This is a genomic window from uncultured Ruegeria sp., from assembly GCF_947500045.1.
GTDB lineage: Bacteria > Pseudomonadota > Alphaproteobacteria > Rhodobacterales > Rhodobacteraceae > Ruegeria.
This window is the reverse complement of record NZ_CANMQQ010000012.1, coordinates 57672-113546: the sequence shown is the minus strand read 5'-3', so window position 1 is coordinate 113546 and position 55875 is coordinate 57672. Positions and strand designations below refer to the sequence as shown.

Annotated in this window: 56 protein-coding genes; 22 read left to right on the top strand and 34 right to left on the bottom strand. The window is 56.5% G+C overall.

Going from position 1 to position 55875, the window contains the following annotated elements:
• Positions 1–85: 85 nt before the first annotated feature.
• The 3 genes from Q1B46_RS17925 to Q1B46_RS17915 are packed head-to-tail and all read right to left on the bottom strand — an operon-like array spanning position 86 to position 2812.
• Positions 86–1240: a CCA tRNA nucleotidyltransferase gene (locus Q1B46_RS17925; protein WP_299950137.1), complete on the bottom strand. Its 1155-nt coding sequence runs from the start codon at positions 1238–1240 to the stop codon at positions 86–88.
• Positions 1237–1836, bottom strand: coding sequence for a CoA pyrophosphatase (locus Q1B46_RS17920; protein ID WP_299950135.1), 600 nt, complete (start codon positions 1834–1836; stop codon positions 1237–1239). The genes Q1B46_RS17925 and Q1B46_RS17920 overlap by 4 nt, the downstream gene beginning before the upstream one ends.
• Positions 1826–2812: an Hsp33 family molecular chaperone HslO gene (locus Q1B46_RS17915; protein ID WP_299950133.1), complete on the bottom strand. Its 987-nt coding sequence runs from the start codon at positions 2810–2812 to the stop codon at positions 1826–1828. Before Q1B46_RS17915 ends, Q1B46_RS17920 begins: the two co-directional genes overlap by 11 nt.
• A 77-nt stretch (positions 2813–2889) precedes the next feature.
• On the opposite strand from Q1B46_RS17915, the gene Q1B46_RS17910 reads away from it, so the two are divergent.
• Positions 2890–3333, top strand: a complete 444-nt coding sequence (locus Q1B46_RS17910; RefSeq protein ID WP_299950131.1) for an NUDIX hydrolase — start codon at positions 2890–2892, stop codon at positions 3331–3333.
• Here Q1B46_RS17910 and Q1B46_RS17905 read toward each other — a convergent pair.
• Positions 3330–4604, bottom strand: coding sequence for a PP2C family protein-serine/threonine phosphatase (locus tag Q1B46_RS17905; protein ID WP_299950129.1), 1275 nt, complete (start codon positions 4602–4604; stop codon positions 3330–3332). The two genes, Q1B46_RS17910 and Q1B46_RS17905, sit on opposite strands and share 4 nt — an antisense overlap.
• Positions 4605–4746: 142 nt before the next feature.
• Between Q1B46_RS17905 and Q1B46_RS17900 the strand changes: the two genes are divergently transcribed.
• Positions 4747–5076, top strand: coding sequence for an Hpt domain-containing protein (locus tag Q1B46_RS17900; RefSeq protein WP_299950127.1), 330 nt, complete (start codon positions 4747–4749; stop codon positions 5074–5076).
• On the opposite strand, the gene ilvA is transcribed toward Q1B46_RS17900, so the two are convergent.
• Positions 5073–6299 carry a threonine ammonia-lyase IlvA gene (gene ilvA / locus Q1B46_RS17895; protein WP_299950125.1) on the bottom strand — a complete coding sequence of 409 codons (1227 nt, stop codon included), beginning with the start codon at positions 6297–6299 and terminating at the stop codon, positions 5073–5075. The genes Q1B46_RS17900 and ilvA overlap by 4 nt on opposite strands.
• Before the next feature lie 58 nt (positions 6300–6357).
• Positions 6358–7125 carry a hypothetical protein gene (locus Q1B46_RS17890; RefSeq protein ID WP_299950123.1) on the bottom strand — a complete coding sequence of 256 codons (768 nt, stop codon included), beginning with the start codon at positions 7123–7125 and terminating at the stop codon, positions 6358–6360.
• Positions 7126–7266: 141 nt separating this feature from the next.
• Here Q1B46_RS17890 and Q1B46_RS17885 point away from each other — a divergent pair, with 141 nt between their 5' ends.
• The 3 genes from Q1B46_RS17885 (at position 7267) to msrA (ending at position 9676) form a co-directional block, all read left to right on the top strand.
• A complete protein-coding gene (locus Q1B46_RS17885; RefSeq protein WP_299661316.1) occupies positions 7267–8493 on the top strand; it encodes an argininosuccinate synthase in 1227 nt (408 codons plus the stop codon).
• Positions 8494–8628: 135 nt separating this feature from the next.
• On the top strand, positions 8629–8910 hold the full coding sequence (locus Q1B46_RS17880; RefSeq protein WP_299950121.1) for an SCP2 sterol-binding domain-containing protein: 282 nt from the start codon (positions 8629–8631) through the stop codon (positions 8908–8910).
• Positions 8911–9004: 94 nt separating this feature from the next.
• Positions 9005–9676 carry a peptide-methionine (S)-S-oxide reductase MsrA gene (gene msrA / locus Q1B46_RS17875; RefSeq protein ID WP_299950120.1) on the top strand — a complete coding sequence of 224 codons (672 nt, stop codon included), beginning with the start codon at positions 9005–9007 and terminating at the stop codon, positions 9674–9676.
• Here the strand turns inward: msrA and Q1B46_RS17870 are convergent.
• Both Q1B46_RS17870 and Q1B46_RS17865 read right to left on the bottom strand, forming a co-directional pair.
• The gene (locus tag Q1B46_RS17870; RefSeq protein WP_299950118.1) at positions 9673–10545 is read right to left on the bottom strand and encodes a ribokinase; all 873 of its coding nucleotides are present in this window, start codon (positions 10543–10545) and stop codon (positions 9673–9675) included. The two genes, msrA and Q1B46_RS17870, sit on opposite strands and share 4 nt — an antisense overlap.
• Before the next feature lie 3 nt (positions 10546–10548).
• Positions 10549–12804 (bottom strand): NADP-dependent malic enzyme, encoded by a 2256-nt coding sequence (locus Q1B46_RS17865; protein ID WP_299661312.1) that lies wholly within the window; start codon positions 12802–12804, stop codon positions 10549–10551.
• Between the two features lie 160 nt (positions 12805–12964).
• Here Q1B46_RS17865 and mutS point away from each other — a divergent pair, with 160 nt between their 5' ends.
• Positions 12965–15580 carry a DNA mismatch repair protein MutS gene (mutS, locus tag Q1B46_RS17860; protein ID WP_299950198.1) on the top strand — a complete coding sequence of 872 codons (2616 nt, stop codon included), beginning with the start codon at positions 12965–12967 and terminating at the stop codon, positions 15578–15580.
• A gap of 58 nt (positions 15581–15638) precedes the next feature.
• Here the strand turns inward: mutS and Q1B46_RS17855 are convergent, their stop codons facing one another.
• Together Q1B46_RS17855 and hrcA are read right to left on the bottom strand one after the other, a co-directional pair.
• On the bottom strand, positions 15639–16202 hold the full coding sequence (locus tag Q1B46_RS17855) for a nucleotide exchange factor GrpE (protein WP_299661311.1): 564 nt from the start codon (positions 16200–16202) through the stop codon (positions 15639–15641).
• A gap of 10 nt (positions 16203–16212) precedes the next feature.
• Entirely contained in the window at positions 16213–17277 is a 1065-nt protein-coding gene (gene hrcA, locus Q1B46_RS17850) for a heat-inducible transcriptional repressor HrcA (RefSeq protein ID WP_299950115.1), read from the bottom strand.
• A 112-nt stretch (positions 17278–17389) separates the two neighbouring features.
• Here hrcA and rph point away from each other — a divergent pair, with 112 nt between their 5' ends.
• The 4 genes from rph to Q1B46_RS17830 are packed head-to-tail and all read left to right on the top strand — an operon-like array spanning position 17390 to position 20215.
• Positions 17390–18103 carry a ribonuclease PH gene (rph, locus tag Q1B46_RS17845; RefSeq protein WP_299950113.1) on the top strand — a complete coding sequence of 238 codons (714 nt, stop codon included), beginning with the start codon at positions 17390–17392 and terminating at the stop codon, positions 18101–18103.
• Positions 18100–18714, top strand: coding sequence for an RdgB/HAM1 family non-canonical purine NTP pyrophosphatase (gene rdgB, locus Q1B46_RS17840; RefSeq protein ID WP_299950111.1), 615 nt, complete (start codon positions 18100–18102; stop codon positions 18712–18714). Before rph ends, rdgB begins: the two co-directional genes overlap by 4 nt.
• Positions 18704–19858 carry a radical SAM family heme chaperone HemW gene (gene hemW, locus Q1B46_RS17835; protein WP_299950109.1) on the top strand — a complete coding sequence of 385 codons (1155 nt, stop codon included), beginning with the start codon at positions 18704–18706 and terminating at the stop codon, positions 19856–19858. The genes rdgB and hemW overlap by 11 nt, the downstream gene beginning before the upstream one ends.
• A gap of 3 nt (positions 19859–19861) precedes the next feature.
• A complete protein-coding gene (locus Q1B46_RS17830; RefSeq protein WP_299950107.1) occupies positions 19862–20215 on the top strand; it encodes a YbaN family protein in 354 nt (117 codons plus the stop codon).
• On the opposite strand, the gene Q1B46_RS17825 is transcribed toward Q1B46_RS17830, so the two are convergent.
• From Q1B46_RS17825 to hemJ, 7 genes are all read right to left on the bottom strand, one after another.
• A complete protein-coding gene (locus tag Q1B46_RS17825) occupies positions 20205–21098 on the bottom strand; it encodes a ParB/RepB/Spo0J family partition protein (protein WP_299950105.1) in 894 nt (297 codons plus the stop codon). The genes Q1B46_RS17830 and Q1B46_RS17825 overlap by 11 nt on opposite strands.
• Before the next feature lie 20 nt (positions 21099–21118).
• Positions 21119–21922 carry an AAA family ATPase gene (locus Q1B46_RS17820; protein WP_299950103.1) on the bottom strand — a complete coding sequence of 268 codons (804 nt, stop codon included), beginning with the start codon at positions 21920–21922 and terminating at the stop codon, positions 21119–21121.
• Entirely contained in the window at positions 21915–22538 is a 624-nt protein-coding gene (rsmG, locus tag Q1B46_RS17815) for a 16S rRNA (guanine(527)-N(7))-methyltransferase RsmG (RefSeq protein WP_299950101.1), read from the bottom strand. The genes Q1B46_RS17820 and rsmG overlap by 8 nt, the downstream gene beginning before the upstream one ends.
• Positions 22535–24403, bottom strand: a complete 1869-nt coding sequence (gene mnmG, locus Q1B46_RS17810) for a tRNA uridine-5-carboxymethylaminomethyl(34) synthesis enzyme MnmG (RefSeq protein ID WP_299950099.1) — start codon at positions 24401–24403, stop codon at positions 22535–22537. Before mnmG ends, rsmG begins: the two co-directional genes overlap by 4 nt.
• A 12-nt stretch (positions 24404–24415) precedes the next feature.
• Entirely contained in the window at positions 24416–25702 is a 1287-nt protein-coding gene (gene mnmE, locus Q1B46_RS17805) for a tRNA uridine-5-carboxymethylaminomethyl(34) synthesis GTPase MnmE (RefSeq protein WP_299950097.1), read from the bottom strand.
• A gap of 30 nt (positions 25703–25732) precedes the next feature.
• Positions 25733–27004 carry a transcription termination factor Rho gene (gene rho / locus Q1B46_RS17800; protein WP_299661281.1) on the bottom strand — a complete coding sequence of 424 codons (1272 nt, stop codon included), beginning with the start codon at positions 27002–27004 and terminating at the stop codon, positions 25733–25735.
• A gap of 122 nt (positions 27005–27126) precedes the next feature.
• Positions 27127–27576 carry a protoporphyrinogen oxidase HemJ gene (hemJ, locus tag Q1B46_RS17795; protein WP_299950095.1) on the bottom strand — a complete coding sequence of 150 codons (450 nt, stop codon included), beginning with the start codon at positions 27574–27576 and terminating at the stop codon, positions 27127–27129.
• Between the two features lie 403 nt (positions 27577–27979).
• Here hemJ and Q1B46_RS17790 point away from each other — a divergent pair, with 403 nt between their 5' ends.
• Genes Q1B46_RS17790 through dnaQ form a run of 4 tightly spaced genes read left to right on the top strand, consistent with a single transcriptional unit; the run spans position 27980 to position 30714 of the window.
• Positions 27980–28579 (top strand): nucleoside triphosphate pyrophosphatase, encoded by a 600-nt coding sequence (locus Q1B46_RS17790; RefSeq protein WP_299950093.1) that lies wholly within the window; start codon positions 27980–27982, stop codon positions 28577–28579.
• Positions 28576–29409: a shikimate dehydrogenase gene (locus tag Q1B46_RS17785; RefSeq protein WP_299950091.1), complete on the top strand. Its 834-nt coding sequence runs from the start codon at positions 28576–28578 to the stop codon at positions 29407–29409. Before Q1B46_RS17790 ends, Q1B46_RS17785 begins: the two co-directional genes overlap by 4 nt.
• On the top strand, positions 29406–29999 hold the full coding sequence (coaE, locus tag Q1B46_RS17780; RefSeq protein WP_299950089.1) for a dephospho-CoA kinase: 594 nt from the start codon (positions 29406–29408) through the stop codon (positions 29997–29999). Before Q1B46_RS17785 ends, coaE begins: the two co-directional genes overlap by 4 nt.
• Entirely contained in the window at positions 29992–30714 is a 723-nt protein-coding gene (gene dnaQ / locus Q1B46_RS17775) for a DNA polymerase III subunit epsilon (protein ID WP_299950087.1), read from the top strand. The genes coaE and dnaQ overlap by 8 nt, the downstream gene beginning before the upstream one ends.
• Before the next feature lie 25 nt (positions 30715–30739).
• Here dnaQ and secB read toward each other — a convergent pair whose 3' ends face one another.
• Both secB and Q1B46_RS17765 read right to left on the bottom strand, forming a co-directional pair.
• On the bottom strand, positions 30740–31240 hold the full coding sequence (secB, locus tag Q1B46_RS17770) for a protein-export chaperone SecB (protein WP_299661263.1): 501 nt from the start codon (positions 31238–31240) through the stop codon (positions 30740–30742).
• 54 nt (positions 31241–31294) lie between these two features.
• Positions 31295–31795, bottom strand: a complete 501-nt coding sequence (locus Q1B46_RS17765; RefSeq protein ID WP_299950085.1) for an FxsA family protein — start codon at positions 31793–31795, stop codon at positions 31295–31297.
• A 108-nt stretch (positions 31796–31903) separates the two neighbouring features.
• Between Q1B46_RS17765 and Q1B46_RS17760 the strand changes: the two genes are divergently transcribed.
• From Q1B46_RS17760 to Q1B46_RS17750, 3 genes are read left to right on the top strand one after another with little or no spacing between them, the layout of a single operon-like run.
• Entirely contained in the window at positions 31904–32566 is a 663-nt protein-coding gene (locus Q1B46_RS17760) for a Tim44/TimA family putative adaptor protein (RefSeq protein WP_299950082.1), read from the top strand.
• A complete protein-coding gene (locus tag Q1B46_RS17755) occupies positions 32563–33603 on the top strand; it encodes a murein transglycosylase A (protein ID WP_299950080.1) in 1041 nt (346 codons plus the stop codon). Before Q1B46_RS17760 ends, Q1B46_RS17755 begins: the two co-directional genes overlap by 4 nt.
• Entirely contained in the window at positions 33603–34190 is a 588-nt protein-coding gene (locus tag Q1B46_RS17750) for a Smr/MutS family protein (protein WP_299950078.1), read from the top strand. The genes Q1B46_RS17755 and Q1B46_RS17750 overlap by 1 nt, the downstream gene beginning before the upstream one ends.
• Here Q1B46_RS17750 and Q1B46_RS17745 read toward each other — a convergent pair.
• The 3 genes from Q1B46_RS17745 to hslU all read right to left on the bottom strand — a co-directional run bounded on the left by Q1B46_RS17745 (position 34187) and on the right by hslU (position 37905).
• Positions 34187–35407: an MFS transporter gene (locus Q1B46_RS17745; protein WP_299950076.1), complete on the bottom strand. Its 1221-nt coding sequence runs from the start codon at positions 35405–35407 to the stop codon at positions 34187–34189. The genes Q1B46_RS17750 and Q1B46_RS17745 overlap by 4 nt on opposite strands.
• Positions 35404–36501 carry an alpha/beta fold hydrolase gene (locus tag Q1B46_RS17740; protein WP_299950074.1) on the bottom strand — a complete coding sequence of 366 codons (1098 nt, stop codon included), beginning with the start codon at positions 36499–36501 and terminating at the stop codon, positions 35404–35406. Before Q1B46_RS17740 ends, Q1B46_RS17745 begins: the two co-directional genes overlap by 4 nt.
• Before the next feature lie 96 nt (positions 36502–36597).
• Positions 36598–37905, bottom strand: coding sequence for an ATP-dependent protease ATPase subunit HslU (gene hslU / locus Q1B46_RS17735; protein WP_299661243.1), 1308 nt, complete (start codon positions 37903–37905; stop codon positions 36598–36600).
• A gap of 198 nt (positions 37906–38103) precedes the next feature.
• On the opposite strand from hslU, the gene Q1B46_RS17730 reads away from it, so the two are divergent.
• Positions 38104–38505, top strand: coding sequence for a DM13 domain-containing protein (locus Q1B46_RS17730; protein WP_299950071.1), 402 nt, complete (start codon positions 38104–38106; stop codon positions 38503–38505).
• A gap of 106 nt (positions 38506–38611) precedes the next feature.
• Positions 38612–39853, top strand: a complete 1242-nt coding sequence (locus Q1B46_RS17725) for an MFS transporter (RefSeq protein WP_299950069.1) — start codon at positions 38612–38614, stop codon at positions 39851–39853.
• Here the strand turns inward: Q1B46_RS17725 and hslV are convergent.
• Positions 39845–40402, bottom strand: a complete 558-nt coding sequence (gene hslV / locus Q1B46_RS17720) for an ATP-dependent protease subunit HslV (protein ID WP_299950067.1) — start codon at positions 40400–40402, stop codon at positions 39845–39847. The genes Q1B46_RS17725 and hslV overlap by 9 nt on opposite strands.
• Before the next feature lie 198 nt (positions 40403–40600).
• Between hslV and Q1B46_RS17715 the strand changes: the two genes are divergently transcribed.
• Positions 40601–40798 carry a DUF1127 domain-containing protein gene (locus Q1B46_RS17715; RefSeq protein ID WP_299661230.1) on the top strand — a complete coding sequence of 66 codons (198 nt, stop codon included), beginning with the start codon at positions 40601–40603 and terminating at the stop codon, positions 40796–40798.
• A gap of 56 nt (positions 40799–40854) precedes the next feature.
• Here the strand turns inward: Q1B46_RS17715 and Q1B46_RS17710 are convergent, their stop codons facing one another.
• From Q1B46_RS17710 to regB, 10 genes are all read right to left on the bottom strand, one after another.
• Positions 40855–41217, bottom strand: coding sequence for a Lin0512 family protein (locus tag Q1B46_RS17710; protein ID WP_299950065.1), 363 nt, complete (start codon positions 41215–41217; stop codon positions 40855–40857).
• The gene (locus tag Q1B46_RS17705) at positions 41214–41564 is read right to left on the bottom strand and encodes a Lin0512 family protein (protein ID WP_299950063.1); all 351 of its coding nucleotides are present in this window, start codon (positions 41562–41564) and stop codon (positions 41214–41216) included. The genes Q1B46_RS17710 and Q1B46_RS17705 overlap by 4 nt, the downstream gene beginning before the upstream one ends.
• Positions 41565–41654: 90 nt before the next feature.
• Positions 41655–41975 (bottom strand): thioredoxin, encoded by a 321-nt coding sequence (gene trxA, locus Q1B46_RS17700; protein WP_299661221.1) that lies wholly within the window; start codon positions 41973–41975, stop codon positions 41655–41657.
• Between the two features lie 59 nt (positions 41976–42034).
• A complete protein-coding gene (gene addA, locus Q1B46_RS17695; protein WP_299950061.1) occupies positions 42035–45394 on the bottom strand; it encodes a double-strand break repair helicase AddA in 3360 nt (1119 codons plus the stop codon).
• A complete protein-coding gene (addB, locus tag Q1B46_RS17690; protein WP_299950059.1) occupies positions 45391–48318 on the bottom strand; it encodes a double-strand break repair protein AddB in 2928 nt (975 codons plus the stop codon). The genes addA and addB overlap by 4 nt, the downstream gene beginning before the upstream one ends.
• A complete protein-coding gene (locus tag Q1B46_RS17685) occupies positions 48311–48997 on the bottom strand; it encodes a nucleotidyltransferase family protein (RefSeq protein ID WP_299950057.1) in 687 nt (228 codons plus the stop codon). The genes addB and Q1B46_RS17685 overlap by 8 nt, the downstream gene beginning before the upstream one ends.
• Positions 48994–49998, bottom strand: a complete 1005-nt coding sequence (locus Q1B46_RS17680) for a phosphotransferase (protein WP_299950055.1) — start codon at positions 49996–49998, stop codon at positions 48994–48996. The genes Q1B46_RS17685 and Q1B46_RS17680 overlap by 4 nt, the downstream gene beginning before the upstream one ends.
• Positions 49995–50465, bottom strand: coding sequence for a tRNA (adenosine(37)-N6)-threonylcarbamoyltransferase complex ATPase subunit type 1 TsaE (gene tsaE, locus Q1B46_RS17675; RefSeq protein ID WP_299950054.1), 471 nt, complete (start codon positions 50463–50465; stop codon positions 49995–49997). Before tsaE ends, Q1B46_RS17680 begins: the two co-directional genes overlap by 4 nt.
• 41 nt (positions 50466–50506) lie before the next feature.
• A complete protein-coding gene (locus Q1B46_RS17670; protein WP_299950051.1) occupies positions 50507–52015 on the bottom strand; it encodes a PAS-domain containing protein in 1509 nt (502 codons plus the stop codon).
• 65 nt (positions 52016–52080) lie between these two features.
• Complete coding sequence (gene regB, locus Q1B46_RS17665; protein ID WP_299950049.1) at positions 52081–53472, bottom strand: sensor histidine kinase RegB; 1392 nt, start codon at positions 53470–53472, stop codon at positions 52081–52083.
• 89 nt (positions 53473–53561) lie between these two features.
• Here regB and Q1B46_RS17660 point away from each other — a divergent pair, with 89 nt between their 5' ends.
• Positions 53562–54179, top strand: a complete 618-nt coding sequence (locus tag Q1B46_RS17660) for an SCO family protein (protein WP_299950047.1) — start codon at positions 53562–53564, stop codon at positions 54177–54179.
• A gap of 86 nt (positions 54180–54265) precedes the next feature.
• On the top strand, positions 54266–54820 hold the full coding sequence (locus Q1B46_RS17655) for an ActR/PrrA/RegA family redox response regulator transcription factor (protein WP_299661195.1): 555 nt from the start codon (positions 54266–54268) through the stop codon (positions 54818–54820).
• 35 nt (positions 54821–54855) lie between these two features.
• On the opposite strand, the gene Q1B46_RS17650 is transcribed toward Q1B46_RS17655, so the two are convergent.
• Complete coding sequence (locus Q1B46_RS17650; RefSeq protein WP_299950045.1) at positions 54856–55662, bottom strand: hypothetical protein; 807 nt, start codon at positions 55660–55662, stop codon at positions 54856–54858.
• Positions 55663–55875: the final 213 nt, after the last annotated feature.

The following is a 55875-nucleotide window of genomic DNA, read 5'->3' as shown; positions in this document are numbered from 1 at the left end:
TACATTCGCATTCCTCCGTCCTTCATGAGTTAGCCGCACCCTGCCAAAAGAAATCTGATTTGTCATCCCCTTTTGAGACTTCAGTTCATTCAGCCAGCAATTCTGCGCGGCTGAGTGCGAAATCCGAGGCGATCCAGCGCGCCTCAAGCTCGGCCAGTTTGGCACCCAGCGCGGGGCCCGAGAAGGCAGGGATCAGGTCGACCGCCTTGATCGGGAAACTCGCAGCAGCCCCTTGTTCCAAGGCCTGGCTCAGCCCTTGTGTCCAGGGCTGTTCGTGAAATGCACAGCGCAGAAGTGTCTCGTGCAGGCCGCCCTCAGACCCGTAGCGATAACCAAGCTCGGCAACGCTGGTGGTTGCCATTGCTTCTTCGCGCATGCGGGTCAGGCGCTGCAGTTGCGCCCGACTAAGTCGCAGGGGCTTGGCCACCTCGGGCGATGCAATCGCAGCTAAACGGCGAATCGCTTCGGGTACGGCGTGGGCGTCTTGTTCCAGCTTGGTCAGGATCGCCAGAGCCCGGTCATCAGCACCGGGCAGCAGTCGCGCCAGAACACCGGTGCTGCCCATAATCGCGACCGAGGGTGCCGGATCCGGTGCGGCCAGAAGCTTTAGCATTTCGGCCCCGACCCTTTCGCGCGAAAGCGTCTCTAACCCGTCCAGATTCGTAGCAATTGCAGACAGCGCATCGGCATCGAATCCTGCGTTCGCATCCCCGTACCAAGCGTGAAACCTGAAATACCTCAGCGACCTTAGGTAATCCTCGCGAATGCGATCATTGGCTTCGCCGATGAATCGCACCCGTCTCGCTTGCAGGTCATGCAGCCCATTTAGCGGGTCGATAATCGTGCCATCAGGTCGGGCGTAAAGCGCGTTCATGGTGAAATCGCGGCGCGCGGCGTCTTCTTCAACCTTGTCGGAAAAGGCCACGACGGCGCGCCGACCGTCTGTTTCGACATCACGGCGAAACGTAGTGACCTCATGCGGAATGCCTTTGCTGACCACAGTCACAGTGCCATGGTCGATCCCCGTCGGGATCGGTTTCAGCCCGGCTGCCTGCGCCAGCTCCATAACCCGATCAGGCTTTGAATCCGTGGCGATGTCGATGTCTGAAACCGGGGCCTGCAACAACGCATTGCGCACACAGCCACCCACAAAAAACGCCTGCGCCCCGCCATCAGTCAAGGCGGTGCAGACATCCTGCGTGGCCTGTTTGGTAATCCAGTCTTCCGTGATCCGCTTCATTCGCCCATCCGCGCCGCCAACCCTCGCAGCATCCGTGCCGTCGCGCCCCAGATGTAATAGGGGCCATAAGGCACAGCGTAGTAATATCGTCTTTGGCCACGCCAACGGCGCGACTCGACGACATAATTCTCTGGGTTCAGGACATGCGCAAGCGGAACCGAAAAGACCTCGTCCACTTCACCGGGTTCAGCGATAGGTTCAAAGATGGAATCAAGGACCGCAACAACGGGCGTGACTGAAAAGGACGTCACAGTTTCATGGATAGGCAGGTGGCCTAGAATACGCGGCATCTCGGGCGGAAGGCCGATCTCTTCCCGCGCCTCGCGCAAGGCTGTCGCGGTGACATCGGCGTCGCCTTCATCCTGCTTTCCACCGGGAAAGGCGATCTGCCCCGGATGATGTTTCAACGCCGAAGAGCGTTTGGTCAGGATCAGCCGTGGCGTGTCTGCGACCACAGAAACAGGCACTAACACACCCGCAGGGCGCAATTTTCGCCCCTCGGGCAACACCGTCTCTGGGTTCAGATCAAAGTCACTGGACCCAGAGCCGTCGCGGCCAAGCGCCGCCAAAAGGTCTGAGATCAGATCACGCGCCATCCGGACCTTCGGCTTCGAACCCAACGGTCGTTGGGTCCAGCACATAATGCGCACCACAGAACTGGCAATCGGCAGTGACAGTGCCTTCGTCCGTGGTCATCGTCGCGATATCCTGCGCCGAATAGATCGACAGGCTTTGGCGCACGCGATCCTCGGAACAGGTGCAACCAAATTTCACCTGTTGCGCGTCGTAAACACGGGGTTGTTCCTCGTGAAACAGGCGCACCAGCAGGTCAGTCGGGGCAATTGACGGCCCGATCAGCTCAAGATCGTCGACGGTATCAAGCAGGATGTTGACGCGGCCCCAGTTCTCACTTTCTTCACCATCCACCAGATCGGCGGCTGTCAGAACCTCTCCACTGCCTTCTCCGGATGCGGCGAAGGGGGATGCCTTTGGCATGTGCTGCAACATGATCCCGCCCGCACGCCAGTGTTCACCAACACCGGGCTCGGTCGATTTGCCGAAGCTTAGCGAGAATCGGGTCGGCAACTGCTCGGACTGTGCAAAATAGGCGTCAGCACAGGCGCTCAGCGATCCTCCGGCAAGCGGGGTGATACCCTGATAAGGCTGCGTGCCTTCGCCTTGATCGATCATGATGGCGAAATACCCCTCACCCACTTGATCAAAGGGGGCGGCATCGGTCAGCCGGTCGCGATCAAAACTGGCATAAGCCCGGATTTGCGCGGGCTCGCCTTCCTTCTGCGGCGCATAATAGTCAGTTGCGATCATCCGCATCGCACCCTTGGATTGAACCTGCAAGGACAGCTTCCAGCGCAGCGATACCGTCTGACCGATCAATGCAGTCAGCAAGGCCATCTCGGCCACCAGCGCCTCGACCACCTCGGGGTAGTCATGCTGTTTCAGGATGCCGCCTAGCACGCCATCCAGCCGGGCCATGCGGCCACGCATGTCCGGTACATCAAGTTGAAAGGGCAGGACGGTATCGTCCCACGCGATTTTGGTTCCAAGAGACATGAGGGTTTCCTTACACGCCACGGGTTGGCATACCGCCACCATATAGGTCGAACAATTTTTGTTGAAAGGGGCCATACATGATCAGGCGCTTCGGTGAAAGCCCCGAAGCCGGGCGAACATATACCCGGCGTATCGGCGTTTATTCCCTGCTGCCGCAAGGCAACCGATTGCTGCTGACTTGTCAAACTGAACCCGGCCCTGATTTGCAACTGCCCGGCGGTGGTATCGATCCCGGAGAATCGCCGATCACCGCGCTCCACCGTGAGGTCTATGAGGAAACCGGCTGGCTGATCGCAGCCCCCCGACGCGTGGGTGCGTTTCTCCGCTTTACCTATATGCCGGAATACGACCTCTGGGCCGAAAAGGTTTGCCTGATCTACCGTGCCCGTCCCGTCCGCCGTCTGGGCCCCCCGACCGAGGCGTTTCACGAGGCACTGTGGATGGAGGCCACCGATGCCGTGCATCTGTTGGGCAATGAAGGCGACAGCCATTTCGCCCAGCGCCACCTGCAAGGGCTTTAGTCCCCGTAATATTCGAAAAACACGGCCGAAACGTCATCGGCCATGCCACTGTCTGGCGACATCACCTGGGTGAGGCGCCAGAACATGTCATCTAGAAATTCTGGCCCTCCGTGATCTGCGGCACACTCAACAGCCATCGCCTTTAGCCCGTCATCATCCAGCAAACTGCCATCGGCCAACTGGCATTCGGTAAACCCGTCCGAGTGCAGGAACAGCTTGTCGCCCGGCTGCAAATAGAATTCCGTCTGCTGGAACTGTGCCTCTGGCAGCAGGCCAATCGGCAACCCGCCTTCACCCAGAAACTCGGTTTGACCATCACGTCGCAGCAGCAATGGATGTGGATGACCGGCCTGCACCATCTTCAAGTGCCCATTGCGAAGATCAACAATGGCATAGACCATTGTGAAATACTCTTCGATTCCGGCATCGGCCATCAGGCGCGAATTTAGCAGCGCCGCGACCTCTTCTGGTGGCAAAAGGGCAAAGAACTTGTTGAACCGGCGCTCCATCGCGATGTTCTGATCGAAATGCGTGCTGGACAGATATCCACCCAAGCGGGCGGTCATCATCGCAGATGTTATACCGTGGCCCGAGACATCGATACTGTAGAACCCCAGCCGATTGACCCCGGGTGAAAACATACCCACGAGATCGCCGCCTATATGCCCACAAGGTTTGAGCAGTAGGCTGACTTGCGATTTGCCGAATGTCCGTTTCAATTCAGGAACCAGAGATTCCTGTATTTTTCGTGCCTGCATCAGGTCTTTGTCGATCGCATCATGTGCAAGCTTCAACTCGTTCAAAGCCGTCTCGATCAATTGGTTTTTCCGGGACAGTTCGCGCTGCATGTCCAAAATCCTTGCCCCCGCCGAAATTCGCGCACGCAGCTCATCCGCTTCAAGTGGTTTGATCAGAAAATCATCCGCACCGGCATCCAGGCCGCGCGCAACCTCCTGTTTTTCGCTCTTTGAGGTCAGAAGGATAAAATAGCTGTACTGCTCACCCTCCAGATCTCGGAAGGCATGACAGAACTCAAGCCCATCCATGCCCGGCATGATCCAATCACTGAGCACCAAATCAGGTGGATCTGTTGTGCAAAGCTCTATCGCTGCTTCACCACTGTCCGCCTCAAGAACCTCGAACCCCCATTTTTTCAGAGAAGCCACCAGAATGCGCCGCTGCAGACGGCTATCATCCACAACAAGAACTTTGCGGATCGCGCCAAAATCCAGCTCGACCCGGGCCTCTACATGACTGGCTTCCGGCACCATAAAGCCCCTGCACTTGATCAACTCTCTACGTGTCGCAACGCTAATGGCGCCAGCTTAACATCCCGTGAAAAACCCAGAGGTCGCTGCTTAATCCCCTGTTTACCCGTGGTGAGTTATCAATGTGCAACCGCATGAGGGTTGCATGATTCAGTGGTCCAGAGTCAGACAGTTGCGCGATGAAGTCGGCGCAGATGAATTCGACGAAGTGGTCGAGATATTTCTTGAAGAAGTTCAGGAGGTTCTCATCAAGCTGCGCAACGATACGGACCGATCCGAGATCGAACAGAATCTCCATTTTCTAAAAGGTAGCGCGCTGAGCCTTGGCTTCGACAGCTTCTCGAAACTGTGCCAGGATGGCGAGCGCAACGCTGCCGCAGGTGAAACTGATGCTGTCGACTTGCCCGCGATATTCACAGCCTATGACGAGTCCAGATCGCTGTTTCAGACCGGCCTCGCTGAGAACCTGCGCTAAATTACAAACTGCACAAGCGTCTCATCTTCGGTAATGTCAGTATAGGTAAAGCCAGCGTCGTCCAGATGTGCAAACAAGCGCATGAAATTCTCGGGCTTGCGGGTTTCGATCCCGATCAGGACCGAACCGAAATTGCGCGCCGATTTCTTCAAGTATTCGAACCGCGCAATATCATCTTCGGGGCCGAGGATATTCAGGAATTCCTTGAGGGCACCCGGGCGTTGCGGCAGGCGTAAGATAAAGTATTTCTTCACTCCTGAATAACGCTGCGCGCGTTCCTTGACCTCGGGCAGACGTTCGAAATCGAAGTTCCCACCCGATGTGACGCAGACAACGGTCTTGCCGCGCACAAAACTTTGTACATCGCCTATCGCCTCGACCGCCAGCGCGCCGGCGGGCTCAAGAACAATGCCCTCGACATTCAGCATCTCAATCATCGTGGCGCAGATACGGTCTTCGGCCAATGTCAGCACATCGGAAAGGTGGCGCGACTTCAACAGCTCGAACGGTTTTTCGCCAATCCGGCCTACGGCTGCCCCATCAACGAATGTGTCAACGTGATCCAACGAAACCGGGTGCCCCGCGGCCAATGCCGCCCGCAAGCACGCACCACCCGCCGGTTCCACAAAAAGACAATGTGAGCGATCCCCGAACCATGTTGCAACACCCGAGGACATGCCGCCGCCGCCAACGGGCAGAACAACCTGGTCCGGCACGCGACCCAGTTGCGCTTCGATCTCCACCGCCAAAGAGGCCTGCCCTTCGATCACGTCTTCATCGTCGAATGGAGACAGGAAATGCCCACCTTGCGCAGAGCACCAGCTTTGCGCGGCCGCTAGTGTGTGGTCGAAATAGTCGCCGGTCAGATGGATCTCGATATTGTCGCCGCCGAAAATGCGGGTTTTCTGGATTTTTTGCTGCGGTGTTGTCACGGGCATGAAGATCACGCCCCGCACGTCCAGATGCTTGCACATATAGGCCACGCCCTGCGCGTGGTTGCCCGCACTGGCGCAGACGAACAGCTCTTGCCCCTGCTGCTTGCGCATGGCGTTGAACGCGCCCCGGATCTTGTAGGATCGCACCGGGCTGAGGTCTTCACGCTTGAGCCAGATATCTGCCCCATAGCGCTCAGATAGATGCGCATTCCGCTGCAACGGGGTTGCCGGGAAAACAGAGCGCATCGCCTGTTCGGCGGCGCGGGCACGGGTCATGAAATCACTCATGCCGGTTTCCCTGCCCCATCACCGATGAAAGGGCAAGGAATACATATGTGTACGTAGCTTAAGTTAGCGCGCGCTTCTCAACGAAGACGCCATACATTGTGGTAAAGATGCTGACACTGATCATCGGCAAAACAAGCGTGCCTAAGAACACAGTCAGCAAGACTCCCAATACTGGTATGATTGCCAGCATTGTGAACACCAACTGCACCAGAACCTGGAACAGAAATGCCACGACTAGTAGCAGCAGAATTGATCCACCAACGCCGGTTGTGTTGTTCCAAGCTTCGCTGAGCGAGATAGGGTTTCCTATCGCTGCCGCCGGCAGGATAATTGACAGGCGGTAGAAGCATATGACCAGAAAAATAGTGTAGATAATCATCAGAATAACCGAGATCCCTGCGAGACCCTCACCCAATACAGCAAAGACCAAAACCATCGGGATATACGCGATCATCACCAAAATCCCCAGCATAAGAATACGCCCGAAATAAGCGAGGATCCTGTCAAAACGGAATGTCGGAAGAATTCCTGTGGGATACTCCTCTAACAGGATGAAGCGGTGCCACGACACTGCAATCCAGAACATCGTGATGAATATCACCACCAGCAAAACGCATATAAAGATAAAGAATGAGACCGCGGACACACCCGGTGGTAACCCCTCTACGCTTTCATCAAACGTCTCAAGCGGAATACCAAGTGCCAAAACCAGACCCACGATAACCGCTGTCGCTATCACTGCGGGGCCAACGGTAATCTGCAGAACTTGCTTCAGGTTTCCAAACACCATCCGCACCGAATGCACAAAAATCTGCCATCCCAACATAATAAAACCGCCCTCTCAACCAATCCTTGTTCTCTTTCCCACCGTTTCACCTCAATTCCTGCCCTGCGTCAATCCTCACAACTTGCCCCCGCGTCCAAAACCCGCTAGGGGCCAATCGTCTTACGAATAAGGGGAAGTCAGATGTCCGCGCCCAAGAAAGTTGTTCTGGCCTATTCCGGTGGCCTTGATACCTCGATCATCTTGAAATGGTTGCAGACCGAGTATGGGTGTGAGGTCGTGACCTTCACCGCCGATCTGGGTCAGGGTGAAGAGCTGGAGCCCGCCCGCAAGAAGGCCGAACTGCTGGGGATCAAGCCCGAAAACATCTATATCGAAGACATCCGCGAAGAGTTCGTTCGCGATTTCGTTTTTCCTATGTTCCGCGCCAATGCGGTCTATGAGGGGCTGTACCTGTTGGGTACATCGATCGCCCGCCCGCTGATCTCGAAGCGTTTGGTTGAGATTGCCGAAGCGACCGGTGCTGATGCTGTCGCCCATGGCGCGACCGGCAAGGGCAACGATCAGGTGCGGTTCGAACTGGCCGCTTACGCGCTGAACCCCGACATCAAGGTGATTGCGCCCTGGCGCGAATGGGACCTGACCAGCCGGACACGTCTGCTGGAATTTGCCGAAGCGAACCAGATCCCGATTGCCAAGGACAAACGCGGTGAGGCACCCTTCTCGGTCGATGCCAACCTGCTGCACACCTCGTCCGAAGGCAAAGTTCTGGAAGACCCCGCCGATATGGCGCCCGATTACGTGTACCAGCGCACCGTCCACCCAGAGGACGCGCCGAATGAGCCTGAATTTATCGAAATCGGCTTTGAGAAAGGCGACGCCGTCAGCATCAATGGTGAGGCGATGAGCCCAGCCACCATCCTGACCAAACTGAACGAATATGGCGGCAAGCACGGTATTGGCCGTCTGGACCTGGTCGAAGGCCGCTTCGTTGGTATGAAGTCGCGCGGTATCTATGAAACACCCGGCGGCACTATCCTGTTGGAAGCACACCGTGGCATCGAATCCATCACCATGGACCGTGGCGCGATGCATCTGAAAGACCAGCTGATGCCACAATATGCCGAGCTGATCTATAATGGCTTCTGGTACTCACCCGAGCGCGAGATGCTGCAGGCCGCGATTGACAAATCTCAGGACCATGTCACCGGCACCGTCCGCGTGAAACTGTACAAAGGTTTGGCCTCGACCGTTGGCCGCTGGTCGGATCATTCGCTGTACTCTGAGGCGCATGTAACCTTCGAGGAAGACGCCGGTGCCTACGATCAGAAAGACGCGGCAGGCTTCATCCAGTTGAACGCGCTGCGCCTTAAGCTGCTGGCCGCACGTGACAAACGGCTGAGCAAGTAAGCGCCTTCCTTCTATAAAATAACCCCGGTGTCCCTCCAGGCGCCGGGGTTTTTCTTTGCACGGTTCCCGTTTGGTCAGGCTTGCCCGGCGCAACAATTTTTCTTTACGCATACGTCAGTCAGTAAAGGACAGAATATGCTGCAAGACATCGCCGACGGAATTCAGAAGGGCCTGAAAGACAAAGATTTTGACGGGTCGCTTAAGTTCGATTGCGGTGATGACGGTGTAATTGTGCTGGCCGACAATTCCGCCACAACCGATGATCGCGAGACCGATTGCACCATCCGTATTTCCCGCGAGAATCTGACCAAGCTGTTGACTGGCAAACTGAACCCGGTGACCGGTGTTGCGCTGGGCAAGCTGAAGATCTCGGGCAATATGGGTGTGGCGATGAAGCTGGGACAACTGCTGGGCTAGACGATAAACTCGTCTCACCAGCGTGTGACAAATCATGTCAGCGCATTGCAAGTGCGTGTTGCAATGGGCAGCTTGGTTCAGAAGGAGGCCTGCTATGACTCGGACTGTCTATCTCGAATATCTGAAGCCCTCACTGTTATTTGCTATGATTTTGCTGGCCGCGATGTTGCGCGCCCTGCCCGCCCCGGCGGCAGGCACTGAAACACTGACCGTCGCTGGTGGCTGTTTCTGGTGCGTTGAATCCGATTTCGAATCCGTCCCCGGCGTGATTGGTGCAATCTCGGGATATACCGGGGGTAAAACCGAGAGCCCGACATATGATCAGGTCTCAAAGGGCGGAAGCGGGCATTATGAGGCCGTACAGATCACCTTTGATCCTGCCCGCGTTTCCCGTGAAACGCTGCTAAACATGTTCTTCCGTTCGGTTGATCCGACCGATGCGGGCGGCCAGTTCTGCGATCGTGGAGAAAGCTATCGGACGGCGATTTTCGTCTCTAATACAGGGGAAAAAGCGCTTGCTCAGCAGGCCAAGTCGGAGGCGCAAAATGCCTTGGGGCAGACGGTTGTCACCCCAATCCTGCAGGCCGGGACGTTTTATCCGGCAGAAGCCTATCATCAGGATTACTACAAAGGTGACAAGCTGGTCCTGACCCGCTTTGGCCCCAAGCGCCAAAAGAATGCCTATAAGGCTTATCGCAATGCTTGCGGTCGCGATGCCCGTGTAAAGCAACTGTGGGGAAGCGACGCACCTTTTGCCGGCTCTTAATCGAACTGCGCCTCGCGCACCTCTTTGAGGTCAGGAATTACATCAGCTGTTCCGTGCCGCGTGACCATCAGGGCCGCGGCGCGGTTTGCTTGAGCGATAGCTTGCGCCATCGGCATTCCCCGGTCCATCCCTGCCAGAACATACCCTGTGAAGGTGTCGCCGGCACCGGTGGTATCGACGGCGCTGACCTTATGGGCCTGAAAAGCCTGAGGTTCTGTGCCCCGTTGATAATATCGCGCACCCTTGGAGCCAAAAGTCACGATCACATGTTCGACCGGCAGGTCTGAGGGGGCAAGGCCCGCGGCCTCCTGCAATTGCTCGGCCTCGACCTCGTTGAGGATCAGAAAATCCAGATAGGGCAGAACCGCCTGAACCGCCTCGGCCTGAAACGGAGCGGCGGCGTAACAGACAGTCAGCCCCATCTCACGGCCCAGCTTTGCTGCCTCGACCTGTGCGTTGGTTTCGTTTTGCATCACCAACAAATCGCCGGAAACCGCAGAGGACAGCGCTTTTCCAATTTGGTCGTCCGTGATGGCATGGTTCGCGCCCTGAAACAGGACGATCAGATTTTCGCCCAGCGCATCCACCGCAATGATCGCATGACCGGTCGGAACATCCGCCTCGGCAATATGTCGTGTATCGACGCCATATTCATTCAACCTGTCCCGCGCCCAAAGGCCGTCTGATCCCACGGCACCAATATGCGAAACCTGCGACCCTGCACGGGCCGCAGCGACCGACATGTTGGCCCCTTTACCGCCCAGAAACCTTTGAAGATCAGTCGCTGCAAGGGTTTCGCCCGCTTCGGGCAAATGCGGCAAGGTATAAACCATATCCGCATTGATTGAGCCGAGGTTCCAGATCGTCATGATTTACTCAATATCGCAGGAGGCCAGGATGGCCATGTTCAGAATGTCATTCGCTGTCGAAACAGTCGAACAGATCTGAATTGGCTTGTCGACACCGGACAGGATCGGGCCGATCACCGTCGCGCCACCCATTTCCTGCATCAGCTTGGTCGAGATCGAGGCCGAGTGCCGCGCCGGAACGATCAAGATGTTCGCGGGACCCGTTAGGCGTTGGAATGGATAGGCCTCTTGCTGATCCACATTCAGGGCCACATCTACGGTCATCTCGCCTTCGTACTCAAAATCGACACCGCGTGCATCCAGAACCGCAGGCGCGCGGTGCATCTTTTCAGCACGTTCAGACACCGGATAACCGAAGGTCGAGAAGCTGACAAATGCCGCACGAGGTTCCAACCCCATATGGCGCGCCACGGCGGCGGCGCGTTCCGCGATATTCGCCAGATCGTTCTCGTCGGGCCATTCATGGACCAACGTATCGCCAATCAAAACGATGCGCCCCTTGTGCAGCAACGCTGTGACACCAGCGGCGCCGTTGGCTGCATCCGCATCAAACACATGGTTGATGCGATCCAGAACATGCGCCGACTTACGCGTGGCGCCTGTTACCAGACCGTCCCCATGACCATGCGCCAACATCAAAGAGGAAAAGACATGTCGGTCGCGCGCCGCGAGACGATGAATATCCTTGTGGTCGAAACCCTTGCGCTGCAGCCGTTGATAGAGAAAGTCCTTATACGTCTCCAAATGCGCAGTGTTGGCCGCGTTCACTACCTCAAGCTCACGAACCGCATCTCCAAGGCCGGCTTCCTCCAGCTGCTGCTTGACCTCATCCGCGCGACCAACAACCAAGGCCTTACCAAAGCCCGAGCGTTGATACATAACCGCCGCGCGCAGAACACGGGGATCGTCACCTTCGGCAAAGATCATCCGGCTTTGCGCGGCACGTGCCCGGGCGTTCAGTCCCCGCAGAATGCTGGCTGTCGGGTCCATGCGGGATTTCAAGCTCAGTTCATAGGCTTCCATGTCGATGATCGGGCGCCGCGCCGCGCCGGTGTCCATGCCTGCCTTTGCCACGGCAGTCGGAATCCGGTGGATAAGACGCGGGTCGAACGGTGTAGGGATGATGTAATCGCGGCCAAAGGTCAGCGATTTGCCATAGGCCATAGCGACCTCATCGGGCACATCCTCGCGCGCCAGACGGGCCAGAGCATGCGCGCAGGCAATCTTCATCTCGTCATTGATGGCGCGGGCGTGGATGTCCAGGGCACCTCGGAACAAGTACGGGAAGCCCAGAACGTTATTCACCTGGTTCGGATAATCACTACGACCGGTGGCGACGATGGCATCGACACGCACTTCGTGGGCCTCTTCCGGTGTGATCTCGGGATCTGGGTTTGCCATCGCAAAGATCACTGGGTTGTCGGCCATGCTAACAACCATGTCCTGCGTCACAGCCCCTTTGACTGACACGCCCAAAAACACGTCCGCGCCCTTCATGGCGTCTTCCAGCGTGCGCAGGTCCGTGGTGATCGCGTGGGCCGATTTCCACTGATTCATACCCTCGGTCCGGCCCTGATAGATCACGCCCTTGGTGTCACAGACGACGCAGTTTTCGTGCTGCGCGCCCATCGCTTTGAGCAGTTCGATACAGGCAATGCCTGCCGCCCCGGCCCCGTTCAGTACGATTTTCACATCCTCGATCTTTTTGCCCGAGATATGCAGGGCATTCAGCAATCCCGCAGCACAGATCACCGCTGTACCGTGCTGGTCATCGTGGAAGACAGGGATATCCATCTCTTCCTTCAGGCGCTGTTCGATGATGAAGCACTCGGGCGCCTTGATGTCTTCGAGGTTGATCCCGCCAAAAGTCGGCCCCATCAGGCGCACCGCGCGGCAGAATTCATCCGGATCTTCGGTATCCAGCTCGATATCGATCGAATTCACATCGGCGAACCGTTTGAACAGGACCGATTTCCCTTCCATCACCGGTTTTGAGCCCAGCGCCCCAAGGTTCCCAAGACCCAGAACGGCAGTCCCGTTTGAGATCACAGCAACCAGATTGCCCTTGTTGGTATAGTCATAGGCGGTTTCTGGGTTTTCGGCGATGGCTTCACATGGAACGGCCACGCCGGGGCTATAAGCCAGCGACAGGTCGCGCTGTGTCGTCATTGGAACGGTGGCCTGCACCTCCCATTTGCCGGGTGTGGGGTCCAGGTGAAAGGCCAGCGCCTCTTCTTTGGTAATCTTCGCTTTGGGCATTTTAAACGTCGTTTCCATGACTTCGGGGCTGATGCGTCATACCGCAGGCTTGCGCGCGTCTCAACGAGAATACTTTTCACCTTTCGTCGCGGGTTGGGGATTTGTAAGGTCGCGCCTGGAATACGCCAGAAGGGGGCCGCTTTTGTCCACAGTCACGCCGATGATGGCACAGTACCTTGAGATCAAAGAGGCCCAGCCGGACGCCCTGCTGTTCTATCGCATGGGCGATTTCTACGAGATGTTTTTCGAAGACGCTGTGAACGCAGCCGAGGCGCTGGATATCGCCTTGACCAAACGCGGCAAACATAATGACCAAGATATTCCGATGTGCGGTGTGCCGGTTCATTCCGCCGAAGGGTATCTACTGACACTGATCCGCAAAGGCTTTCGGGTCGCCGTCTGCGAACAAATGGAAAGCCCGGCAGAGGCGAAGAAAAGAGGCTCTAAATCGGTCGTAAAACGCGATGTTGTGCGATTGGTCACCCCCGGAACCCTGACCGAAGACGCCCTGCTTGAAGCCCGCCGGCACAACTTTTTGGCCGCTTATATCGAGGTTCGGGGCGAAGCCGCGCTTGCCTGGGCTGATATCTCGACCGGAGCATTTCATGTGATGCCTTTGACGTCCGTGCGTCTCAGCCCGGAATTGGCGCGGCTGGCGCCATCCGAGTTGATTGTCGCGGATGGGGCGCAAGACAAGATGCAAGATCTGGTTCTTGATCTCGGCATCTCGCTGACCCCGATCGGGCGCGCGAGTTTTGACAGCACGGCGGCTGAAAAACGCATTTGTGGGCTGTATAACGTAGGCGCGCTGGATGCGTTCGGGAATTTCGGGCGCGCCGAGGTTTCCGTCATGGGTGCGCTGATCGATTATCTGGAGATTACGCAAAAGGGCAAACTGCCGCTGTTGCAAACGCCGCTAAAGGAATCCGAAGACCGTGTGGTTCAGATCGACGCCGCCACACGCCGCAACCTGGAGCTTACCCGATCCCTATCCGGCGGCCGTGCAGGATCATTGCTTTCCGTAGTCGATCAAACCGTAACCCCGGGCGGCGCCCGATTGCTGGAACAGCGCCTGTCCAGCCCCTCGCGCAATATGGATGTGATTCTTGGCCGTTTGAACGCGGTTTCCTTCGCTTTCGAAGACAGTCTGATCACGTCCGACCTGCGTGATGCATTGCGCAAAACGCCGGATTTGGACCGCGCCCTATCCCGCCTTTCATTGGACCGGGGTGGCCCCCGTGATCTGACCGCCATCCGCAATGGTCTGACCCAAGCGACAACGATTGCTGAGTTCTGCGCCTCGCGGGAACTGCCGGTGCTCCTGGCTACCGCTGTCCAGAACCTGATTGGATTTGACGATCTGCTGACCCTGCTGGATGAAGCGCTGGTTGCTGATCCGCCGTTGCTCGCTCGCGATGGTGGTTTCATCGCGCCCGGCTTCGATTCAGAACTGGACGAAGCGCGGACGCTGCGCGACGAAGGCCGCTCTGTGATCGCCGGATTTCAGCAGAAATATGCAGACCATACCGGCATCACCTCGCTGAAGATCAAACACAACAATGTGCTGGGATACTTCATCGAGACCACGGCGACCCATGCCGAGAAAATGCTGAGCCCGCCCTTCAGTGAAACGTATATCCATCGCCAGACCACTGCCAATCAGGTGCGATTTACAACCGTAGAGCTTTCTGAGATCGAAACCCGTATTCTGAACGCAGGCAATCGGGCCTTGGAGATTGAAAAGCGACTCTATCAAAGGGTTTCTGGCGCAATTTTGGATGTTTCTGCACGGCTAACCCAAGCCGCCCGCGGTCTGGCGGAGCTGGATTTGACCACAGCACTCGCCGATCTAGCGCGGGGCGAAGGCTGGTGTCGCCCCAAAGTCGACGGATCGCTTGCTTTCGACATTCAGGGGGGACGCCACCCGGTGGTCGAACACGCATTGCGTCAGCAGAACGGGGATGCCTTCATCGCAAATGACTGCGATCTTAGTGCCGATTCTGGCGCGGCCATCTGGCTACTTACTGGTCCCAACATGGCCGGTAAATCAACCTTCCTGCGCCAGAACGCGCTGATCGCACTGCTGGCCCAAATGGGCAGCTATGTCCCAGCTGAACAGGCGCATATCGGCGTGGTAAGCCAGCTCTTCAGTCGCGTCGGGGCCTCAGACGATCTGGCGCGCGGTCGCTCGACCTTCATGGTCGAGATGGTTGAGACCGCCGCCATCCTGAACCAAGCAGACGACCGCGCACTGGTTATACTTGATGAGATCGGTCGCGGCACCGCGACGTATGACGGGCTGTCCATCGCCTGGGCAACGCTTGAACATCTACACGCGGCCAATAAATGCCGCGGATTGTTTGCCACTCATTATCATGAGCTGACCGCATTGGCGGGAAATCTGGACGGCGTAGAGAACGCCACGGTGGCCGTAAAAGAGTGGGAAGGTGAAGTTATCTTCCTGCATGAAGTTCACAAAGGCGCTGCTGACCGGTCCTACGGCGTGCAGGTCGCCCAATTGGCGGGCCTTCCCGCCACAGTGGTTGAGCGTGCCCGTATCGTGTTGGATCAATTGGAAAAAACCGAGCGTGAAGGCGGAAAGCAAAAAGCCCTGATTGACGACCTGCCCCTGTTCTCGGCCGCCTCGCCACCGCCTCCTCCGGCCCCTAAGGCTTCACCCGTTACAGATATGCTGGATGAAGTTCTGCCAGACGAATTGACCCCACGCGAAGCATTAGACTTGATCTACAAACTGAAAGAGGCGGCCAATTCCTGACCGCCCCTTATTTTGTTCAAAATTTCCTCAGCCGTAGGATTGGCTTTACTGCGAACAGTTAACTGGCAGGTGTCGATGACACCCCAACCTGCGCCGGACGCAGCAATCGATCATGCAGCATGAACCCTTCAGCCGAGACCTGAATGATGTCACCTGCTTTGGTTCCGGGCACGGGCGCCTCGAACATCGCCTCATGCACATTCGGATCAAACCGATCACCCACTTTGGGGGTGATCACCTCGATGCCGTGCCTCTGGAACACGTCCTTCAGCGCGCGCATCGTCAATTCGACGCCCTCCAGGAGCGGTCCGGCTACTTCTTTCTGCTCATCCGTTGCCGCCTCAAGCGCGCGTTTCATGTTGTCATAGACAGGCAACATGTCGCGGGCGAGCTTCGATCCACCATACTGTTCGGCATCCCGGCGCGCCTTGTCACCACGTTTGCGCGCGTTTTCAGCATCCGCCAGCGCGCGCATAAACTTATCCTTGTAATCGTCACGCTGCGCGCGCAACTCATCCAATTCCAGCGCTTCTTCGCTGATCTCGGCAAATTCCTCTGCCAGCTCTTCTGCTTCTGCGGACATGATATCGTCCAGAAATTCTTCGTTCTTGGGCTCTGCCATCTCTTACCCTCTAGCTCCGGTCGGAAATCAGCTTGCCAACCAGTTGCGCCGTATAATCCACGATCGGCACGATCCGTCCATAATTCAAACGTGTGGGCCCAATGACCCCAACCGCACCGATTATCTTACGATCAGCGTTCATATATGGAGACACCACCAAAGAGGAACCCGAAAGTGAAAAAAGTTTGTTCTCAGAACCGATAAAAATGCGCACACCCTCGCCGTCTTCCGTCAATTCAAGGAATTCTGCGATATCGCGCTTGCGTTCAAGGTCATCGAACAGGGTGCGGATTCGGTCAAGCTCTTCGATCTGACCGGGTTCGTTCAGAAGATTCGCCCGCCCTCGAACGATCAACCGGGCCGAGTCGGTGTCATCACCATCCCAGACGGCCATGCCACTTTCAACCATTGCACGGGCAAGTAAATCAATTTCCTGCTTTCGTGCGTCTATCTGGCTTTGCATCTGACGGCGTACCTCGCTAAGCGTCCGCCCTTCGATCAGTGCATTTAGAAAGTTCGCCGCTTCGCGCATTGAACTGGGTGTCTGTCCGGGCGGCGGGGTGAACAGCCGGTTTTCCACATGGCCATCAGCAAAGACCAGCACAACCAAAGCCCGGTCATGCGCCAATGAGACAAACTCGATATGCTTAATCTCGGATTCTTGCTTGGGCGTCAAAACCAACGATGCACCATGTGTCACGTGTGACAATGCCGACCCCACCCGGTCTAGCATTCCGCCCACATCACCTGCGTTAGAGCCTAGTGTTTCATCAAGTTTCTGGCGATCAGATGCCCCCAGATCGCCAACTTCAAGCAACCCGTCCACGAACATCCGAAGGCCCTGTTGCGTTGGAATCCGGCCCGCGCTGACATGTGGGCTATCAAGCAGACCCAGAAACTCCAGATCCTGCATCACATTGCGTACGGTTGCGGCACTGACCTTTTCGGATAGCGTACGCGTCAGCGTGCGGCTTCCGACAGGTTCACCACTGTCCAGATAGCTTTCAACGATCAACCGGAACACCTCACGCGACCGGTCGTTCATCTCGCTCAGAATTTTGCTCGCTTCGCTCATCGGCAATCCTCTGCTGGATTGTCATTAAATCGCTGGCACAAGAAAGGTCAATCGGGGTTGCATCGTAACGCCTCTGAGCGGTATCCCCAACCCAGTAAACAAAGGATTTTCCATGCGACCCTCAGGACGTGATCTAAACGAAATGCGCGCCGTTTCAATTGAAACAGGCTTCACCAAACATGCCGAAGGTTCCTGCCTGATCAAAATGGGTGATACCCATGTGCTGTGCACCGCCACGATCGAAGATCGCGTGCCACCATTTATCAAAGGCTCAGGCCTTGGATGGGTCACCGCCGAATACGGTATGCTGCCCCGTGCAACCAACACGCGGATGCGGCGTGAGGCGGCAAGCGGCAAGCAAGGTGGGCGCACCGTGGAAATTCAACGGCTTATCGGTCGGGCTCTGCGCGCGGGTGTAGATCGCGTTGCCTTGGGCGAACGTCAGATCACTGTCGATTGCGATGTGATCCAGGCTGATGGCGGCACCCGCTGCGCTTCGATCACCGGTGGTTGGGTTGCACTGCGTCTCGCGGTGAACAAGCTGATGAAAACGGGCGACGTGATCTCTGACCCGCTGGTCGATCCGGTTGCAGCCGTTTCCTGCGGTATCTATGCGGGCCAGCCGGTTCTTGATCTGGACTATCCCGAAGACAGCGAAGCGGGCGTAGATGGCAATTTCATCATGACAGGCTCAGGCAAGCTGATCGAAGTACAGATGAGCGCCGAGGGATCGGTCTTTAGCCGTGCGCAGATGGATCAACTGATGGATCTGGCTGAAAAAGGTGTCGGGGAACTGGCCGCCGCCCAGAAAGCCGCCACCGCATGACCCGCAAGTTCGACGGGGACCGGCTGCTGGTCGCCACCCACAACAAAGGTAAGCTTGAGGAGATGGTGCATCTCCTTGAGCCCCACGGTGTAACCGTTGTGGGTGCAGGCGAGATGGACCTGCCTGAACCGGATGAAACCGAAGATACCTTCGTCGGCAACGCCCGGATCAAAGCCCACGCTGCGGCGAAGGCCACCGGCCTGCCCGCCCTGTCGGACGACTCGGGCATTACTATCGACGCGCTGAATGGCGCACCCGGCGTCTACACTGCAGACTGGGCTGAAACCGGCAATGGTCGCGATTTCCTGATGGCGATGACCCGCGCACACAACGAGTTGGAGGCGAAAAACGCCCCTCACCCCCGCATGGCGCAATTCCGCAGCACGCTGGTTCTGGCCTGGCCCGATGGGCATGACGAGGTGTTCGAAGGCATCGCCCCCGGCCATCTGGTGTGGCCGATCCGCGGTAAAGATGGCTTTGGCTATGACCCTATGTTTGTCCCCGAGGGGTACGACACCACCTTTGCCGAGATGGATCGCTGGGAAAAGAACAAGATCAGCCATCGCGGCCGCGCGGTTGAGATGTTCGTGAAAGGCTGCTTTGGCGGATGATTGGCGCAATGCGGGCTTTGGCCTGTACGTGCATTGGCCCTTTTGCCAGGCCAAGTGCCCCTATTGCGATTTCAACAGCCATGTTTCGAAAAATATTAATCAAAAACAATGGCTTGAATCATATCTTAGTGAACTGAAGCGCTCTGCCGCTGAAACACCGGATCGGGTGCTGAACACAGTCTTCTTTGGCGGCGGCACCCCGTCCCTTATGGACCCCGAAACGGTTGCTGCCATCATAGAAACAGCCCGCGGCCTTTGGCGGCCGGCGAATGACATGGAGATATCGCTCGAAGCTAACCCCAGCTCGGTCGAGGCCGGGCGGTTCGCAGCCTATCGCGATGCCGGGGTCAACCGTATCTCGATGGGCGTGCAAGCGCTGAACGATGACGATCTGCGCCGTCTGGGCCGCATTCATACCGTCGACGAAGCCCGCGCCGCCTTTGATATTGCCCGTGCCTGTTTTGATAGGGTCAGTTTTGACCTGATCTATGCCCGCCAACACCAGACGCTTGACGCCTGGCGCGCAGAACTGACCGAGGCGCTGTCGATGGCCGTTGATCATTTGTCGCTATACCAGCTCACGATCGAAGACGGCACGGCCTTTGGTGATCGTTACGCCGTGGGCAAGCTGCGTGGCCTGCCCGCAGACGACAGCGCTGCAGATATGTATCTGGCGACACAAGAGATCTGCGAGGCACATGGTCTGCCCGCCTATGAGGTTTCGAACCACGCCCGCGCCGGGGCGGAGTCGCAGCACAATTTGATCTATTGGCGCTATGGCGATTACGTCGGTATCGGCCCCGGTGCACATGGACGGATCACAGTTGATGGGCGCAAATTCGCGACCGAAACCTATCTCTCACCAAATACATGGCTTAATGCTGCCGCCAACGGCATCGGTGAGAACAACAGGTTTGAGCTAACCCGTCGTGAACAGGCTTTTGAATACCTTATGATGTGTATTCGATTGCTAGAAGGCATAAATATAGATCGATATGAACAGTTATTCAGGGAAAAACTGCCCAGCGATAAACTCGAAAATTTGACCGAACTGGGCATGATTGAGTTTGATGGGGCTCGATTACGAGCCACATCTAACGGGCGGGCGGTGCTCAACGCCGTAATCCGAGAGTTATTGGAGTAGCAGATGCAATATCTCTGGGCCGGATTGGGGTTGCTATGCGTCGCACTGGCCATGATTGGAGTGGTCCTGCCCCTGCTTCCAACGGTGCCGTTCCTTCTGTTGGCCGCTTTCTTTTTTGCCCGATCTTCATCCAGATTGCATAACTGGCTGCTGAGCCACAGAACCTTCGGCCCTCTGATTATCGACTGGCAGAACTCGGGTGCGATTAGTCCTGGTGCAAAAAAGGCGGCCACCGTCTCGGTTGCCGCCGTGTTTGGCTTGTCAATTTTGTTATCCGCACCTTCAAATGTCCTGATTATTCAGGCCGTTGTTCTAAGTGGGGTCATGCTGTTTATTTGGACCCGGCCTAACGGCTGAGTTTGGCGCAAAGATCATCCAGTTGATCAAGATTTTCATAAGACAATACCACCTGGCCCGATTCTGATCCGGCTTTGTGGTTGATGTTCACCTTCATCGCCAAAATTGCAGACAAGTCTTTTTCAAGCGCACGCGTATCTGCGTCTTTCCCCGCATTTAGATTTCTGGACTTTGGTGTCGCTACTTCAGGGCCGGCTTGCTGTTTCTTGACCAATGCTTCGGTCGCACGCACCGAAAGACCATCACGGACAACCTGCTTGGCCAGTTTCGAGGGGTCCTCGGCGGTGATCAGCGCCCTTGCATGACCGGCAGACAGCTTCCCCTCGATTACAAGCGTCTGTACGTCCATCGGCAAGGATAACAATCGCAACAGGTTCGCAATATGACTGCGGCTTTTGCCCAGGGCCTCGGCCAATTTTTCCTGTGTATGACCGAAACGATCCATCAATTGCTTGAAACCGGCCGCTTCCTCAACCGCATTCAAGTCGGCACGCTGGATATTCTCGATGATCGCTACTTCAAGTACCTCGGTATCATCAAAATTCCGAATAATCACTGGAATATCATGGAGTTGCGCGATCTGAGCGGCGCGCCAGCGACGTTCACCAGCCACGATTTCGTATTGACCGCCTGCAATGCTACGGACAATCAACGGCTGGATGATACCTTTTTCCTTCACCGAGGCCGCAAGCTCATCCAGTTGCTCCTGCGCGAAGCGACGGCGCGGCTGATCCGGGTTTGCCTGCAGTTTTTCAATCGGTACAGTGAGGTCCGGGCGGCGAGGCTCAGCCGAAATCCGGCCATCAGCATCGGGCGTAACATCAGCCATCAGCGCCGACAATCCGCGACCCAGCCCTCGGGGCTTACCTTTTCTGGCGTTCATATCACCCTCCTCACGGCCACTTAGGTGGCTACCTTGTTATTCTTGTGCATAACCTCTCGGGCCAGATGTCGATAAGCCATCGCCCCGAGTGAACCTGAATCATATTGCAGGACAGGGAGCGCATAAGAAGGCGCCTCACTGACTCGCACATTTCTGGGTATCTTGGTTTTAAATACCATCTCACCCAGATTGTCACGCGCATCCTTTTCGACCTGCCGGGACAAGTTGTTGCGGTTGTCATACATCGTCAACACAACACCTTCGATTCTCAGGTCTGGATTTGCCGTCTGCCGCACCTCACGGATTGTCAGCATCAGCTGTGACAATCCTTCGAGGGCAAAGAATTCACTCTGCAGCGGAACAAGGACAGATTGTGCAGCGACCATGGCGTTGACGGTAAGCAAATTCAAAGACGGCGGGCAATCGATCAGTACGAAATCCAGATCAAAAGCATCAATTGCGGTCTGGCGCAGCGCATCATGCAAAAGATAGCTGCGTTTTTCATTTGAAATCAGTTCGATATCGGCCGAGCTGAGATCTACTGTTGCGGGAACCACAAATAGGTTTCTGATCTCTGTTTCCTGAACAACCGCTTCCAGTGACGCGTCATCCAAGATCAGATCATATGTGGTCCAATCCCGATCCTCGACCCCCAATCCCGTTGAGGCATTCCCCTGCGGATCAAGATCAACCACCAAAACTTTGCAGCCAGCCTCGGCCAAACCTGCCGCCAGATTAATCGCTGTTGTGGTTTTTCCGACCCCACCTTTCTGATTGGCGACCGCGATTATCCGAGGCCCGGCAGGACGAGACAGATCAACCACGTGTAACTCCTCTGATTTTCAGGATAACCGACTGAGGTTCTGTTAAACTTCTAATAGGTTCAGCTTCGAATTTCCATTCCTTACGCGCCTCGGCAAGTTCTTTTTCCCAAGTCTCACCTTTGGGCAACAAAGCTGTACCATCATTGCTTAAGTGCCTGTCACAAAATGACATTAACGTGGATAGATCAGCCAATGCGCGTGCTGACAAAACATCTGCATCAAGAGGTTCGATAGCCTTGATCCGTCGAGAAATCACCCTGCAGTTCGACCCACTTTCCCTAACAACGGTTCGAAGGAAAGCCGATTTTCTTTGATCGCTTTCGACCAGCGTAAAGCGTGTCATAGGTGCATCTTCGATCGCCATGATTGCACATACCATGCCGGGAAAGCCGCCTCCGCTGCCCAGATCCACCCATTGCTTTGCGCTGTCTGCGTTTCGAAATACTTGAATCGAATCCTGAATATGACGCACCCATATGTTCTTAAGGCTGTTTCGCGACACCAGGTTAATTCTGGGATTCCACCGTTCAAGCAAGGCAACGTAACTTGAAAGGCGATCGAATGTTTCACGTGAAACATCCAATTCATGTGCAGTAACGGCATTACCGCCATTCATGCTGTTTGCGCCTTCATGTCGCGCCTTAGCTTTGCCAGAACCAAGGTCAACGCAGCAGGAGTAACCCCCTCCACCCGGCCGGCCTGCGCTATGTTTGCGGGTCTGGCTTGTGATAACTTTTGCTTCATCTCTGCTGACAGGCCATCTAATGAAAAGTAGTCGAAATCACGCGGTATCTCATGCGCCTCATCGCGCTTCATCGCATCAACGTCTCGTTGCTGACGCGCAATATAGTTTGCGTACAGCGCGTCACGCTCGACCTGACGGCGAATTTCCGTGTCCGTACCTTCGAGCCTCGGCTCAAGCGGGATCAAGTCCTCAAACGTCACTTCTGGAAAAGCCAGCACGGCCATACCATCTCGGCGATTTCCATCTTGGTTGACGTTGATCCCAGCCGCGCGAATCTCCTTAGGGGTATAGGTCCTGGCGGTCAGTTTACATTTTGCGGCCGCAAGCTTCTCCAGCTTTTTCGCAAATATTGTGCTGCGGATCTCGCTCACGCAACCGATATCCTCACCTTTCGGAGTCAGTCTTTGATCGGCGTTATCGGCACGTAAGGACAACCGAAATTCCGCCCTTGAGGTAAACATCCTATAAGGTTCAACCACTCCTCTTGTGGTCAAATCATCAATCATAACACCGATATAGCTGTCTGATCGGGTAAAATGTACAGGAGCGCGCGCTTGTGATTCAAGTGCAGCATTTAGCCCGGCAACAAGGCCCTGCGCCGCCGCCTCTTCATATCCGGTGGTCCCGTTGATTTGGCCCGCAAGGTATAATCCGGAAACCTCAGGGACAGACAAAGACGCGGTCAAGGCGCGGGGATCAACATAGTCATATTCAATCGCATAGCCCGGTTGGAGTATCTTGGCCTGCTCCAAGCCTCGGATAGACTGAACATACTCAACCTGCACATCTTCTGGTAGAGATGTTGAGATTCCGTTTGGATAAACTGTGTGATCACGCACGCCTTCTGGCTCAAGAAAGATCTGATGCGAGTCCTTATCCGCAAATCTGACGATTTTGTCTTCGATTGATGGGCAGTATCTTGGACCGACCCCGTCAATGTGGCCGCCATACATTGCAGACTTGGAGAGATTTCGCTCAATAATTTCATGCGTTTGTGTGTTGGTGTGCGTGATGCCACACGCGATCTGCGGTGCTGACACAGATGTAGACATGAAAGAAAACAGGGTAGGTTCTACATCCCCCTCCTGCCGTTCCAAAACGTCCCAGTTTATTGTTCGCCCATCCAAGCGAGGTGGTGTGCCTGTCTTCAGTCGAGCCATAGGCATGGCGAAATCATCCAGACGCTCGGCAAGCTTGACCGAAGGGCGATCTCCCATACGACCACCGGGCTTGGAAACATCACCAATATGAATCACGCCACGTAGGAATGTGCCCGAAGTCAGAATGACCGTCAGCGCCGGGACCTCGGACCCGTCCGCCAACTTGATCCCGGCTACGCGGCTACCCTCCATCAGAAAATCGACCACTTCCCCGGTGATCACTGAAAGATTAATTTGCTTCAGAGTTTCTTCAGCCATCGCAGCACAATAGAGCGCGCGATCTGCCTGGGCCCTGGGGCCTTGAACAGCCGGACCCTTGCGTCGGTTTAAGAGGCGAAACTGAATGCCAGCGCGATCCGCCACGCGCCCCATCACCCCATCAAGCGCGTCAATTTCGCGGACCAAGTGCCCCTTACCCAGCCCGCCGATTGCGGGATTACACGACATGACACCGATATCCCGCTCAGACAGCGTAACCAATGCGGTTTTGGCGCCCATACGAGCAGCGGCATGCGCTGCCTCGGTGCCGGCGTGTCCAGCGCCTATGACAACGACATCAAATCTCGTATGTTTCACGTGAAACACTCCCTACTTTCCCAGACAGAAACTCGCAAAAATTTCATCCAGAAGGGTTTCGACATCAATCCTTCCCACCAAAGATTCAAGAGATCGGATGGCCGTCCTCAGTTCTTCTGCAGCTATATCATACATATCTGGTCCTGATTCCAGAACCGCTTGTGCTGCGGCCAATGATCCAGCGGCCTTATCCATCGCAATCCGGTGGCGTTCGCGCGTGGCAATACCATGACTAGTGGTTCGTTCACTTAGCACACGCGATATATGGTATATTAGCTGATCAATCCCCTGTCCGGTCTTACCTGAAATTCCACCATGTGTATCATTACGTAAATCCGATTTCGGATAGACATGAATGTCATCCACCTGTCGGGATACGCCAAGTGAATCAGGTGCGTCCGTTAGAAAAACGCGCAAATCGGCAGCTTCTGCGCGTTTACGAGCCAGCTCGATCCCAAGGTTTTCAACGTGATCATCGGTTTCCCGCAATCCGGCTGTGTCCAACAAGGTTACCGGCAATCCAGCCAAATCCATTCGAACTTCGATGACATCACGGGTGGTCCCGGCGTATTCGGATGTAATTGCAGCGTCCCGCCCGGCCAACACATTCAACAAGGTCGACTTTCCTGCATTCGGAAGGCCAACTATGGCAACCTCAAAGCCAGAGCGGATGCGCTCAGCAATCCGAACACCTTGTGCTTCTCGGGTTAGCTCGTCCATGACGCCGGAGATCAACATACGGACCTCGGGTGTAACATCTGTCGGAACCTCTTCATCCGCGAAATCAATCACAGCTTCCAGCAAAGAAGCTGCACGGATCAAGTCGCGCCGCCACCCTTCCGCCAAAGCACCCAAGGCGCCTGCCAATATGGTCTGAGCTTGCTTTCGCTGTGCTTCAGTTTCAGCATCGATCAAATCGGCAAGCCCCTCGACCTGCGCCAAATCCATCTTTCCGTTTTCAAGAGCCCGACGGGTGAACTCACCGGGTTCAGCTAGCCGAAGGTCATCCATAGCCGACAGGCAGCGTAAGACAGCATTGACCGAGGCTGAACTGCCATGAATCTGCAGCTCAGCCACGTCTTCACCGGTAAAACTGGACGGAGCTTGAAAGGTTAGAACCAAGCCCTCATCCAGGCGCGATCCGTCAGAAGCACGAAGTGTACGAACAGTCATCCCGCGGGACGGCAAATCGCCTCCGGCCAGCGCATTGGCTGCTGAATGCGCCTGCGGGCCGGACAGTCTGATCACTGCAACGCCTGCTTTACCCTGGGCGCTGGCCAGGGCGAATATCGTATCCATTCGAAGGCCTCGCCTGGGTTAAGACCTGTGTCAGGTGTTCATCGAATCGAAGAACTCTCCGTTTGTCTTTGTCTGTTTCAACTTGGACAACAGGAATTCAATCGCATCGGTGGTCCCCATCGGGTTGAGGATCCGGCGTAGGACGAAGGTTTTGGCCAGATCGCCCTTATCGACCAGCAGATCCTCTTTCCGAGTGCCCGATTTGAGGATGTCGATGGCCGGGAACACGCGTTTATCGGCGATTTTACGATCCAGAACGATTTCCGAGTTACCAGTGCCTTTGAATTCTTCGAAGATAACTTCGTCCATCCTGCTGCCGGTATCGATCAGCGCGGTCGCGATGATGGTTAGCGATCCACCCTCTTCAATGTTCCGCGCCGCACCAAAGAACCGCTTGGGCCGCTGGAGCGCGTTCGCATCTACACCACCGGTCAAAACTTTACCCGAAGATGGGACCACGGTGTTAAAGGCTCTACCAAGTCTTGTGATCGAATCTAGGAGAATAACAACATCTCGTTTATGTTCGACCAGACGCTTGGCTTTTTCAATGACCATCTCAGACACGGCCACGTGGCGTGTCGCCGGTTCATCAAAGGTCGAAGACACAACTTCACCCTTCACCGAACGCTGCATGTCGGTCACCTCTTCCGGGCGTTCGTCGATAAGCAGGACGATCAGATAACATTCCGGGTGGTTCTTTTCGATCGAGTTCGCAATGTTCTGCAAAATCACCGTTTTACCGGTCCGCGGTGGCGCGACGATCAGCGAACGCTGTCCTTTACCAATCGGCGAAACCAGATCGATCACGCGGGCCGATTTATCCTTGATCGTCGGGTCTTCGACTTCCATCTTCAGACGCTCATCAGGGTATAGCGGCGTCAGGTTGTCAAAGGCGATCTTATGCTTGGCTTTTTCCGGATCTTCAAAGTTGATCTTGGTGCATTTGATAAGCGCAAAGTAGCGCTCGTTTTCATCTGGCGCCTTGATTTCACCTTCCACCGTATCCCCGGTGCGCAGTGAGTGCTGGCGGATCATCTCGGGCGAGACATAAATATCGTCCGGACCGGGCAGATAGTTCGCTTCGGGTGAGCGCAGGAAACCGAACCCGTCTTGCAACACTTCCAGAACGCCGTCACCGCCGACGGTCCATCCTTCATCCGCGCGTTCGCGCAGGATCTGGAACATCATATCGCCCTTCCGCATGGTCGAGGCGTTTTCGATTTCCAGCTCTTCGGCCATCGCCAGAAGGTCTTTGGGGCTTTTGGCTTTTAGATCGGCCAGATTCAGGGATTCAGTGGACATGATGCATACCTTCACCGCTGATAGTGCGGCTTGAAGTGGAATTTCAGTACGGAAAATACGCCGCCCGGACGGGCGTGTTGGCCCCTACATATGCGCGACAGGCCAAGGAGTCAAACAGACCATTAGAACTTCAGAACGACCGCTAGAACGATGACAACCATCAAAACGGTAGGAACCTCGTTCATCATCCGGTACTGCCGCCCAGTGAGCGTATTTCGCCCCTCAGCAAGGTCTTTGCGCCGGGCCATCAACCAGTGGTGAAACCAGGTCATCCCAATCACGGCTGCACCTTTGACCCAAGGCCAGCTCCAATCCCAGCCAACGACACCCGGGGTGAAAACCATGATCAGCCCGCAGACCCATGTCACAAGCATCGCTGGACGCATGATCACGCGCAGCAGCTTTTCTTCCATTTCAAGGAAGATCTCTTGCGCACCGTCAACGGTCTGCGCTTTTTCAACATGATACACGAATAGTCTGGGCAGATAGAACAACCCTGCCATCCATGAAATCACAGCCATAATATGCAAGGACTTCACCCAAGGGTATAACGCGTAAAGAAGATCGGTCATCGGGTTTCCCGGAATTGCCTGAAACCCTCCTAATAAAAAAAGAAAGAAAGAAAAAGGATGATGGTTTTGTAGGCAGACCAAAATCAGTGGATAATTTTTTTATCCGGCTCTTTTCCCCAAGTGGACAAAATGACTTACACGGGCTTTAAAATTCTTAATTCATAGAATAACTTAATAATAACAAATTGTTACCATGATAATTCTGAGACAGTTACGTGGATAACCTATGGAACAACTTGGGACAAGCTGCTTATTCAAAGACGGAAACTTATCCTTGTCCCGTCTGGACATAATCCGGGCGACTCGGGGAAGTCTCGTGCCAAATTCCCGGGGTTGCGTGTCAACAAGAAAGCCATACAAACCGTTCAAGAACGTTCATTGATTTGCACACGGGGTTTTCCACATGACTGTCCCCATACTTCTTGCCTCGGGCTCTGCGATCCGGGCACAGCTGCTGGAAAACGCAGGTGTGCCGTTTTCGGTCCAGATTACGCGGGTAGACGAAGACACGGCCAAGCGTGCCCTTCTGGCAGAAGGCGCTTCGCCCCGTGATATTGCCGATGCGCTGGCCGAGATGAAGGCGCGCAAGATCAGTGACAAGGTGCCTGGCGCTATGGTTTTGGGTTGCGATCAGGTGCTGGATTTCGAAGGTCGACTGCTATCGAAACCTGAGACGCCTGAGGATGCGCTGGGGCAGCTCAAAGCGATGCGAGGCAAGAGGCATATGCTGTTGTCGGCGGCCGTGATCTATCAGGATGGTGAGCCGATCTGGCGGCATGTCGGTCAAGTACGTCTGCGGATGCGGGCCAGCTCGGATGCGTATCTACGTGACTATGTGGCGCGGAATTGGGACAGCATTCGCCATGCAGTGGGGGCATACAAATTGGAAGAAGAAGGCGTACGCCTGTTCGCCACCATTGACGGCGACTATTTTAACGTCTTGGGTATGCCCCTGTTAGAGCTTCTCAATTTTCTGGCCGTGAAGGGAGTGATCGATCAATGACGGACCATCGTGTTCCCCTGGCCGGCGTGATCGGGCATCCGATTGCCCATTCTCGGTCGCCAAAGTTGCACGGTCACTGGCTGAAAACTTATGGGCTGGTCGGGCATTACATCCCAATGGATGTGACCCCTGCGGATCTTGAAACCGTTCTGCGCACGTTGCCCAAGGCGGGATTTGTCGGCGCCAACATAACAGTGCCGCATAAAGAGGCCGCGTTGCGTCTGGCAGATCACGTCTCGGATCGTGCGTCGGTCATCGGTGCGGCGAATACGCTTGTGTTCCGCGAGGATGGTTCAATCCATGCGGATAACACGGATGGGTATGGATTCATGGCAAACCTTCATGACGGTGCGCCAGACTGGAATCCGCAAGATGGGCCAGCGGTCGTGTTTGGTGCCGGGGGCGCTGCGCGGGCGGTGCTGCAAGCATTGGCTGAGGCCGGGGTGCCAGAAATCTTACTGACCAACCGCACGCGCACGCGTGCCGATCATTTGAAGGAAGAGTTTGGACAACGGATTACGGTTGTCGATTGGGTGCAGGCTGGCAATGTGATCGAGAATGCCGAGCTGGTCGTCAACACCACGTCTCTGGGAATGCAGGGGCAGCCGGAATTGCGCGTTCCGCTGGACGGGCTGCAACCCGGCGCCGTTGTTACGGATCTGGTTTATACCCCGCTTAAAACGCATCTTTTGCAGCAGGCGGAAGAGGCGGGATGCACCACCGTTGATGGACTGGGGATGTTGCTGCATCAGGCTGTTCCGGGTTTTGAGCGCTGGTTCGGCCTGCGCCCCGAAGTGGATGCGGATGCCCGTGCGGCGGCATTGGCATGAGGTTCTCGCTTGGTCTGACCGGATCAATCGGTATGGGGAAAAGCACGACCGCTCAGATGTTCGCAGATGAAGGCTGTGCGCTTTGGGATGCGGATGCAGCTGTGCATCGTCTTTACGCAAAGGACGGTGCGGCGGTTGAGCCCATGCAAAAGGTTTTTCCATCGGCGATAGTCGAGGGCGCGGTCAGTCGGGAGGCGCTAAAGCAGACTATTGCAAATGATCCTGCCACATTGAAGGTGATAGAAAATATCGTTCACCCCCTTGTGGCGGCAGATCGTACAGCGTTTCGTGAAGGGGCATCAGCCGATATTCTGGTTTTTGATATTCCGCTTTTGTTTGAAACCGGAGGTGATGCGGCAATGGACGCCGTTGCGTGCGTCTCGATCCCGGCTGATGAGCAAAAACGCCGTGTCATGGCGCGCGGTACAATGACCGAGGCGCAGTTTGAACAGATCCGCGCAAAGCAAATGCCAAACGAAGAGAAATGCGCGCGCTCGGATTATGTAATTCTGACCGACACACTGGACCATGCCCGCGCGCAGGTGCAGGATATCATCAGGCAGATACGGGCGGGGATGGCAGATGCGTGAGATTGTACTCGATACCGAAACCACCGGGTTTGATCCCGAAAGCGGCGACCGGATCGTCGAGATTGGGGCGGTTGAGCTGTGGAATCACGTGGCCACCGGCGAAACCTATCATGTCTATATCAATCCTGAGCGCTCGATGCCGGAAGAGGCGTTTGGTGTGCATGGCATCGGCCCGGATTTGCTGGAAAACCCGCGCCCACCTGAGAAGGGTGAGGTAACGCTGAAAGACAAACCGGTCTTTGCAAAGGTTGGGCAAGGCTTTCGCGACTTTGTGGGCGATGCCAAGCTGGTGATCCACAACGCCTCGTTCGACATGAAGTTTCTGAATGCCGAACTGGGGTGGATGGGGGTTTCGCTTATCCCTATGGATCAGGCGCTTGACACGCTGGCCATCGCGCGAAAACGGTTTCCGGGATCTCCTGCCTCGCTGGATGCGTTGTGTCGCAGGTTTGGTATCGACAACTCAAACCGGGTGCTTCACGGCGCGTTACTCGACTCTGAAATCCTTGCCGAGGTGTATTTGGAACTGATCGGGGGCCGTCAGCCCGATTTCGGTTTGTCGGCATCGACGGGCGTAACCTCTGCAGGAGGAGAGGAGTGGCGCCCAACGGCGCGACCCAACGCGTTACCAACCCGGATTACCCAGGATGAACGTACAGCGCATCAGGAATTTGTGGAAAAGCTGGGCGAGAACGCCCTGTGGACCCGCGCCTGACCCCAGCCAGCCGCGGGTCAAACCTTTAGGCGTCGGTTTTCTGCGCTTGTGCAGCCTGACGACGCGCCAGTTCGTTGCGGTAAAGCGCCACGAAATCAATGTTGTCCAGATTGACCGGCGGGAAGCCACCATCGCGGGTGATGTCGCTGACGATGCGGCGCAGGAAAGGGAACAGCATGCGCGGGCATTCGATCATCAGGAACGGATGCATCTGATCCTCGGGCACGCCCTCAACGTGGAACAGGCCACAATAGTCAAGCTCACACAGGAACAGAACGTCTTCCATACCCTTGGCCTTGGAGCTCAGGTTCAGTTTGATCGAAACTTCAAACTGGTGATCAGCCGGGCGCTTCTTCGCGTCCAAATTCACCTGAACCGAAATCTCGGGTTGCACATCGCCCGAAACGCCTTTCTGCGCCATCACGTTCTCAAAGGACATATCACGAATGAACTGCCCCAGAACGCGCATCTGAACCTGCGGTGCGGCCTGTGCCGCGGTGTTTTCGTTGGCGTCTTCTTCGGCCATCTATCTACTCCGGAAATGAATTCGGCTACTGCTTAGCAAGTTGAGCGCGGTAGCTCAATGCTGGTGCGGGCCCTCCACCCACTTCGAGGGCTTGCCAGGTTCTTTTCGGGGCCTGACTTCGGTAAATTCTCCGTCAATCACATCGTCCTGACCAAACGGTTCCGGACCAGCGCGAAACTGCGGGCCGGTACCCATTTGGAAATGGGTGATCGTGGCTTTGGACTTGAGATAGCGGAACACAGCGACCCGGATACCCGGGACAAGTAAAGCAAAACCAACGGCATCGGTGAAAAACCCCGGTGTCAGCAGCAAAACGCCTGACAGCAAGATCATCGCCCCATGGGCCAAAGGTTCGGTCGGGTCGTCCAGTTCAGCGAAAGATCGCTGCAGATTGGCCAGCGCCATGCGACCTTGTGTCCGCACCAAAACGGTACCTAAAACGGCCGTAAGCACGACAATTGCCAATGTAGGCCACAGGCCGATCAGCCCGCCAACCTGTATGAACAGGGCGATCTCGATAATCGGTACCAATAAAAAAGCCAAGAACAGGTACATTTGCGGTATCCTTTAGCATATGCCGGGCTGTGGACTTGCGCCCAACTGTCACCTACATAGTGGCTTGAGGCCGGGTACACAAAGTCTCGGTGTTGAAAAGAGAATGAAATGAGCGACAACCCTATGATCCAGTTGCTGGTCCTGGCCGGAATTGCCGTTTTCCTGATCCTGCGCTTAAAAAGCGTTTTAGGCACACGCGAAGGTTTTGAGAAACCTCCCCTTCAACAGCAGCCCGATACCAACGGCGCGCGCCGTGATTTCGAGGTGATCGAAGGTGGACCGGATCATGACATCACCGACCATGTGGCGGAGGACAGCGATCAGGCGCAAACCCTGGCCGCGATGAAGCGGATCGAACCCAGCTTTTCCGTCACCGAGTTCGTACAAGGTGCACGTGGCGCCTATGAGATGATCGTGATGGGGTTCGAAAAGGGCAATCTGGACGAGATTCAGCCATTCCTGTCGGAAGAAGTGTTTGATAGTTTTGTTTCCGTCGTTGCGGATCGTGAAGACAAGGGCCTGACAATCGAAGCTGAGTTCATCGGTGTACGTGAAACTACTCTGGCCGATGCTTCATTCGACAAAGACAGCAATCAGGCCGAGATTACCATGCGCTTTATTGGTGAGCTGACCTCGGTCGTGCGCGACCGCGGCGGGGATATTATCGAAGGCAACCCCAACACCGTCAAACGCCAAAAGGACAGCTGGACCTTTGCCCGCGTCATGGGTTCGGACGATCCGAACTGGCTGCTTGTCGCCACGGACGCATGATTGCAACGCTCCGGTCGCTTGTTCTGGGGGTCGTCATGACCACTGCCAGTGCCGCCGGAGCCGAGGCGACACGATCCATCCTGTCATTCGATGACCTTGATGGCTGGGCTGCCGACGACCACGGGGCAGCCCTTTCGGTTTTCTTGAACACTTGCGGTGATCTGATAGACCCGGACTGGCAGGCGCTGTGCGGGGTGGCCCGGACATACACGCCCGAGGCCGCGCGATCATTTTTTGAACTGTTCTTTCGCCCCGTTCTGGTCGAAGACGGTGACGACGCATTGTTCACCGGCTATTTTGAACCCGAACTGGATGGCTCAAAGTCTCCGACGGGCAAATACCGCTATCCGCTCTACCGGATGCCACCCGAAGCGCGCGGAGCGGACCGATGGCTCAGCCGGCGCGAGTTGCTGTCGGGCGATGCGATGACAGGTCGGGGGCTGGAGATCGCATGGGTCGATGACCCGGTTGAGCTGTTCTTTTTGCAAATTCAGGGCTCGGGCCGCGTTCGCCTTCCGGATGGCAGCGCGTTGCGGGTGGGTTATGGCGGGGCGAATGGGCATCCGTACCGCTCGATCGGGGCAGAGTTGGTGCGCCGCGGCGCGCTGGGCGCACATGAGGTCAGCGCCCAGATGATCCGTGCATGGGTGCGCAAGAACCCCGAAGCCGGGGTTGAGCTGCTGTTTCACAACCCCTCTTACGTGTTTTTCCGCGAGGTGACGCGCGTCGCGCCCGAGTTCGGACCCTTGGGGGCCATGAACCGTTCTGTCACGACCATGCGCAGCATTGCGGCTGACCCGGTTTACACGCCATTGGGCGCACCGGTTTGGGTTGAGAAGGACGGAAGAGACCCGCTGCGGCGGTTGATGATCGCACAGGATACGGGATCGGCCATCAAGGGCGCACAGCGGGCAGACATTTTCTTTGGCACCGGGGATGAGGCTGGGCAAGCGGCTGGACGCCTGAGAGACCCCGGTCGTATGGTATTGTTGCTACCGATTCAGCGGGCCTATGCCCTGTTGCCGGATGAATTCTGATGACACGGCGCAAACTGACATCGGATGAGATCGAGCTGTGGCGCAAGATCGCCAAACAGGCTGAGCGATTGCATGCCGAAATCCCGCAGGCAGTTCACCCAACTATTCTGCCCAAGCCCAAACCAGCCAAAGCACCCAAAACACGGATCGACGCGTTCGATCTGGGTTCATCTGCGCAGTCCAAACCGACGCGGAATAATCTGAAACCAACAATCACCGAAGGATTGCGGGCAAACCCGGTTCAAATGGATGCACGTGCATTTGGCCGTATGAAACGCGGCAAGCTGAAACCAGAAGGAAAGCTCGACCTACATGGAATGCGCATGAATGCGGCCCATCCCGCGCTGGTGCGGTTCATCCTGACGGCGCAGGCACAGGGCAGGCGGCTGGTTCTGGTCATCACTGGTAAGGGAAAGGACCGTGACGAACCCGGACCAATTCCAACGCCGCGCGGGGTTTTGCGAAATCAGGTGCCACACTGGCTGTCTATTCCGCCACTTGCGCAGGCAGTGTTGCAGGTGACGCCAGCCCATATCAGCCATGGCGGCGATGGGGCTTATTATGTTTACCTCAGGCGCGTTCGCTAGCCCGTCCGTAATGCGCGCGTGATGCCGATCCGAACCATGATGCAGACCCATACAAAGAACGCTGCAATCCAGATGAACTGCGTATCCAGTGATATGCCCAAATCGATCAGCACGCCCGTCAACCCTGGCCCAATCGCCGATCCCAATACCATCACGGCAGCGGCCATGGCCTTGATCGCGCCGATATGGCGCGTACCGTAGAACTCGGCCCAAAAGGCGCTGGGCAAGGGGTTATGCGCGCCTGCAGTCAGGGCTAGGAAAACCATGCCAATCAACGCCCCACCAATCGATGTGGAGGCGGACAGGACAACAAATCCAACTGCCATCGGCAGCTGATAATACGGCATCATTCGCGCCGTGCCCCATTTGTCCAATGCCCAGCCCGCCGCGAACATGGACAGGATTGAAACCCCGGTGAAAACCGGGAACAGGGCGACAAGTTGGATATGCGGCCAGCCCTTGATCTCGGCCAAATGCACCTGATGAAAGAAGAAGGCCGTGATAAAGGCAGAGGGCGCGAGGATCGCAGGCGTCATATACCAGAACAACGGGTTCAAAAGCGCCTCGCGCCGCGTCCAGTGGCGACTTTGCATCCCGGTTGACGACGCTTTGGTCGACAGGCTTTGCGGTGTTCGTTCTTCCCGCAGCAACCGGATTAGCACAGGAATTCCCAGCAGGGTGATGCCAACCGCAAGCCCCCATAAAAAGCGCCAATCCAGAAACGCCATTGCCGCAACGAAGATCAGAGGCAGCAGCGCCTCTCCGACCGCATAGCCCAGTGTCGCGATCGAAAGGGCTTTTCCCCGGGTCGCCGTGAACCAACGTGCCATAGCAACGGCGGCAAGGTGGCTGCTCATCCCCTGCCCGAACAATCGAAGAAGAAAGATCACAACAGGCAGCAAGATCAGCCAGACATTCAGCGCCATTGCCAGCGCCGCAAGCGCAAGGCCTGCAAGAACAGCCGGGCCCAGCACGCGGACACGGAATATGTCTGTCAGCCCCCCGGCCCAGATCATGACCAAAGCAGAGGCAGTTGTGCCCAGCGAATAAAGCCCGCCCCAAGCACCGTGACTCAACCCGAATTCAGCCCGTATTTCGCCCGCAAAGACCGAGATGAAAAAGGTTTGCCCAAAGCTGGACAGGAAGGTCAGCAGAACCCCCGCACCCAGCCAGTTTGCATTCCGGGCCAGAAAGTTCCGTAGATTGAACTGCGTCACGGGGTGCTGACCTGCGCCTGTCCGGTCTCGGTCAGAATAATCTCGGTTGCGCCGTCCGTGCTCCGCTCACTTGGCGGGACAAGAACGTCTATACCGGGCCGGTCGGGACCGAAGGTATTGCTGACCCGGCGGACCGAACTGAGGATGGCCAGCAAGGCCGGTGAGGTCGCAGCCACAAAATGAGAAGACCCCGCATCGCTGTTGAAAGCCGTCGTGTCGATAACGCTGATCGGATATTCGGCAAGTTCGTCGACCGAGCTGATATTGCCCAGTCTCTTACTGTCTTCCGTGCCGCGCAGACGGGCCGATAGGTTCAGGATCTTGTCTTTCTTTGACACCATCACCACAAATGGATCAGGCGGATTATCAATACTGTTCATCTGTGATCGGAACAGATCGACATCCAGATCAGGTGAGATCAGGATGACCCCTTCCAGATTGCGGTTCGACCAGCCGGGCTCGCGCAGTTCGGCCTGTCGCATCATCTCCATCGACAGGGCGCTGCCCATTGAATGCGCGATCAGGATGACCCGTTTTACGCCCATAGATTTGAGCAACCGAATAGTTTGTTCCAGCCCATCCCGCGCAAACAGCATACTGTCCAGATCGTACGCATAGCCTGTTCCGCGCGCCTGACTGGGCCAGGAATAAATCAGCGTTGTTCCGGGGATGCCGATATCGTGGCTCAGCTGTGCGGCGCGAAACGCGGTTTCGGTTTGTGTGGCGTTATAGCCGTGAACAAAGATCACCACGTCATCGACGCCGCGCATGCGGGACTTCAAATCCTGGGGGCCCGAGAACTCGGTTACATCCGCCACAACAAACTGTTTTTTCGGATTTGGGTTCGCGTACGAGAACTTGAGCTCTCCCGGCGTGTGCGATGGCGGGATCGAGATGGTCATTTCCAGATATCGCAACGCCTCGGCCCGCTTTGCGCCATAGCTCCCATCCGGCTCGCGCGCACGGGTGGTGGCGGCGAAGATCGTGGCAGGCGTGCCAACTTTCAGCGCGTCGGGCGTGATCTCCGTGATGGACCGATCCGCACAGGCGGCCAGCAAGCACAGGTTTGCAATGATGATCAGATAGCGCAGCACAGTCTGCCCTTGCACAGTTACAGGGCCACGCTACCCTATTCCCGCCCTGCGTCCAGCCTGGGGATGCAGTCCACCGGCAAAAACCGGCTGGACTTGTTACAAAACGTAACGGCTGAGGTCGGTGGATTTTGTCAGCTCACCCAGATTGTCGTCGACGAAACCCGCATCAACGGTGATTTCGGCACCTGCCTGGTCGGGTGCGGTGAACGAAAGCTCTTCGAACACGCGCTCCATCACCGTATAGAGCCGCCGCGCACCGATATTTTCAATGCTCTGGTTTACATCCGCCGCAATACGGGCCAACGCCGCGATACCGTCTTCCGTGAAGCTGACGGTCACCTCTTCAGTGCCCATCAGCGCGGTATATTGGCGGGTCAGGGCATTGTCGGTCTCAGTCAGGATGCGAACGAAATCTTCTTCAGTCAGCGCGCGCAGCTCGACCCGGATCGGCAGGCGGCCTTGAAGCTCCGGCAGCAGGTCCGAAGGCTTGGCGATATGAAATGCTCCAGAGGCGATGAACAGGATGTGGTCGGTTTTCACCGGTCCATGCTTTGTGCTGACAGTGGTCCCCTCGATCAGGGGCAGCAGGTCGCGCTGAACGCCTTCGCGGCTGACATCGCCGCCGCGCGCCTCCGCACGGGCGCAAACCTTGTCGATCTCATCCAGAAATACGATGCCGTTCTGTTCGACCGACTCCAGCGCCACGCGGTTGACGGTTTCGTCATCCAGCAGCTTGTCTGCCTCTTCCCCGATCAGCGCTTCATAGCTGTCGGCCACAGTCATCCGTTTCTTGACGGATCGCCCGCCGAAGGCTTTGCCGAAGATATCACCCAGATTCATCATTCCCATCTGACCCCCCGGCTGGCCCGGAATGTCGAACATCGGCATCGGGTTTGAGGTGTCGGACAGCTCCAGTTCGATTTCGGTATCGTCAAGCTCACCTGATTTGAGCTTTTTGCGAAACATCTCGCGTGTGGATTCACGCGCGTCGGTGCCTGCGATCGCCTCGATCACACGGTCTTCGGCGGCCTGGTGGGCGCGGGTTTTGACATCCTCGCGCATGTATTCACGGGTCTGCAGGATTGCGGCATCGGCCAGATCGCGCACGATCTGCTCCACATCACGACCCACATATCCAACCTCGGTGAATTTGGTGGCTTCGACCTTAATAAAGGGCGCGCGGGCCAGCTTGGCCAGACGGCGGCTGATCTCGGTTTTGCCAACACCCGTGGGGCCGATCATCAGAATGTTCTTGGGATAGACTTCATCACGGATGTCATCCGCCAGCTGCTTGCGGCGCCAACGATTGCGCAGCGCCACGGCCACGGCGCGCTTTGCGTCTTTCTGTCCGATGATGAAGCGGTCCAGTTCCGAGACGATCTCGCGCGGGGTCAGGTCGGTCATGTCAATTCTATCCGTCTGTTTCGCAGCGGAACCTAATCATGCGGCGGGAAAACACAAGCCGATCACGGAAAACTCACGCCAACTCACGGGTTGCACACGGATTTTCGTAGTGATGTGAATAGCCAACCACGTATCTGGTCCTCCATACGTTGCGTCTACGGGCAACTCTGCCTGTGTCTAGTAATGGAGAACCTCAACATGATGAATCGTCGTTCACTTTTTGTGAAAGCTGCGGCCGCTGGCGCTGCGCTGACTCTGGCCGGAACCAGCGCGGCTATTGCCGGTAGCGCCAAAAAGAAAGGCACGTTTGAAGGTCTTTCGAACCACATCACCACAGGATCTGCGAAAGTGGTCAAGAACGGCGATCGCTACATCGTTGAACTGGGCGAGGATTTCTCGCTGGACGGTGGTCCTGATCCGCGTGTGGCCTTTGGCAAAGACGGTGAATATGCACCTGATACCAAACTGGGTGCCTTGTTGAACCTGACAGGCAAGCAATCCTACGCCGTACCACCAACAATGGACATCTCGGGCTATAACGAGGTGTACATCTGGTGCGAGGTTGCCGGTGTCCCGCTGGGCGTGGCCTCGTTGAAGTAATCGCTCCGGTCAGGGGCCGATCCTCTCCGGCCTCTGACCCGCTGCTAGGTAACTAAGGATTCGTCTGATACACTCGTCCCAAGGCATTGGGACTGAGGGTGAATTTATGACGAAGATTGCCAAGATCACCTTGTTGTTTGTGGTGTTCGTCGACCTGATCGGGCAGGGGCTGGTCTTTCCGATCATCAACTCTCTGATCATGGAGACGAAATCCGGATTCCTGCCGGAAAGCACGGCCATGGGCACCCGGCATTTCTATTATGGCCTGGTGATCGGTTGCTTTTTCTTGTCGTGGTTTCTGGGTGTGGTCTATGTCTCGAAAGTCTCGGATTCCATCGGGCGCAAGAATGCCCTTTTGGTCTGTTTGGCCGGCGCGCTTGTCGGCTATGCACTGACCATTGCCGCGCTTTACCTCAACAGCCTGCTTTTGCTTATTATTGGCCGATCGATCACCGGGTTTACCGCCGGTAACCAGCCCATTGCGCAGGCAGCGATGATTGACGGCAGTACAGATGCAGCCGACCGTGACCGCAATATGGGATACATTGTGACCGGCGTCAGTTTCGGTCTGGTCGGTGGCCCGATCATCGGCGCGGTTCTGTCCGATGCGGCCCTGTTGGGCAACGCCGCGACATTGAAAACGCCGTTTTACGGGGCCTTTGTTTTGGTCCTGATCGCCATCTTCCTTGTGACCACGTTTTTCAAGGATACAAGGACCGAGCGTGAACCCTTTGTCTTCCGTCCGCGCGATATCACCGACAGCCTGATTGCAGTGCGCGGCCACCCGATGGTTCTGAAGATCATGCCGGTCTATGCCCTGTTCATGATCGCCAACGTGACCTTTTATGTATTCGTCGACAATTTCCTGACCAGCGCCTGGGGCTACGGCGTGATCGGAGGCAGCATGGCGATGGTGGTCATCGGCGTTGCGTTGGCATTCTCCAGCACATTTCTCGTTAAACCTGCGCAGGAGAGGTACAGCAAACACCAGATCATATACACTTCGCTGGTCGTCATGGTGATCTGTGGCCTCGGCTTTGCCTTCAGCCCCAGCGGAGTGCTGAGCTATGTGCCTGTTTTCTTCTTCTACTTCTTCTTCGGCGTGTCTTACCCGACGTTGCTGGGTCTGTTTTCATCCAGCGTCAGCGAAACGGATCAGGGCTGGGTCATGGGCGTGACCACAGCCGTCTTCTGCCTTGCGGGCGGTGTCATGTCGTTGATTGGAGGCGGTTTGATGAGCATCGACATCCGTCTGCCCTACTACATCGTTATCGCTACGGCCCTGATGGGCCTGATCGGGATGCACATGCGCTGGAAAGGGAAAGAGATCAAAGCGCTGTTAGCCTGAGATCGTTTCAACCGTCAGATTGCCGTTGGTGTAAACACAGATATCTGCCGCAATTGCCATGGCTTCGCGTGCGACCTGTTCAGCTGATTTGTCGCTGTCCATCATCGCGCGCGCCGCGGCCAGGGCGAAATTGCCACCTGATCCGATGGCCGCCACGTTGTGCTCCGGCTCCAGCACGTCCCCTGCCCCCGTGATCACCAGAAGATCGGTGCCGTCTGTGACAATCAGCATCGCTTCGAGCTTTTGCAGGTATTTGTCGGTGCGCCAGTCCTTGGCCAGCTCAACCGATGCGCGGGCCAGTTGGCCGGGCGTGGCCTCAAGCTTGGCTTCCAGACGCTCCAGCAGTGTGAAGGCGTCCGCTGTTGATCCGGCGAACCCCGCGACCACTTCGAACCCACCCGGTGTCAGACGGCGTACCTTGCGCGCGGTGCCCTTGATCACGGTCTGTCCCAGGCTAACCTGCCCGTCCCCGGCGATCACGACTTGCCCGCCTTTCTTGACGCCAATGATGGTTGTGCCGTGCCATCCGGGAAAATCACTGTCTGCCATGAATGCCTCCGTTAACTGTGGTGTCATATATGGGCCGGGCACGGGTTCTGCGCAACCGGTTCTCAACGCGCTCAAAAGATATGCAGAAAATGCAAACCGGGACTGTTGACTCAGCATTTGTGAGACTCAGCCAGCGGCGCTACATGAGCCTTACAACCGACAACGGGTCGGCTGTTTCTGTTGAAAAGGACTATGCACATGGCAAACGCTATCGCCAAAACCCATGCGCCGCTCGGAGCAGTCACCATCCTGCACGCAGTGGATACTTTCACCCATGGCTTCGAAAATGTTGTCGAATGGTATCAATCTCGCAAGACCCGCAATGAGCTGGCGCGTCTGAGCGATGAGCAACTGGATGATATCGGCCTGAACCGCGCCGACGTCGCCAAATTCTGATCCAGCATCAGACAAAGACGTAAGATAAGCCGCTCGATTGAGCGGCTTTTTCTTTTTCAGCTAGCGACGAACTGCCCTGTCAGATCAGGCAGATAGGCCTCAATTGCTGCGGTGGCGATAACATGGCGGGTACCGGCCCCGGCATCCTCGACATCCAGCCCGCCTTTGACCGCCCGGACAAAGGCACGCCCACGCGGCAGATCAGACGCAACAAGATCGCAATCGACCGCCTCGGGCTGCTGAACGCCAATTGTGACCTGAACGCGCATGTCTTCATGGCTAATGCCCAGCTTGGAAAACAACGTAATCGACGAATGGTGCAGCGCGTCCTGAACGGCGCGGCGCGCAGCCTTGGTATAGTCCTGACCATACAGGTCATTCCCGGTGCCCATCTCCAGAATGATACGTTTCTCGGTCATTGGGCGGGCTCCATATCAAATGAGACCACTATTGCGGCGTTGGCGATTACTGTGCGGCCTTCGGTGTGCGGTTTGTCGATATCCAGCCCACCTTGCGAGACCTTGATGTTGGGTTGGCCATAGGGAAATACGGCCTTCAGCGCTTCGGTGTCCACGCGATCAGGTTGTTGCACGCCAATCTCTGCATCGATGATCATGGCCTCTTTTGGAAATCCGAACAGCTCCGCCATATTCACCGAGTTATGCCAGAGCGCATCTTTAACCGCGCGCAGCGAAGCCTCGGTATAGTCCTCACGCCGCAACGACGTGCCCATTCCGAATTCCACCAGAACCCGTGTTTTTGCCATTTTGTTCCTGTCAGGTCAGCACATCAGTGCGTTCAAACAAAAAAGGCGCCTCGGATAGAGGCGCCTTTGATCTATCGTGATTACACGGGCTCAGATCGACTCGTCGATCCAGCTTTGCAGGGCCGCCTTGGGCGCAGCGCCCGCGCGGTTTGAAACTACCTGCCCGTCTTTGAAGATAAACAGTGCCGGAATGCCACGAACACCCATGGCAGCAGCCGCGTTCGGATTGCTGTCGACATCAACTTTGGCAATCTTCACTTTGCCACCGTATTCATTGGCGAGCTCTTCCAGCGCTGGTCCGATCTGCTTACAGGGGCCGCACCATTCGGCCCAGAAATCCACCACAACGGGGATATCGGAATTCTTGACTTCGGCGTCAAAGGTATCGTCGGTAACGGCAACGGTCGACATGTCTGTCTCCTGAATGGGGAATGCTTGGGCACAGAACGTAGGTGCCGTTCGGGGGGAGGTCAAGATATAGGGTTACGCGCCAGCGCACTGGTCACCATATCGTGTGGCAGCCACATCAAATGCGCAGTCCGGGTCCATAGGATTGCGGTGCGGATACGGTGATCGGGATAGATTTGCGACAGGGCAAGCGCATAGGCTCCCATCTGGCGTAACAGCCCCTCGGGACAGGTTTCTGGGTTATCCGGGACGGTCGCATTTGATTTGAAATCAATCACATGGACTTCGCCCTCCGTGACGACCAGCCGGTCAATCACACCATGCATTCGTCTGCCATTGAGATCAGCGGAAACCGGAATCTCGGCCAGCGCTTCTGGAGCAAATACAGGCCTCAGATGATCAGCGGTCAGGACAGCAGCAGCCTCATTCAGCAGCTCTTGGCGTTCCACGTCCTGCATACCGGCCAATAGCCGTGAGCAGAGTTGTGGCCATTGATCCTGAGAAACTGCGGGCAGATGCTCCAGCAGGAGGTGCAGCCGCGTTCCACGGAGCTTCGCCGCCTCTTCATCCTGCCCTGCATCGCCGGGCAGGGCTTTTGCGCCCCCCAGATCAGAGGGGCTCAGCGTTTCTGATGGCGCTGACGTTGGCGGCGCAGGATGTTCAAAATAGGCTGGCAGGCTTTGCTCGATTTGCTGGGCGCTGCCACGCTCAACAACAGGCAACGCGTCCCAGTCCCCATGCGCCAGCCGCAGAGTCTGGGATCCGGGTAACTGAGTTGCCCCGGCGCGCGCCATCGCGGCCTCGACCATCTGATACCAGCTGCTGCCATCCTTGCCCACATCACCTGCTGCCGCGACAATCAACCACTTCTCGGCCCTTGTTAGAGCCACATATAGCAACCGCAGTCGTTCATTTTCCTCGCGCTTTCGCGCTTCTTCACGGGCCGTAGCGATCAGTGCGGGCGACGCGTCAGCAGGCAACTTCCACAAAGGGGTATCCGCCGCCATCATGATCTCGGCATCGCGTGGAGGTTGCCGTTTGCCGGTATCAGGCAAGATCACGATCGGGGATTCCAACCCTTTCGAGCCATGGACGGTCATCACCCGGATCATATTGCCGACACCACTCATCTGGCGTTTGATCTCCAGATCGTCGGTTTGCATCCAGACCAGAAAACCGGTGAGGCTGGGAATATCCGTCCGTTCATAGGCCAGCGCCTGAGACAGCAGCGCGTTGATGCCATCCTCAGCCTCGGCCCCTAGGCGGCCCAGCAGTTTGCGGCGCCCGTCATGGCGGGTCAGAATACGCTCAATCAGATCATAGGGGCGCAGAAAGTCGGTCTGCCCACGCAAATCGTTCAGAACCAACAGCACTTCCGTGAATTCCTCGGAACGATTGCGCAGAGCGGCCCAAAGGTAGGTTTCCTCCCTGCGGTGCGCCAGATCGAAAAGCTGCTGTTCCGACCACCCGAACAGAGGGGATTTCAGAACTGTGGCCAAGGAGAGGCTGTCTTCGGGCGTGGCCAGAAAGCTTAGCAAAGCGGCCAGATCTTTTACGGCCAATTCCGCGCCCACTTTCAGGCGGTCAGCGCCCGCGATGGGCAGGTCAGCAGCTTTGCAGGCGCGGATGATTTCAGCAAACAAGTCTGATCGGCGCTGGACAAGGATCAAAAAGTCGCCGGGCTGCACCTTGCGCCGGACAAAGATGCCTGGAGTTTCCCCCTCGTCGGGAATTGTCGTGCCGCCATCGATCATGCCCTTGATCGACCGGGCCACCTGTTCTGCCAGAATAACTGTATGGTGCCGCGCATTGGGCCGGTCGACCGGATCGGTCCAATCGGTATCTTCCTCATCTTCCACCTTTTCGATCACGGGCCACAGATCAACACGACCCGGAAGATCAGCCTTAAACGCGCGGTGCAATGAGTCCTTGTGGAAGCCCGCATCCGAGCGATTTTCGAACAGAATATCCACCAGTCCCAGGATCGCGCTGGATGACCGGAATGAATACTCCAACGTCGAATCCCACAGTTTAGAGCCTGATTCCTGCAGCTTCCGCCCAAACTCTGCCTGCATCCGGTCAAAGGCTTGCGGGTCGGCGCCCTGGAAAGAATAGATCGACTGCTTCTTGTCACCGACCACAAATATTGTGCGTTCGACCCCGGATCGGGCCCCTTCCCCGCTGGTGAACTCCTGCGCCAGTTTTTCGATCACGTCCCACTGATCCGGGCTGGTATCCTGAGCCTCGTCCACCAGAATATGATCTATGCCACCGTCGAGCCGATACAGCACCCATTCTGCTACCGCCGGGTCGTTCAACACCTGCCGCGCGCGCAGGATCAGATCGTCGAAATCAAGCCAGCCCCGCAATTGCTTGCGCCGCTCGTATTCGGGCAGAAAAGCTGCAGCAAAGCGATGAAGAACAACGGTTTTCTGCGCGGCGACCAGCGCCAGCCGCTGTTCCCGGGCAGATTCGACCCGTAACATAAGGTCCTCAAGCTGAGGCATCCGGTCGGCGAGCACCCTGTCGCGCAGCGCTTTGGTCGGGAAGCCGTTGATTTTTGCGGTAAACGGTTCTTTTGCCGACTTCCCTGTCAGAAATACGTTTTCCAAAATCGGCAGGCTGCTTAGCCGTGTATCGGTAAAGCCCGCAAGTTTGTCCGCGGCTTTGGCGTTGTTTCCACCGCTTTCATTCAGGGCGGGCAGGATAGAGCGGATCAGTTCGACTTCACCGCCCAGAAATACCATCTGCAGCAAGGCATGTTCATCGAAATCTTCCGGCAGATCAAAACGTTGCAATATATCCGGCCACTGTAGCGTTTGCTCAAAATGACTACGTTTCTGTGCAACGGCGGCCGTCAGCTTGTCAAAACCGGTATCAGTAATGAATCGGGCTACGTCCTCGATCAACCCGGCCTGCGGTCCGGCGGCAAAATCTTCAATGATCTCTTCGCGCAACAAGGCTGCGGACCGATCTTCCATTTCAGCGAATTGAGGGCTGACCTCGGCCTCAAGGGGAAACCGTCGCAGCAGCGAAGCACAAAAGGAATGGATCGTTTGAATTTTCAATCCGCCGGGTGTTTCAATGGCGCGGGCGAACAGTGTCCGTGCTTGTGCCAACTGGCCGGGTTTGATCACGCCCGGTACACCAAGTTCGACCAGCTCGTCCTGAAGATCGCTATTACCCAGCATCGCCCATTTACCAAGCCGCTTGAACAGCCGGTTCTGCATCTCACTGGCCGCAGCTTTGGTGTATGTCAGGCAAAGGATGTGTTGCGGCTGAACGCCATCCAGCAGCAGACGTGCCACCCGGTCGGTCAGAACGCGCGTCTTGCCCGAGCCTGCGTTGGCCGCCAGCCAGGTCGATGCCTCGGGGCGCGCGGCCTGCACTTGCCGTTCGGTTGCGTCGTTGCGGGGGTTCATTTCAGGTCCTCAGGGAAAGTTTCCGCAGAACGATCCCATTCCCCAAACCGGGCGAGGTGATCATAGTCACCGATATCCGTGTCCTTATGCAGCATCCGGCGCGAAGAAAATCCCTGATCAGGCTCTAAATAGGCCGAAATTAACTCTTTCAGTTCTGCCAAAACCTTGTCTGTGGGCTCCTTCAGCAGCGGAGCGGGCACTTCTTTATACGTTCCACCCATGCCGATGAAGATCGCCTGCGCAACGGGGAGCGGATCAAAACCGTCGATACCGCCTTGTTCGGCAATCGCGGCCTCGATCAGCAGTTGCTTGTCGAATTTGGCCTGCTGACTTTCTGTTGGCGGGGCGCCAGTCTTGTAGTCGATGATGCGTAACGCCCCTTGCCCGCTTCGGTCGATCCGGTCGGCCCGCCCGGTAATGGTAAAATCCAGCGGCGTCAGCGCCATTCGCATTCCCGCTTCAAAAGCCACAGGTCCGCCATCCGAACGACGCTGTATCTCGGCGGATAGAAAGCGGTCGGCGATCCGTTCCAGTCGCGCCAACCAGAGCTTTTGGGCCGTGAGCCACACAACATGATCCACCAACAAGGCCTCGGCTCGTTTTAAAAAGTTCTCGCGGCTCAGCAAGGCCGGGTCCAGAACACTGTCGCGGACGAATTGTTCCAGTACTTCGTGGATGACGATGCCGCGTAACAGAGCGTCTGGGGCTTGAACTAGCGGATCCAGCGGTTTCAACCGCAAGACATGCCGGGCGTAGATGGCATAAGGATCGCGGATCAGGCGCTTTATCTCGGTCACTGATAACTGTCGCGGACGTGCAGGAACCGGCGGTCGTGGCGACGGGCGTTGCGCAGATGGGATTCGCGGCGCTTGTTCCAGCGTTTCCGCCCAATCCAACCATTGCCGCCCGCGCGCGCGCATTGCCGCGAGTGCATCTGTTCCGCCCTGTTCGGGTAAGCCCTGCAACAGATTGGTGATGCGGTTCAGCCAGCGGGATGGTACGGTTTCCGCATCATCTGAGCGGGTCGCGCGTGTCAAAACCACTTCTGCTGCACCCGCCGCCTGCTGGAAGTCATGTGCTGACAAACCGATCCGGCGTTCGGGCAACAAAAGCCCGGCGGCGTTACGCATCTGCCGGTTCAGCCAGGGATCGGGGGCCGGGGCCTCGGGCCAACTGCCTTCGTTCAGGCCACCAAGGATTAAAAGATCTGCGCCCTGTACGCGTGCCTCAAGTGTGCCCCAGATCATCAGATGCGGGTGGGGCGCATCGCGGTCGCGAACCTCCTCACCCGCCAGGAGCGCACCAAGAAGATCAGCGAAATCATGGGCGGTCATTACGCCGCCATGTTGTGCCTCGTGCTCCAGCGCCGTGATGACCGCAAGCGCCTTTTGACCTGCGTTTTTGTCCCACAAGGTGCCGGTTTCACCGGTCATACCCGCCGAGATCGTCTCGGCCAGCATACGCAGCCGGGTGACCCAATCCGACAGCGGCCGCTCACCCGGGCTGTATTGATCACAGAACATCTTGGTCACCCAGCGGACCCAATCCTTGGGTGTTTCGGTGCGAATGGCAAAGGCGGTCAGGCTGGTGCTATCGGGAAAAGGCGGACCGTGGCGACGCAGGTCAAGTTCCAGGTCGCGGGTGTGCAATAGATGGCTGCCCCGATCCCCGCCATCATGGCATAGTGGGTGTTTAAGCAATGTCAGCAGTGCCTCGCCATCCAGACGGCGTGCGAATAACCCCGCTACATGGCGCAGAAACCGACCTGGTGGAGACAGCTGTAGCGGCAGGCCCGCGCTGTCATCGGGTAGAATATTCCACCGATCCAACGCCGCGCTGACCTGACGGGTCAACATCCGATCGGGCGTAATCAACGCGACGGTCTGTCCAGTCTCAGCCGCCTGGCGCAGACGAAGCGCAATTGCCAAAGCCTCCGCCCGGGGTGAGGCGGCTTCGATCAGCGTAACATCTTTGGTTGCGCCGTTCAGATCTGGCAGGTTCGGGCCCTCTGTCATCCATGCGTCGGTTACTGGAGCAGGGCGTAATGCAAGCGAAATCAGTTTGTTACGGGCGGGCGAGGGGGCCTGACTCGTGGTCCACGGCAGGATTTGATCCGGGCTTAGCCCGAGCTCAAGCATCAGCTTACGGAACCGGTATTGCGGATGATCTTCGGATGTCAGCGCGTCATCCAGATTGCGCCAGACATGCTCAGGCTGATCGAAATCATAACCCGGCAGGACCAACGCACCTTGGGGCAGGCAAGCGATGGCCTGCATCAGCATCAATGTTGTGCCGCGCGATCCGGTAGAACCCGCCAGAATGACAGGATGCTCGGGTGGTGAGACCTGCCAGCGTGCAATCAGATTCTCTACCACGCACCGCTGCCTCGCTTGTGCATCCAGTGCATCTGCGCCGGAATGCATGAACTGATCGGCGATGCCTATAAAAGACTGCGCGCGCGCCCAGTGGCCGGACATGTCACTGACATCCAGTTGCCTGATTGCATCGGGTGAGACACCTTCGCCCTGCATCTCGTCGATTAGCGCGGCCAGACTGTCGGATAGGTCGAACAGGGATGACCGTGCAGCCAGGTCTGGTTGCTGGTTGAGTAGTTTGGCGATCAGCTGTGTCAGTTCCAGCCTGCGACGCAGAGGCGGAATCGCGGGCGGTACCTGCGCCAGATCAGTGCTTTCACCCAGATCGGTGACCAGTGACAATCGGGGCAGCAAGCAAGCAGGGCCCCGATCAAACAGGTCGCGTACGCGGCGCGCCATACGACGGGTGTTGACCACAAGCTGGACTCTGGCCAATGCGTCTGGTGGCTGTCCTTCAAATCGCCGATGAAGCCCGTCGACCAGTACCATGGGAAAATCCGCGCCCGGCGGTGCCGCAAATACCCGGGGTAGGGTGCTGGGTTCAAACATCGGCGATCAGCCCTTCGGCCAGTTCAATGCCTTCGGGCCGGCCCACATCGCACCAGCGGCCGGGGTAAGACAGCGCAAACAGGCGCTTCTGCTTCTGTATCTGGTCCCATAGGACGTTCAGAGAAAACGCGTCTTCCTTGATATCCTTCAGCCCGTCGGTTTTCAGAATCTGCGCGCCGCCATAAATCAGCCCCGCACCTCGGGTGATCCGCCCGGTGTTGTCCTGAGTGAAGTCACCCGGACTTGCATGACCAAGGGTTTGCGCAACCGGGATACACATCAGCAGCGCATCCATTTTGTCTGGATTCCAATGATCCCGAAGCAGATGCAGCGGGTTGGGCCCCGCCCAGATGGCATCGCTGTTTAGGGTAAAGACGGACCCGGCCCCAAGCAGCGGCAGTGCCGCGCGAAGACCTCCGCCAGTGTCCAATATGCGTGGTTCTTCCCGCGAAAGCTCGACGTCATAGCCCGCCAGATGATCGGCCAGCTGATCGGCGCGATAGTGCAAGTTGGCAACGACCCGAATTGGCCGAAGTTCATCGATCAGATCCAGTGCATGGTCGATCAATGGTCGCCCGGAAATCTCGATCAAAGGCTTGGGGCGGTCTTTGGTCAGGGCACCCATACGAGTGCCGAATCCGGCGGCAAACAGCATTGCAGCTTCGGGCTTGTTGGTCATCGCGTCCTCAGCTTTGCCAGGTTTTCGGGGCTTGGGGCGGGCAGGGCGCTGCGCAGCAAATCGGCGACCGGGACAAGTGCGGGATGTTCCAGATCGCGCATCAGATGGGCCCAAGCGGCCGGGATCAGTTCGACGTAATGCGGTTTTTCATAATCCGTCGCCAGCCGGGCAAAACCGCCCAGAATGCGCAGATTGCGCTGGGCGCCCAGAACCGCATAGGCGGTGCGGAAATCATGCCCGTCCGCGCCGGTTGCCGTAATGTAGCGGTCGATCATCCGCATTTCGATCCCGACAGGCACAGTCCGACGCACATCCTGCAGTAACGACATCAGATCGTAGGCGGGATGCCCCAGCATTGCGCTTTGGAAATCCAACAGACCAACCCGCCCCAAACCGTCACGCTCGGGTAACCAGATCAGGTTTTCCGCATGGTAATCACGCTGCACGACAACCCGCGTCCCGCCGGTTTCCCGGTGCAGGATATCGGCAAAGCGCAGTTCGAACCGGGCGCGGGCTTCTTCGTCATGCGACCCCTGAATGCCTTGCGCGTATTTCGTGAACGACAGCGCTGCCAACTCGGTCATTAGGGCAGGGTCATAACTGTCGAGCGAAAGTGTTGGGGCCGCGTGAAGGTGAACCAGCACATCGGTTGCCGCATCGTACAAAGTGCGCTCCAGCGTCGGATCATCCCTTAACACGCGGGCAAAAAGTGCATCCCCCAAATCTTCGAGCAGCAGAAATCCGTATTCACTGTCTTCGGCATAGATTTCCGGCGCGCTCAGCCCGATGGAGCGTAGATATTCCGACATGCGCACGAAAGGTTCGACCGCCTCACCTTTGTCGGGCGGGGCGTCCATCAAAACGGCGGTCCGGCCCGTTGCGGGGTTGGTCAAACGCTCATACCGGCGGTTTGAGGCATCACCAGCCAAAGGCGCATGGTGCGCGCCGTTCCATGGCGTCTGTGCGATCAACGCTTCTGCCAGAATGGCCCGGTTCGTCATTGGATTATCTCCAGCTTGGCATTCCATTTCGGGTCCGACCATGACAGCGCAAGATGCCTCGTATCCTGATCGTCGGGGTCGGTGACAAACTGGATCAACAGCGCTGAATCCGGGGTGAGCTGCCCTAGTTTTTCGGGCCACTCGACCAGACAGATGCTGGTGTCGAAAGCTTCGGTAAGCCCCAGCTCTTCAATCTCTTCTACGGAAGTAAGCCGGTAGAGATCAGAGTGCCAAATCTCTCCAATCCGTGTCTCATAGACCTGAACAAGGGTGAATGTAGGTGAAGGCACGTCCTCAGGCACGGTCAAGACGGATTGAATTAAAGCGCGGGCGAAATGGGTCTTGCCGCTGCCGATCGTGCCTTCAAGCAGGATTGTATCGCCCGGTTGCAATGCGCTGCTTATTCGGGCGGCTGTGTCGGCGGTAACCTGAGGGGAATTCAAAGTCAGTTTCAGCGGCGTATTCATGGCGCCACAATGAACCCGCGCCGGGTTGGCTGCAACCCGGTTCAGGCGCTGATTTTCTGCATTTCTGCACTGTTTTTGACAGCGTTGCTTGAGGAGAAACGGACAATGGTTGCCCCGTTCTGCATGGGGTTGACTGTACAGGTGATTGAGCCACCAGATTTCAGGATCAGCTCGCCCGACCATTCGGCCCGGTTTTCGCGCGCGGTGACGAATTCGCGGATTTCGCCAAGGATTGGCGTGGCTGTGCACTGCTCCTGCCACTGACGAGTGATTTCAACCACAGTTGCGGGTTCAAACCCAACCTCTCCGCTGTCTCCCCACATCATTTGGTAGGCGTAATTCGTGGTTGCCAGCGTTCCGTCGTCCGAGAAAACCGCAATCGCATCGGCCAGCTTGTCCAGAATGGATTGCATCAGGTCCATTTCTGCACGAAAACGTCGGGTCAGTGTGATCTCTGCGGTAATATCCTCGAACAGAAAGGCGACGGCACCATCGGGGTGCGGCCGACCGCTGACGGAATAGACCGACCCCGAGGGGAGAGACCATGTTTCCTGATAATTGCCATCCTGGGCCGCTTCGAGAAGATCATTCATTTGACGACGCCATCCGCGATAGTTCTTGGGTTCCGGCATCATGTGCTGATCGCGGAGCCGGTCAAAGAAGCTGGACAAGCTGGGACGAAGGCTAAGGAAATCTGGCGGCAGTGAGGTCAGGTCGATCAGCGCGGGGTTAAACAATGCCAGCTGGCTGTTGCGATCAAAGATAGCCAAACCAATCGAGAGCTGGGCGAAGGTTTTGGTCATCGTCTGAACGAATTTACGTTGTGCGGTTTCAGCCTCGACAATCGCGTTTATATCGACGGCATAGCACAGCTGGCCCTGATCATGGGCGACACGGGTCAGATCAAACCACAATCTGGCCTCGCTGTCTTTTATCTGAACTGAGACACGGGTCTTCCGGCCAAGCTGCGCATCGTCCAATTGCAATGGAAAGACCGGCTCGGTCAGGTCCGCATCCTGCCCCGAGATTTTGCGCGCCAGCGAAACATACGCAGCGTTGCACCAGCGCACGGTATTGCAATCGCCCGACAACCAAACGGGGTAGGGCGCTTGTTCCATCGCCAGCCGGATCGGGTCGTTCGGGTCAGTGCGCTTGGCCGGCGGCATGCCCGTCAGATCGCGCAGTTGAACGCGGATTACACCGTCGATCCATTCGCACAGAACTTCGCGCTCAACCGTACAATCAATGGCGGAAACGGCCAGATTGCCTTCGGAGCGCACAACCTCGGGCGTTTCCGGGAAAGAAGGATAGTCTCGCTGCAACAGCCGCCGCAAATCGGACCAGTTGCAAACAGTTTCATATCCGGTCAACGCGATATCCGAGTGGCTGATCAATCTGTCCCCATCGAACAGAAAGACTACATCGAACAGTGACCCTGGGGTCGAAAGCCCATAGTCGCCAATCCTTTTCTGGCGACGTGGCCACAACCACAATATCGCAAAGCTGGCCGAAACCACGCTTATAGCGGCCAGAACGAACCAGTCGGCCATTGATCCAACGCCCCTGTCAAAACATCCCGGCCTGTATGGACGGCAATGGTTAACGGGGTCTTAACTCAGATCTGGAAGGGTTGGTTTGCGCCTGACGGGACGGGCGTGTCACCAGTTTGCGCGTCGATAAGTTTGCGCGGCCAGATGACCTTGACGATTGCGCCCTTGCGTTCCTGCTGATCGGTCAGCGTCTGGTAAGGGTCGGCGCCATTGGCGAAGTAAAGTTCGGCCCCGCTGCGCTCCAGCAACGTTTTCGCAATGAACAAACCCAGCCCCATGCCTTCGTATTCGGGTCGGCTGCTGCGGTCGGTGCGGCGGCGGCGCATGAACGGATCACCGATCCGTCCGATGATATGAGAAGGGTATCCGCGACCGTCATCCATGATTGAGACGCTGATTCGGTCCGAGGTCCATTCGGCCTCGATCCAGACATTCGACTGCGCAAAATCCACCGCGTTCTGGATCAGGTTACGCAGCCCATGTATAATCTCGGGCTTGCGCAGGATCGACGGTTGCTGCACATCGCCATCGGCAATCGGCCTCTCGTCGAAATGCACCTGTTTACCCCGGTGGATGTGCGGCTCTGCGGATTCGTGGATCACCGTTGACAGCGGCGCTTGCCTCAGGTGCAGGTCGTCTTTCCCTGCCCGGCCCATATCGCGCAGGATGTCACGACAGCGGTCGGCCTGCTCGCGGATCAGAGCGGCGTCTTCTATCAGCTCGGGCCGGTCGTCCAGCTCTTCGATCAACTCAGAACTGGCCAATTTAATCGTGGCCAGCGGGGTTCCCAACTCATGCGCAGCGGCCGCGACGACGCCGCCCAAATCAGTCAGCTTTTGCTCGCGCGCCAATGCCATATGTGTGGCCGAGAGCGCTTCGGACATCGATTGCACCTCAGAGCTGATGCGGTGGGAATAGGCGCCGATGAAGACGATGGCGATGATGATCGCCGCCCAGTTTCCGAACAGCAAAATGTCGGGGATATCCAACACAAGGCCCAGATTGGTCCGCAGCGGTAGATGAAATTGCGCCAGCAATGTTGTCAGGATCACTGCAACACTACCAATGATCAGGGTTGATCGCGTGCTCATGACATTCGCTGAAATCGTCACCGGTCCGATCAGCAGCAGCGCAAAAGGATTGTTCAGCCCACCGGTCAGATACAGCAGTATCGACAGCTGCAGCAGGTCGAACAGCACCATCAGGAAATTCTCAAACTCGGATAGGCGCTTGTTTTCGGGAAACAGCAGGATGGCCGTCAGATTGCCCATGACCGAAACGCCGATGGCAAAGTAGCACAAGCCAAGTTCAAGCTGTACATGATAATATTGCTGCGCGACGGTGATCGCGGTGAATTGGCCGATGATGGCCACCCAGCGCAATAGAATCAGCGTGCGCAGCCTGATCCATGTGCTGCGTTCCTGTCCGCGCCAAAGACTGGTGTTGGAATCCGTCATCTGTCGATTATGTCCTATTGCGTCGGCCCACCACGTTGATAGGAGTGCCGGCCAAACCGATCAACAACCTTCGTGTCAGGATAGATGTCATGCTCCGCCTTTATGCCATACTCGCAACCGTTGTTCTGGCCATTGGCTTGGGCGCGATGTGGCTGCTGACGCGCGGTGGTTCAGACGACAAGTTTGCGCAGTGCCGCTCTAGCCAGATTGCGGGTGGCAGCGCCACGATTGGTGGGCCGTTCGAATTGGTCAACAGCAAGGGTGAGGCTGTGACCGACAAGGATGTGATTACCGAACCTACGTTGATCTATTTCGGTTATACGTTCTGCCCAGATGTCTGCCCCTTTGACATGTCCCGCAATGCCGAGGCGATTGATCTGCTGGCACAGCGTGGTCAGTCGGTGACGCCCATGTTCATCTCGATCGACCCCGACCGCGACACGCCAGAGGTTTTGAGCGATTATGCCTTCAACTTGCACGAACGCATGATCGCACTGACCGGCTCGCCCGAGCAGGTCAAGGCCGCGAGCAAGGCTTATAAGACCTATTACAAGGCCCATGACAAAAGCGACGAGTACTATCTGGTCGATCACTCTACCTTTACCTATCTGGTCACGCCCGAGGACGGGTTTCTCGAATTCTTCAAGCGCGATGACACGGCCGAGCAGATGGCGGACAAGGTTGGCTGCTTCCTTGACCAGATTTAAGGCGCAACAGTCGGTTTGACCTTTGTCGTGGCGCTGCTATGACTCATGTTTAAGCCAAAGGCATGAAATAGCGGAAAGACCCATATATGGCAGACAGTACCCAGCTTGAAATCGGCCCCGACAAGTCGCTGCTGCTGGTAGATGATGACGAGCCATTTCTGAGGCGTCTGGCCAAAGCCATGGAGAAGCGCGGCTTTGAGGTTGAAACAGCCGGTTCCGTCGCTGCGGGCCGTGCCATTTCGACCGCACGTCCACCCGCATATGCAGTGGTTGATCTGCGGCTTGAGGATGGCAATGGGCTCGACGTGGTTGAAGTGCTTCGTGACAAGCGCCCCGACAGCCGGGTTGTGGTTTTGACCGGGTACGGAGCCATCGCCACCGCCGTTGCAGCGGTCAAAATTGGCGCAACTGACTATTTGTCCAAACCCGCCGACGCCACCGACATCACCAACGCTTTGCTGGCCAAGGGAGACGAGCTGCCCCCACCGCCGGAAAACCCCATGAGTGCCGACCGTGTTCGCTGGGAACATATTCAGCGGGTCTATGAGCTGTGTGATCGTAATGTTTCCGAGACAGCGCGCCGTCTGAACATGCATCGCCGGACTTTGCAGCGGATTTTGGCGAAGCGTAGCCCACGTTAAGATAACCAGGTGCACCCCTCGGTGCGGCTAAGAACTTAAAGCGGGGCCTCAAGTGGATCGATGCCTTGCTTCTCGCACAATTGATGTAGAAAGCACCCTTCGGGTATTTTTCCACCAAAGTTCCGCCTGATCATCGCTTTTAGATTGGTAGAGTACAGGTGGATCGAAAGCGCCCTTTTAGGAATCTCGATATCTGATCGGGTCAATAAGATTTCTTTGTGACGCGCTTTGACTGGATACAAGACGTCACTTCTTGACGCATGAGTTTCTTCTCCGGTTGCACCTAGAAAATACTGCAAGGCCCGAGGACCATATGTTCCCCAAGGGAAAAACTCAGGCTGAATCGGGAGATTTTTCTCTTGGTGTCTCAGACGGGTCTGCTGATCCCACCAGGGTGGAAATTCATTTTCCGTCGCTGAGAATTCTAACAACTTATTGAGGGCATGGCTGTCTTTTGGCAACGCAAGTACGCCATTTAGAATGTTTGATCCGACTCTTCCAAACAGATAGCCATTTTTGGTTGTTAGAGGTTTCAGCGCGTAAGCGTCGGTGTCTGCCCAAATAAAATCTGTTTTATTAAGAAGGTGTATTCGAAATATGTCAGAATGTAGAGCTGGGCTTCGCCGAACGAGGCCGTTCCCAACTCTTTGAAGCAGTATACGCTCCGGATCGTACACACTTCGGGCGTCGGCTTGCGTGACATATGAAGGTAAATTTTCGATCGGTTCGTACGAAAACAGTGTTACACGTTGACCAATTTCGTCAAAAGATTTGAGGCAAAGGAGATCTAAAAAACTCAAGCGTTTGCCGATCCATAACGACGCCACATTACTGCGTTCCATAAAAAACCCCGCTATATTAATTTCGCGTATGACATACGCGAAACGTGTTGACAACGGATCGGGATGAGTGCGGTCAGCGCTGATGACTCAATTCTGAATTGATCGTTTAAGCGATAGCTGTCGGGTCGTGTTGATAAATGGTTCATCCTGAGGCGGATAGGTGTGATGAAGGTGTAATACTCAAAGAAATCCAGTCATCGTAGGTCGTCAGGT

What these genes read in the sequence shown, in the direction of transcription:
- hemJ (WP_299950095.1), bottom strand. Translation starts at nt 27,576, where the DNA reads ATGACCGATCTTCTTTACGCGTTATACCCTTGGGTGAAGTCCTTGCAT.
- Q1B46_RS17705 (WP_299950063.1), bottom strand. Translation starts at nt 41,564, where the DNA reads ATGGCAAAAACACGGGTTCTGGTGGAATTCGGAATGGGCACGTCGTTG.
- rph (WP_299950113.1), top strand. Translation starts at nt 17,390, where the DNA reads ATGCGACCCTCAGGACGTGATCTAAACGAAATGCGCGCCGTTTCAATT.
- Q1B46_RS17910 (WP_299950131.1), top strand. Translation starts at nt 2,890, where the DNA reads ATGATCAGGCGCTTCGGTGAAAGCCCCGAAGCCGGGCGAACATATACC.
- dnaQ (WP_299950087.1), top strand. Translation starts at nt 29,992, where the DNA reads ATGCGTGAGATTGTACTCGATACCGAAACCACCGGGTTTGATCCCGAA.
- Q1B46_RS17670 (WP_299950051.1), bottom strand. Translation starts at nt 52,015, where the DNA reads ATGGCCGACTGGTTCGTTCTGGCCGCTATAAGCGTGGTTTCGGCCAGC.
- Q1B46_RS17900 (WP_299950127.1), top strand. Translation starts at nt 4,747, where the DNA reads ATGATTCAGTGGTCCAGAGTCAGACAGTTGCGCGATGAAGTCGGCGCA.
- Q1B46_RS17885 (WP_299661316.1), top strand. Translation starts at nt 7,267, where the DNA reads ATGTCCGCGCCCAAGAAAGTTGTTCTGGCCTATTCCGGTGGCCTTGAT.
- Q1B46_RS17920 (WP_299950135.1), bottom strand. Translation starts at nt 1,836, where the DNA reads ATGGCGCGTGATCTGATCTCAGACCTTTTGGCGGCGCTTGGCCGCGAC.
- regB (WP_299950049.1), bottom strand. Translation starts at nt 53,472, where the DNA reads ATGACGGATTCCAACACCAGTCTTTGGCGCGGACAGGAACGCAGCACA.
- Q1B46_RS17650 (WP_299950045.1), bottom strand. Translation starts at nt 55,662, where the DNA reads ATGGAACGCAGTAATGTGGCGTCGTTATGGATCGGCAAACGCTTGAGT.
- mnmE (WP_299950097.1), bottom strand. Translation starts at nt 25,702, where the DNA reads ATGGATACGATATTCGCCCTGGCCAGCGCCCAGGGTAAAGCAGGCGTT.
- rdgB (WP_299950111.1), top strand. Translation starts at nt 18,100, where the DNA reads ATGACCCGCAAGTTCGACGGGGACCGGCTGCTGGTCGCCACCCACAAC.
- Q1B46_RS17725 (WP_299950069.1), top strand. Translation starts at nt 38,612, where the DNA reads ATGACGAAGATTGCCAAGATCACCTTGTTGTTTGTGGTGTTCGTCGAC.
- hslU (WP_299661243.1), bottom strand. Translation starts at nt 37,905, where the DNA reads ATGACCGACCTGACCCCGCGCGAGATCGTCTCGGAACTGGACCGCTTC.
- ilvA (WP_299950125.1), bottom strand. Translation starts at nt 6,299, where the DNA reads ATGAGTGATTTCATGACCCGTGCCCGCGCCGCCGAACAGGCGATGCGC.
- secB (WP_299661263.1), bottom strand. Translation starts at nt 31,240, where the DNA reads ATGGCCGAAGAAGACGCCAACGAAAACACCGCGGCACAGGCCGCACCG.
- Q1B46_RS17680 (WP_299950055.1), bottom strand. Translation starts at nt 49,998, where the DNA reads ATGACGAACCGGGCCATTCTGGCAGAAGCGTTGATCGCACAGACGCCA.
- Q1B46_RS17865 (WP_299661312.1), bottom strand. Translation starts at nt 12,804, where the DNA reads ATGCCCAAAGCGAAGATTACCAAAGAAGAGGCGCTGGCCTTTCACCTG.
- Q1B46_RS17825 (WP_299950105.1), bottom strand. Translation starts at nt 21,098, where the DNA reads ATGAACGCCAGAAAAGGTAAGCCCCGAGGGCTGGGTCGCGGATTGTCG.
- Q1B46_RS17890 (WP_299950123.1), bottom strand. Translation starts at nt 7,125, where the DNA reads ATGTTGGGATGGCAGATTTTTGTGCATTCGGTGCGGATGGTGTTTGGA.
- Q1B46_RS17715 (WP_299661230.1), top strand. Translation starts at nt 40,601, where the DNA reads ATGGCAAACGCTATCGCCAAAACCCATGCGCCGCTCGGAGCAGTCACC.
- rsmG (WP_299950101.1), bottom strand. Translation starts at nt 22,538, where the DNA reads ATGAATGGCGGTAATGCCGTTACTGCACATGAATTGGATGTTTCACGT.
- addB (WP_299950059.1), bottom strand. Translation starts at nt 48,318, where the DNA reads ATGTTTGAACCCAGCACCCTACCCCGGGTATTTGCGGCACCGCCGGGC.
- Q1B46_RS17755 (WP_299950080.1), top strand. Translation starts at nt 32,563, where the DNA reads ATGATTGCAACGCTCCGGTCGCTTGTTCTGGGGGTCGTCATGACCACT.
- Q1B46_RS17870 (WP_299950118.1), bottom strand. Translation starts at nt 10,545, where the DNA reads ATGACGATCTGGAACCTCGGCTCAATCAATGCGGATATGGTTTATACC.
- tsaE (WP_299950054.1), bottom strand. Translation starts at nt 50,465, where the DNA reads ATGAATACGCCGCTGAAACTGACTTTGAATTCCCCTCAGGTTACCGCC.
- rho (WP_299661281.1), bottom strand. Translation starts at nt 27,004, where the DNA reads ATGTCCACTGAATCCCTGAATCTGGCCGATCTAAAAGCCAAAAGCCCC.
- Q1B46_RS17905 (WP_299950129.1), bottom strand. Translation starts at nt 4,604, where the DNA reads ATGGTGCCGGAAGCCAGTCATGTAGAGGCCCGGGTCGAGCTGGATTTT.
- hslV (WP_299950067.1), bottom strand. Translation starts at nt 40,402, where the DNA reads ATGGCAGACAGTGATTTTCCCGGATGGCACGGCACAACCATCATTGGC.
- Q1B46_RS17925 (WP_299950137.1), bottom strand. Translation starts at nt 1,240, where the DNA reads ATGAAGCGGATCACGGAAGACTGGATTACCAAACAGGCCACGCAGGAT.
- Q1B46_RS17790 (WP_299950093.1), top strand. Translation starts at nt 27,980, where the DNA reads ATGACTGTCCCCATACTTCTTGCCTCGGGCTCTGCGATCCGGGCACAG.
- Q1B46_RS17660 (WP_299950047.1), top strand. Translation starts at nt 53,562, where the DNA reads ATGCTCCGCCTTTATGCCATACTCGCAACCGTTGTTCTGGCCATTGGC.
- Q1B46_RS17655 (WP_299661195.1), top strand. Translation starts at nt 54,266, where the DNA reads ATGGCAGACAGTACCCAGCTTGAAATCGGCCCCGACAAGTCGCTGCTG.
- coaE (WP_299950089.1), top strand. Translation starts at nt 29,406, where the DNA reads ATGAGGTTCTCGCTTGGTCTGACCGGATCAATCGGTATGGGGAAAAGC.
- Q1B46_RS17760 (WP_299950082.1), top strand. Translation starts at nt 31,904, where the DNA reads ATGAGCGACAACCCTATGATCCAGTTGCTGGTCCTGGCCGGAATTGCC.
- Q1B46_RS17855 (WP_299661311.1), bottom strand. Translation starts at nt 16,202, where the DNA reads ATGGCAGAGCCCAAGAACGAAGAATTTCTGGACGATATCATGTCCGCA.
- mutS (WP_299950198.1), top strand. Translation starts at nt 12,965, where the DNA reads ATGATGGCACAGTACCTTGAGATCAAAGAGGCCCAGCCGGACGCCCTG.
- hrcA (WP_299950115.1), bottom strand. Translation starts at nt 17,277, where the DNA reads ATGAGCGAAGCGAGCAAAATTCTGAGCGAGATGAACGACCGGTCGCGT.
- Q1B46_RS17710 (WP_299950065.1), bottom strand. Translation starts at nt 41,217, where the DNA reads ATGACCGAGAAACGTATCATTCTGGAGATGGGCACCGGGAATGACCTG.
- Q1B46_RS17730 (WP_299950071.1), top strand. Translation starts at nt 38,104, where the DNA reads ATGATGAATCGTCGTTCACTTTTTGTGAAAGCTGCGGCCGCTGGCGCT.
- trxA (WP_299661221.1), bottom strand. Translation starts at nt 41,975, where the DNA reads ATGTCGACCGTTGCCGTTACCGACGATACCTTTGACGCCGAAGTCAAG.
- Q1B46_RS17915 (WP_299950133.1), bottom strand. Translation starts at nt 2,812, where the DNA reads ATGTCTCTTGGAACCAAAATCGCGTGGGACGATACCGTCCTGCCCTTT.
- Q1B46_RS17880 (WP_299950121.1), top strand. Translation starts at nt 8,629, where the DNA reads ATGCTGCAAGACATCGCCGACGGAATTCAGAAGGGCCTGAAAGACAAA.
- addA (WP_299950061.1), bottom strand. Translation starts at nt 45,394, where the DNA reads ATGAACCCCCGCAACGACGCAACCGAACGGCAAGTGCAGGCCGCGCGC.
- Q1B46_RS17785 (WP_299950091.1), top strand. Translation starts at nt 28,576, where the DNA reads ATGACGGACCATCGTGTTCCCCTGGCCGGCGTGATCGGGCATCCGATT.
- Q1B46_RS17830 (WP_299950107.1), top strand. Translation starts at nt 19,862, where the DNA reads ATGCAATATCTCTGGGCCGGATTGGGGTTGCTATGCGTCGCACTGGCC.
- Q1B46_RS17765 (WP_299950085.1), bottom strand. Translation starts at nt 31,795, where the DNA reads ATGTACCTGTTCTTGGCTTTTTTATTGGTACCGATTATCGAGATCGCC.
- msrA (WP_299950120.1), top strand. Translation starts at nt 9,005, where the DNA reads ATGACTCGGACTGTCTATCTCGAATATCTGAAGCCCTCACTGTTATTT.
- Q1B46_RS17685 (WP_299950057.1), bottom strand. Translation starts at nt 48,997, where the DNA reads ATGACCAACAAGCCCGAAGCTGCAATGCTGTTTGCCGCCGGATTCGGC.
- Q1B46_RS17750 (WP_299950078.1), top strand. Translation starts at nt 33,603, where the DNA reads ATGACACGGCGCAAACTGACATCGGATGAGATCGAGCTGTGGCGCAAG.